The sequence below is a fragment of the Kribbella sp. NPDC050124 genome (genome assembly GCF_044460355.1).
Lineage (GTDB): Bacteria > Actinomycetota > Actinomycetes > Propionibacteriales > Kribbellaceae > Kribbella.
Window position 1 is genome coordinate 1 of sequence record NZ_JBITJU010000008.1, and the last position, 55,626, is coordinate 55,626.

The 55,626-nt window shown below is 68.8% G+C and carries 52 protein-coding genes (1 of these 52 only partly in view); 25 read left to right on the forward strand and 27 right to left on the reverse strand.

What is annotated here, in order from left to right; all coding sequences use genetic code 11:
- Positions 1 to 177 precede the first annotated feature (177 nt).
- The 4 genes from ACIBL3_RS19785 (at position 178) to ACIBL3_RS19800 (ending at position 7,985) form a co-directional block, all read left to right on the forward strand.
- Positions 178 to 1,017, forward strand: a complete 840-nt coding sequence (locus ACIBL3_RS19785) for a TIGR03560 family F420-dependent LLM class oxidoreductase (RefSeq protein WP_396354869.1) — start codon at positions 178 to 180, stop codon at positions 1,015 to 1,017.
- A 30-nt stretch (positions 1,018 to 1,047) separates the two neighbouring features.
- Positions 1,048 to 1,344 (forward strand): MGMT family protein, encoded by a 297-nt coding sequence (locus ACIBL3_RS19790; RefSeq protein ID WP_396354870.1) that lies wholly within the window; start codon positions 1,048 to 1,050, stop codon positions 1,342 to 1,344.
- 291 nt (positions 1,345 to 1,635) lie between these two features.
- Positions 1,636 to 4,761: an ATP-dependent helicase gene (locus ACIBL3_RS19795; RefSeq protein WP_396354871.1), complete on the forward strand. Its 3,126-nt coding sequence runs from the start codon at positions 1,636 to 1,638 to the stop codon at positions 4,759 to 4,761.
- On the forward strand, positions 4,761 to 7,985 hold the full coding sequence (locus ACIBL3_RS19800; RefSeq protein WP_396354872.1) for a UvrD-helicase domain-containing protein: 3,225 nt from the start codon (positions 4,761 to 4,763) through the stop codon (positions 7,983 to 7,985). Before ACIBL3_RS19795 ends, ACIBL3_RS19800 begins: the two co-directional genes overlap by 1 nt.
- A gap of 7 nt (positions 7,986 to 7,992) precedes the next feature.
- Here the strand turns inward: ACIBL3_RS19800 and ACIBL3_RS19805 are convergent, their stop codons facing one another.
- The 4 genes from ACIBL3_RS19805 to ACIBL3_RS19820 form a co-directional block, all read right to left on the reverse strand.
- Entirely contained in the window at positions 7,993 to 8,562 is a 570-nt protein-coding gene (locus ACIBL3_RS19805) for a Uma2 family endonuclease (RefSeq protein ID WP_396354873.1), read from the reverse strand.
- A gap of 89 nt (positions 8,563 to 8,651) precedes the next feature.
- Entirely contained in the window at positions 8,652 to 9,164 is a 513-nt protein-coding gene (locus ACIBL3_RS19810) for a Uma2 family endonuclease (protein WP_396354874.1), read from the reverse strand.
- A 226-nt stretch (positions 9,165 to 9,390) separates the two neighbouring features.
- Positions 9,391 to 10,224: an SAM-dependent methyltransferase gene (locus ACIBL3_RS19815; RefSeq protein ID WP_396354875.1), complete on the reverse strand. Its 834-nt coding sequence runs from the start codon at positions 10,222 to 10,224 to the stop codon at positions 9,391 to 9,393.
- A gap of 114 nt (positions 10,225 to 10,338) precedes the next feature.
- On the reverse strand, positions 10,339 to 10,971 hold the full coding sequence (locus tag ACIBL3_RS19820; protein WP_396354876.1) for a DsbA family protein: 633 nt from the start codon (positions 10,969 to 10,971) through the stop codon (positions 10,339 to 10,341).
- 60 nt (positions 10,972 to 11,031) lie between these two features.
- On the opposite strand from ACIBL3_RS19820, the gene ACIBL3_RS19825 reads away from it, so the two are divergent.
- Positions 11,032 to 11,619, forward strand: a complete 588-nt coding sequence (locus ACIBL3_RS19825; protein ID WP_396354877.1) for a TetR/AcrR family transcriptional regulator — start codon at positions 11,032 to 11,034, stop codon at positions 11,617 to 11,619.
- Here the strand turns inward: ACIBL3_RS19825 and ACIBL3_RS19830 are convergent.
- The gene (locus ACIBL3_RS19830; protein WP_396354878.1) at positions 11,600 to 13,351 is read right to left on the reverse strand and encodes an IucA/IucC family protein; all 1,752 of its coding nucleotides are present in this window, start codon (positions 13,349 to 13,351) and stop codon (positions 11,600 to 11,602) included. The two genes, ACIBL3_RS19825 and ACIBL3_RS19830, sit on opposite strands and share 20 nt — an antisense overlap.
- 2 nt (positions 13,352 to 13,353) lie before the next feature.
- Positions 13,354 to 13,941, reverse strand: coding sequence for a GNAT family N-acetyltransferase (locus ACIBL3_RS19835; protein ID WP_396354879.1), 588 nt, complete (start codon positions 13,939 to 13,941; stop codon positions 13,354 to 13,356).
- A 162-nt stretch (positions 13,942 to 14,103) separates the two neighbouring features.
- On the opposite strand from ACIBL3_RS19835, the gene ACIBL3_RS19840 reads away from it, so the two are divergent.
- Positions 14,104 to 14,781 (forward strand): GPP34 family phosphoprotein, encoded by a 678-nt coding sequence (locus ACIBL3_RS19840; RefSeq protein ID WP_396354880.1) that lies wholly within the window; start codon positions 14,104 to 14,106, stop codon positions 14,779 to 14,781.
- Here ACIBL3_RS19840 and ACIBL3_RS19845 read toward each other — a convergent pair.
- From ACIBL3_RS19845 to ACIBL3_RS19855, 3 genes are read right to left on the reverse strand one after another with little or no spacing between them, the layout of a single operon-like run.
- Positions 14,778 to 16,331 carry a long-chain fatty acid--CoA ligase gene (locus ACIBL3_RS19845; RefSeq protein ID WP_396354881.1) on the reverse strand — a complete coding sequence of 518 codons (1,554 nt, stop codon included), beginning with the start codon at positions 16,329 to 16,331 and terminating at the stop codon, positions 14,778 to 14,780. The two genes, ACIBL3_RS19840 and ACIBL3_RS19845, sit on opposite strands and share 4 nt — an antisense overlap.
- A gap of 10 nt (positions 16,332 to 16,341) precedes the next feature.
- Positions 16,342 to 17,466, reverse strand: coding sequence for a DUF5938 domain-containing protein (locus ACIBL3_RS19850; RefSeq protein WP_396354882.1), 1,125 nt, complete (start codon positions 17,464 to 17,466; stop codon positions 16,342 to 16,344).
- Between the two features lie 5 nt (positions 17,467 to 17,471).
- On the reverse strand, positions 17,472 to 18,278 hold the full coding sequence (locus tag ACIBL3_RS19855; RefSeq protein ID WP_396354883.1) for an SDR family NAD(P)-dependent oxidoreductase: 807 nt from the start codon (positions 18,276 to 18,278) through the stop codon (positions 17,472 to 17,474).
- A gap of 165 nt (positions 18,279 to 18,443) precedes the next feature.
- On the opposite strand from ACIBL3_RS19855, the gene ACIBL3_RS19860 reads away from it, so the two are divergent.
- A complete protein-coding gene (locus ACIBL3_RS19860) occupies positions 18,444 to 19,085 on the forward strand; it encodes a TetR/AcrR family transcriptional regulator (protein WP_396354884.1) in 642 nt (213 codons plus the stop codon).
- A 29-nt stretch (positions 19,086 to 19,114) separates the two neighbouring features.
- On the opposite strand, the gene ACIBL3_RS19865 is transcribed toward ACIBL3_RS19860, so the two are convergent.
- Positions 19,115 to 19,519 carry a hypothetical protein gene (locus ACIBL3_RS19865; protein ID WP_396354885.1) on the reverse strand — a complete coding sequence of 135 codons (405 nt, stop codon included), beginning with the start codon at positions 19,517 to 19,519 and terminating at the stop codon, positions 19,115 to 19,117.
- A 113-nt stretch (positions 19,520 to 19,632) separates the two neighbouring features.
- Positions 19,633 to 20,346 (reverse strand): purine-nucleoside phosphorylase, encoded by a 714-nt coding sequence (deoD, locus tag ACIBL3_RS19870; RefSeq protein WP_396354886.1) that lies wholly within the window; start codon positions 20,344 to 20,346, stop codon positions 19,633 to 19,635.
- Between the two features lie 39 nt (positions 20,347 to 20,385).
- Here deoD and nudC point away from each other — a divergent pair, with 39 nt between their 5' ends.
- Positions 20,386 to 21,309, forward strand: a complete 924-nt coding sequence (nudC, locus tag ACIBL3_RS19875; protein WP_396354887.1) for an NAD(+) diphosphatase — start codon at positions 20,386 to 20,388, stop codon at positions 21,307 to 21,309.
- Here nudC and ACIBL3_RS19880 read toward each other — a convergent pair whose 3' ends face one another.
- The gene (locus ACIBL3_RS19880) at positions 21,310 to 23,682 is read right to left on the reverse strand and encodes a DUF6923 family protein (RefSeq protein WP_396354888.1); all 2,373 of its coding nucleotides are present in this window, start codon (positions 23,680 to 23,682) and stop codon (positions 21,310 to 21,312) included.
- Between the two features lie 133 nt (positions 23,683 to 23,815).
- Positions 23,816 to 24,055: a mycoredoxin gene (locus ACIBL3_RS19885; RefSeq protein WP_396354889.1), complete on the reverse strand. Its 240-nt coding sequence runs from the start codon at positions 24,053 to 24,055 to the stop codon at positions 23,816 to 23,818.
- A 103-nt stretch (positions 24,056 to 24,158) separates the two neighbouring features.
- Here ACIBL3_RS19885 and ACIBL3_RS19890 point away from each other — a divergent pair, with 103 nt between their 5' ends.
- Positions 24,159 to 26,261, forward strand: coding sequence for an ATP-dependent DNA helicase UvrD2 (locus ACIBL3_RS19890; protein WP_396354890.1), 2,103 nt, complete (start codon positions 24,159 to 24,161; stop codon positions 26,259 to 26,261).
- Position 26,262: 1 nt separating this feature from the next.
- On the opposite strand, the gene ACIBL3_RS19895 is transcribed toward ACIBL3_RS19890, so the two are convergent.
- Positions 26,263 to 27,138: an AraC family transcriptional regulator N-terminal domain-containing protein gene (locus tag ACIBL3_RS19895; RefSeq protein ID WP_396354891.1), complete on the reverse strand. Its 876-nt coding sequence runs from the start codon at positions 27,136 to 27,138 to the stop codon at positions 26,263 to 26,265.
- Between the two features lie 140 nt (positions 27,139 to 27,278).
- Between ACIBL3_RS19895 and ACIBL3_RS19900 the strand changes: the two genes are divergently transcribed.
- The 7 genes from ACIBL3_RS19900 to ACIBL3_RS19930 all read left to right on the forward strand — a co-directional run bounded on the left by ACIBL3_RS19900 (position 27,279) and on the right by ACIBL3_RS19930 (position 31,719).
- Positions 27,279 to 27,596 (forward strand): putative quinol monooxygenase, encoded by a 318-nt coding sequence (locus ACIBL3_RS19900; protein WP_396354892.1) that lies wholly within the window; start codon positions 27,279 to 27,281, stop codon positions 27,594 to 27,596.
- A gap of 15 nt (positions 27,597 to 27,611) precedes the next feature.
- The gene (locus ACIBL3_RS19905; RefSeq protein WP_396354893.1) at positions 27,612 to 28,565 is read left to right on the forward strand and encodes an alpha/beta hydrolase; all 954 of its coding nucleotides are present in this window, start codon (positions 27,612 to 27,614) and stop codon (positions 28,563 to 28,565) included.
- Positions 28,566 to 28,934: 369 nt separating this feature from the next.
- Positions 28,935 to 29,132 (forward strand): hypothetical protein, encoded by a 198-nt coding sequence (locus ACIBL3_RS19910; RefSeq protein ID WP_396354894.1) that lies wholly within the window; start codon positions 28,935 to 28,937, stop codon positions 29,130 to 29,132.
- Between the two features lie 146 nt (positions 29,133 to 29,278).
- Complete coding sequence (locus ACIBL3_RS19915) at positions 29,279 to 29,566, forward strand: WhiB family transcriptional regulator (protein WP_132151798.1); 288 nt, start codon at positions 29,279 to 29,281, stop codon at positions 29,564 to 29,566.
- A 31-nt stretch (positions 29,567 to 29,597) separates the two neighbouring features.
- Positions 29,598 to 29,816 carry a hypothetical protein gene (locus ACIBL3_RS19920; RefSeq protein WP_396354895.1) on the forward strand — a complete coding sequence of 73 codons (219 nt, stop codon included), beginning with the start codon at positions 29,598 to 29,600 and terminating at the stop codon, positions 29,814 to 29,816.
- A gap of 185 nt (positions 29,817 to 30,001) precedes the next feature.
- A complete protein-coding gene (locus ACIBL3_RS19925; protein ID WP_396354896.1) occupies positions 30,002 to 30,169 on the forward strand; it encodes a hypothetical protein in 168 nt (55 codons plus the stop codon).
- Positions 30,170 to 30,255: 86 nt separating this feature from the next.
- Positions 30,256 to 31,719: an MFS transporter gene (locus tag ACIBL3_RS19930; protein ID WP_396354897.1), complete on the forward strand. Its 1,464-nt coding sequence runs from the start codon at positions 30,256 to 30,258 to the stop codon at positions 31,717 to 31,719.
- On the opposite strand, the gene ACIBL3_RS19935 is transcribed toward ACIBL3_RS19930, so the two are convergent.
- Entirely contained in the window at positions 31,696 to 33,009 is a 1,314-nt protein-coding gene (locus tag ACIBL3_RS19935; RefSeq protein ID WP_396354898.1) for an ABC1 kinase family protein, read from the reverse strand. The two genes, ACIBL3_RS19930 and ACIBL3_RS19935, sit on opposite strands and share 24 nt — an antisense overlap.
- Positions 33,010 to 33,138: 129 nt before the next feature.
- The gene (locus ACIBL3_RS19940) at positions 33,139 to 33,297 is read right to left on the reverse strand and encodes a DUF5679 domain-containing protein (RefSeq protein ID WP_012922897.1); all 159 of its coding nucleotides are present in this window, start codon (positions 33,295 to 33,297) and stop codon (positions 33,139 to 33,141) included.
- Between the two features lie 523 nt (positions 33,298 to 33,820).
- On the opposite strand from ACIBL3_RS19940, the gene ACIBL3_RS19945 reads away from it, so the two are divergent.
- The 3 genes from ACIBL3_RS19945 to ACIBL3_RS19955 all read left to right on the forward strand — a co-directional run bounded on the left by ACIBL3_RS19945 (position 33,821) and on the right by ACIBL3_RS19955 (position 37,550).
- The gene (locus ACIBL3_RS19945; protein ID WP_396354899.1) at positions 33,821 to 34,357 is read left to right on the forward strand and encodes a YgjP-like metallopeptidase domain-containing protein; all 537 of its coding nucleotides are present in this window, start codon (positions 33,821 to 33,823) and stop codon (positions 34,355 to 34,357) included.
- Between the two features lie 252 nt (positions 34,358 to 34,609).
- Positions 34,610 to 36,793 carry an MMPL family transporter gene (locus tag ACIBL3_RS19950; protein ID WP_396354900.1) on the forward strand — a complete coding sequence of 728 codons (2,184 nt, stop codon included), beginning with the start codon at positions 34,610 to 34,612 and terminating at the stop codon, positions 36,791 to 36,793.
- Between the two features lie 70 nt (positions 36,794 to 36,863).
- Positions 36,864 to 37,550 carry a uridine kinase gene (locus ACIBL3_RS19955; RefSeq protein WP_396354901.1) on the forward strand — a complete coding sequence of 229 codons (687 nt, stop codon included), beginning with the start codon at positions 36,864 to 36,866 and terminating at the stop codon, positions 37,548 to 37,550.
- Here ACIBL3_RS19955 and ACIBL3_RS19960 read toward each other — a convergent pair.
- A complete protein-coding gene (locus ACIBL3_RS19960; RefSeq protein ID WP_396354902.1) occupies positions 37,513 to 38,097 on the reverse strand; it encodes a CGNR zinc finger domain-containing protein in 585 nt (194 codons plus the stop codon). The genes ACIBL3_RS19955 and ACIBL3_RS19960 overlap by 38 nt on opposite strands.
- A 67-nt stretch (positions 38,098 to 38,164) precedes the next feature.
- Between ACIBL3_RS19960 and ACIBL3_RS19965 the strand changes: the two genes are divergently transcribed.
- On the forward strand, positions 38,165 to 39,328 hold the full coding sequence (locus tag ACIBL3_RS19965) for an MFS transporter (protein ID WP_396354903.1): 1,164 nt from the start codon (positions 38,165 to 38,167) through the stop codon (positions 39,326 to 39,328).
- Here ACIBL3_RS19965 and ACIBL3_RS19970 read toward each other — a convergent pair.
- Complete coding sequence (locus ACIBL3_RS19970; protein WP_396354904.1) at positions 39,303 to 41,564, reverse strand: FdhF/YdeP family oxidoreductase; 2,262 nt, start codon at positions 41,562 to 41,564, stop codon at positions 39,303 to 39,305. The genes ACIBL3_RS19965 and ACIBL3_RS19970 overlap by 26 nt on opposite strands.
- A gap of 217 nt (positions 41,565 to 41,781) precedes the next feature.
- Between ACIBL3_RS19970 and ACIBL3_RS19975 the strand changes: the two genes are divergently transcribed.
- From ACIBL3_RS19975 to ACIBL3_RS19985, 3 genes are read left to right on the forward strand one after another with little or no spacing between them, the layout of a single operon-like run.
- Positions 41,782 to 42,513: a 3-hydroxybutyrate dehydrogenase gene (locus ACIBL3_RS19975; RefSeq protein WP_396354905.1), complete on the forward strand. Its 732-nt coding sequence runs from the start codon at positions 41,782 to 41,784 to the stop codon at positions 42,511 to 42,513.
- Positions 42,514 to 42,527: 14 nt separating this feature from the next.
- Positions 42,528 to 43,829, forward strand: a complete 1,302-nt coding sequence (locus tag ACIBL3_RS19980) for an MFS transporter (protein WP_396354906.1) — start codon at positions 42,528 to 42,530, stop codon at positions 43,827 to 43,829.
- Between the two features lie 17 nt (positions 43,830 to 43,846).
- Entirely contained in the window at positions 43,847 to 45,613 is a 1,767-nt protein-coding gene (locus ACIBL3_RS19985) for a helix-turn-helix domain-containing protein (protein ID WP_396354907.1), read from the forward strand.
- Positions 45,614 to 45,616: 3 nt separating this feature from the next.
- On the opposite strand, the gene ACIBL3_RS19990 is transcribed toward ACIBL3_RS19985, so the two are convergent.
- The 9 genes from ACIBL3_RS19990 to ACIBL3_RS20030 form a co-directional block, all read right to left on the reverse strand.
- Positions 45,617 to 46,531, reverse strand: a complete 915-nt coding sequence (locus ACIBL3_RS19990) for a type II secretion system F family protein (RefSeq protein WP_396354908.1) — start codon at positions 46,529 to 46,531, stop codon at positions 45,617 to 45,619.
- A 1-nt stretch (position 46,532) separates the two neighbouring features.
- The gene (locus tag ACIBL3_RS19995; protein WP_396354909.1) at positions 46,533 to 48,473 is read right to left on the reverse strand and encodes a VWA domain-containing protein; all 1,941 of its coding nucleotides are present in this window, start codon (positions 48,471 to 48,473) and stop codon (positions 46,533 to 46,535) included.
- On the reverse strand, positions 48,470 to 49,846 hold the full coding sequence (locus ACIBL3_RS20000; RefSeq protein ID WP_396354910.1) for a CpaF family protein: 1,377 nt from the start codon (positions 49,844 to 49,846) through the stop codon (positions 48,470 to 48,472). The genes ACIBL3_RS19995 and ACIBL3_RS20000 overlap by 4 nt, the downstream gene beginning before the upstream one ends.
- Positions 49,846 to 50,988 carry a CpaE family protein gene (locus tag ACIBL3_RS20005; RefSeq protein ID WP_396354911.1) on the reverse strand — a complete coding sequence of 381 codons (1,143 nt, stop codon included), beginning with the start codon at positions 50,986 to 50,988 and terminating at the stop codon, positions 49,846 to 49,848. Before ACIBL3_RS20005 ends, ACIBL3_RS20000 begins: the two co-directional genes overlap by 1 nt.
- Positions 50,989 to 50,998: 10 nt before the next feature.
- Positions 50,999 to 51,811, reverse strand: coding sequence for a Flp pilus assembly protein CpaB (gene cpaB / locus ACIBL3_RS20010; RefSeq protein ID WP_396354912.1), 813 nt, complete (start codon positions 51,809 to 51,811; stop codon positions 50,999 to 51,001).
- A 25-nt stretch (positions 51,812 to 51,836) separates the two neighbouring features.
- Positions 51,837 to 52,949: a Tad domain-containing protein gene (locus tag ACIBL3_RS20015; RefSeq protein ID WP_396354914.1), complete on the reverse strand. Its 1,113-nt coding sequence runs from the start codon at positions 52,947 to 52,949 to the stop codon at positions 51,837 to 51,839.
- Positions 52,937 to 53,437 carry a TadE/TadG family type IV pilus assembly protein gene (locus ACIBL3_RS20020; RefSeq protein ID WP_396354915.1) on the reverse strand — a complete coding sequence of 167 codons (501 nt, stop codon included), beginning with the start codon at positions 53,435 to 53,437 and terminating at the stop codon, positions 52,937 to 52,939. Before ACIBL3_RS20020 ends, ACIBL3_RS20015 begins: the two co-directional genes overlap by 13 nt.
- Before the next feature lie 25 nt (positions 53,438 to 53,462).
- Complete coding sequence (locus ACIBL3_RS20025) at positions 53,463 to 53,633, reverse strand: Flp family type IVb pilin (protein ID WP_396354916.1); 171 nt, start codon at positions 53,631 to 53,633, stop codon at positions 53,463 to 53,465.
- An 82-nt stretch (positions 53,634 to 53,715) separates the two neighbouring features.
- The gene (locus ACIBL3_RS20030; RefSeq protein ID WP_396354917.1) at positions 53,716 to 53,901 is read right to left on the reverse strand and encodes a Flp family type IVb pilin; all 186 of its coding nucleotides are present in this window, start codon (positions 53,899 to 53,901) and stop codon (positions 53,716 to 53,718) included.
- 285 nt (positions 53,902 to 54,186) lie between these two features.
- Here ACIBL3_RS20030 and ACIBL3_RS20035 point away from each other — a divergent pair, with 285 nt between their 5' ends.
- Both ACIBL3_RS20035 and ACIBL3_RS20040 read left to right on the forward strand, forming a co-directional pair.
- The gene (locus ACIBL3_RS20035) at positions 54,187 to 54,885 is read left to right on the forward strand and encodes a prepilin peptidase (RefSeq protein ID WP_396354918.1); all 699 of its coding nucleotides are present in this window, start codon (positions 54,187 to 54,189) and stop codon (positions 54,883 to 54,885) included.
- 301 nt (positions 54,886 to 55,186) lie between these two features.
- A protein-coding gene (locus tag ACIBL3_RS20040; protein WP_396354919.1) for a response regulator crosses the window boundary here: on the forward strand, positions 55,187 to 55,626 show its 5' portion. It continues 220 nt past the right edge of the window; 440 of the gene's 660 nt are visible here — the first part of the coding sequence; its start codon is at positions 55,187 to 55,189; its stop codon lies beyond the right edge, outside the window.

The window sequence follows — 55,626 nt, forward strand, 5'->3', positions numbered from 1 at the left end:
CGGCACCCCACGGCGGGGAACCCTCTCCTAGTCCTGACCCGACATCAGGACCGATTCGCCACGCCCACTTGACAAACAGGTCCTACATATCAGCCCTGCCTTTCGGGCGGCTCGTGCGGGTTCTGCCGACGGGGTAAGGTCGGTCGGGGCGGGCAAACGGTTACCTAGGAGGCTGGGATGCGGTTCGCGATCAAGACGAGGCCGGAGCACACCACCTGGCAGCAGCTGCGGGACGTGTGGATCGCCGCGGACGACTTCGAGATCTTCGAGTCCGCGTGGCACTGGGACCACTTCTACCCGTTGAGCGGCGACATGGCCGGCCCGAACCTGGAGGCCTGGACCACGCTGGCCGCGTTGGCACAGGCGACGCAGCGGATCCGGATCGGGTGCCAGGTGAACGGCATGATCTACCGCCATCCCGCGGTCACGGCGAACATGGCCGCGACCACCGACATCATCTCCGGTGGCCGGCTCGAGCTCGGCCTCGGCGCCGGCTGGAACGAGATGGAGACCTCGGCGTACGGCATCGACCTGTACGGGCTGAAGGAGCGCTTCGACCGGTTCGACGAGGGCGTGCAGGCGATCATCGCGCTGCTCACCGAGAAGGTCGCGAACTTCGACGGCCAGTACATCAAGCTCACCGACGCGTACTGCGAGCCGAAGGGAGTGCAGACCCCGCACCCGCCGATCGCGATCGGCGGCAAGGGACCGAAGCGGACGCTGCGCGCCGTCGCCCGCTGGGCCCAGCACTGGAACGTCATCGTGCCGAACCCGGAGGAATGGAAGCCGCTCAAGGACATCCTGGTCCAGCACTGCGCGGACGTCGGCCGCGACGTCAACGAGATCACCTGCTCGGTGAACGTCCGGATCGAGCCCGACCAGCCCCTCGACACCGCGGTCGCCCAGGCGGCGGCGTACGGCGAGGCAGGTGTCGATCTGGTCGTGATGAACCTCCCACTCGACGCCCCGCCGTCCGTCGTCGAACCGCTCGCGAAGGCGCTCGCGCCGCTGGCCTGAGCTGTCGGAGGTTGCCGCTAGGTTGGGGCCGTGGACAGGGAGGAGTACGTCGAGGCGGTGCTGCGTGCCGTGGAGTCGATCCCGCCGGGCAGCGTCGCGACGTACGGCGACATCGCCGAGTACGTCGGTCAGGGCGGACCGCGCCAGGTCGGCGCGATCATGCGCGAGTACGGCGGCGGCGTGCCGTGGTGGCGCGTGATCCGGGCCAGCGGTGTACCGGCCGACGAGGTTGGTGACGAGCAACTGCACCGGCTGCGCTCGGACGGCGTACGCGTCACGAACGGACGGGTGAACCTGCGCCAGGTGCGCTGGGATCCCGAGGAATGAAACGGCACCGGCGCTGCGGCGGTCCCGCCCCGGGCCTCCGCACCGCCGATGCCAACCGGCCGTTGAGGGTGCCGGTCTTCGAACCCCTTGATGCTGCGAACTGACGAGAAGTTGTCCGCAGTTCGGCGAGGTGTGTCGTGCGCGGTGTGTGCGGCGCGGATTGTCGGTGGGCTCTGATGGGATGTGGCGGTGGTCAGCAGACAGGGGTCCCGGAATCCAACGCGGTATCGGTTGGTCCGGGCGGAGGGGCGCAGCGCGGATGCTCCTGTCCTGGACGCCGATCAGCAGGCGGTGGTGCATCATCAGGGCGGACCGTTGCTGGTGCTGGCCGGGCCGGGCACTGGGAAGACGACGACGTTGGTCGAGGCAGTCGTCGATCGGGTGCGCAATCGCGGGCTGAGCCCCGACCAGGTGCTGGTGCTGACGTTCGGGCGTAAGGCAGCGACCGAGTTGCGCGACCGCATCACCGGCCGACTAGGGCGGACGACGCGAGTGATGCCGTCGATGACGTTCCATTCCTTTTGCTACGCATTGCTTCGCCGGTTCACGCCGGCCGATGCGTTCGACGTACCACTGCGGCTTCCGTCCGGTCCCGAGCAGTCGCTGCGATTGACTGAGGCGCTGTCGGGCAGTCGCGAGGTCGGTGCGGTGCACTGGCCGAGCAGTCTGCACCCAGCGTTGAAGACGCGCGGTTTCACCGACGAGGTGCAGGCGGTGATCGGCAAGGCCCGTCAGCTCGGGCTCGACCCGGAGGACCTGTCCGCGATCGGGCGCTCGGCCGAACGCGCCGAGTGGGTCGCGGTAGGCGACTTCTTCGAGGAGTACTTGCAGATCCTCGACCACGAGCAGGTGCTCGACTACTCCGAGCTGATCCACCGCGCGGTGATCCTGGCGCAGCAGCCGCAGGTGAAGGCCAAGCTGCGCAGCGAGTTCAAGGCCGTCTTCGTCGACGAGTACCAGGACACCGATCCCGGTCAGACCCAGTTGCTGCAGGCGATTGCGGGCGACGGCGGCGATCTGGTTGTGGTCGGCGACCCGGACCAGTCCATCTACACCTTCCGCGGCGCCGACGTCCGCGGTCTGCTCCGCTTCACCGACGAGTTCCGTACGGCGGCCGGCGCGGAAGCGGCCCAGATCGCGCTCGGCACGACCAGACGGTTCGGTACGACGCTGCAGCGAGTCTCCCGCAACGTCGTCAGCCGACTGGGTGTCCCGGGCACGCTGGACCGGGATACCTTCGAGCGGTTCCGGAACCCGGATGCGAGTGGTTGTGTCTACGGCTCCGGCAAGGTCGAGGCCAACCTGTACTCGACCAGCGGGGCCGAGCTCGAGCACATCGCGGACCTGCTCCGGCGTGCGCACGTGCAGGACGGCGTCGGCTGGCATGAGATGGCGGTGCTGGTGCGGTCCGGCAGTCGCTCGATCCCGCCGTTGCGTCGTGCGCTGGCGGCCGCGGGGATCCCGGTCGATGTCGCGGGTGACGAGTTGCCGCTGTCGCGGGAGCCCGCCGTACGGCCGATGTTGCTTGCGTTGCGGGCCGTTGCGGATCCGTCGACGTTGACGGTGGACGTCGTACGGGCTTTGGCGTTGTCGCCGTTGGGGGCGATGGACGCGGGGCAGTTGCGGCGGCTGGCTCGGGTGCTGCGGCGGCAGGATCGGGAGATCGCGGCCGGGCAGCGGTTGCCACGGTCGTCGGACGAGCTGTTGCGGGACGCGCTGCTGAATCCGCTGCTGCTCGACGAGCAGGCGTCGCCGGCTGAGGCTAGGTTCGCGGCGCTCGGCGAACGGTTGCTGAAGGCAAGGAACATCGTGACCGCGGGGGCCGCACCCGACGAGGTGATGTGGTCGCTCTGGTCGGAGTCGCCGTGGTTGCGGCGGCTGCGCGGGCAGGCGCATTCAGGTGGTGAGCAGGCCCGGGCGGCGAACCGGGACCTCGACTCGTTGTGCGCGTTGTTCGACGCGGCCGGCCGGGCGGAGGAGCAGGTCGGGTTCAAGGGGGTGTCCGCGTTCCTTGCCGAGCTCGAGTCGCTGGACATCGCCGCGGACAACAGGTTCGACGGGACGTATCGCGAGGCCGGCGTCCAGCTGATGACCGCGCACCGCTCGAAGGGGCTGCAGTGGCGGCTCGTCGTGGTCGCAAGCGTGCAGGAAGGGCAGTGGCCGGATCTGCGTCGACGTGGGTCGCTGCTGGAGCCGGATCGGCTTGGGCCGGACGGTCTGGTGGATCCGCTGTCCGCGGGTGCACTGCTCGCGGAGGAGCGGCGGCTGTTCTACGTCGCGATCACGCGGGCGCGGGAGCGGTTGATCGTGACGGCGGTGCAGGCGCCGGAGGCGGACGGGGATCAACCGTCGCGGTTGCTGGCCGAGCTGGACATTCCTTTGAAGCTTGTCGCCGGGCGGCCGCGGCGACCGTTGTCGTTGCACGGTCTGGTCGCGGATCTGCGGTGTGTGCTGGCAGATCCGGCCTCGTCGCCTGCTTTGCGTCGTGTCGCTGCGGATCGGTTGGCGCAGCTGGCGGACGCGACGGACGAGCGCGAGCAGCCGCTGGTGCCGACAGCTGATCCGGCGCGCTGGTGGGGTGTGCGGGAGCGGACTCGATCCGAGCAGCCGATCGCCGACCCTGATCAGCCGGTGCCTTTGTCGGGGAGTGCGCTGACGACGATCGTGGACTGTCCGCTGCGATGGTTCCTGCAGCGGCGGGCAGGCGGAGAGACGCCCAGTACGTCGGCCATCGGCTTCGGCATGGTGTTGCACACGCTGGCGGACGCCGTCGCGACGGGGACGCTGCCCCCGGACGCGGACGAGCTGAACGGCTGGCTCGACAAGGTGTGGACGCAGCTCGAGTTCGAGTCGACGTGGATCTCGGATCGGGAGCGGGTCGAGGCCGAGGACGCGTTGCGGCGGTTCGTCGCGTGGCACAAGGGCCGACCGGATCGGCGGCTGGTGGGGACCGAGGTCGACTTCGACGTACTGCTTCCCGACACCGACAAGCCGGCCGTTCGGGTGAAGGGCCGGATGGACCGGATCGAGGAAGACTCCGAGGGCACGATTCGGGTGGTCGACCTGAAGACCGGGCGCACCATCCCGACCAAGCCGGCGCTGGAGCGGCATGTGCAGCTGGCGATCTACCAGCGCGCAATCGCGTCCCGGCAGCTGCAGAAGCTCGGTGAGGATCCGGTGGCCGGCGGGGCCGAGTTGGTGCAGTTGCGCCACGACGACAGCGGCTTCCCGAAGGTCCAGCACCAGGGTCCGCTGGAGTCGGACGAGGACGGCCGCACCTGGCTCGACGAGGCAGTCGACGACGCCGAGGCGATGGTCCGCTCCGAGGAGTTCGTCGCCAGACGCAACGACGGCTGCAACCGCTGCGAAGCCCGCCCCCTCTGCCCCATCCAACCCGAAGGCCGAGAAATCCTCTGATGCGCGCACACCTGAACTCCACGGCTGAGTTGTGCGACCTGTTGGGCATCCCGTTCAGTGATCAGCAGTTGGCGGCTGTCACGGCTCCGCTGGCGCCGGGGGTGATTGTGGCGGGGGCCGGGTCGGGGAAGACGACGGCGATGGCGGCTCGGGTGGTGTGGTTGATCTGCACCGGGCAGGTGAAGCCGGAGGAAGTGCTCGGGCTGACGTTCACGAAGAAGGCCGCCAACGAGCTGGACGTGCGCATCCGCGACGACCTGACGAAGGCCGGCGTACTCGGGTCGACCCTGCCGAAGAACCAGCATCCGATCCTCGCCGCGCACCTGCGCAGCAACGTGCCGAACTGGGAGCCGGAGGAGCCGGGTGAGCCGGTCGTGTCGACGTACCACGCGTTCGCCGGCATGCTGATCGCCGAGCACGGTCTGCGGCTCGGCCTCGAGCCGGACGCCCGCGTGCTGGCCGACGCGACCAGGTTCCAGCTCGCGGGTCGCGTCGTACGGCGATCCGCCGGGCCGATCCGGCACGCGTCACATCACGTGCCGACGCTGGTCAACAGCCTGCTCGCGCTGGACGGTGAGCTCGCGGACCACCTGCTGCGGGCAGACGACGTACGCGAGCACGACGAGGCAGTACGGCGGGAAGTCGCTTCAGCGCGGAAGCAGACGGTCGAAGTGCGGAAGCTCGCGGACACCGCGTTGAAGCGTGGCGAGATCTTGCAGTTGGTCGAGGAGTACCAGGCGTACAAGGCCGAGCGTGGGGTCGTGGACTTCGCCGACCAGATGGCGCTGGGTGCGCGGCTCGCGGAGGAGTGTCCGGAGGTCGCGGTCGCCGAGCGGTCGCGGTACAAGGTCGTGCTGCTCGACGAGTATCAGGACACCTCGGTGTCGCAGCGCCGGATGCTGACTGCATTGTTCGCCGGTCCGGACGGGCGCGGCCATCCGGTGACGGCGGTCGGCGATCCGTGTCAGGCGATCTATGGCTGGCGTGGTGCGTCGGTCGCGAACCTGGACGAGTTCCCGGAGCACTTCCCGCAGGCGGATGGCACTCCGGCGCAGCGCTACGTGCTGAGTGTCAACCGCCGCTGCGGCAGCCGGATCCTCGCGGCCGCCAACCAGCACGCGGCCGAGCTCTACGAGCAGCATCCGGGCGTGATCCCGCTCGAGGCCCCAGAGAACGCGCCAGAGGGCGCGATCACGGTCGGCCTGTTCGAGACGCGTTCGCAGGAGATCGAATGGGTCGCGGACGCGATTGTCGCCGCGCACCGGACGCCGAACCGCCGGTGGAAGGACATCGGCATCCTGATGCGGACGAACGTCGACCTCAGCGCGGTCCACGAAGCCCTGATCGCCCGCAAGGTCCCGGTCGAGGTGGTCGGTCTCGGCGGACTCCTCGCCCTGCCCGAGGTCGTCGACGTCGTCGCCACCCTGCAAGCCGTCAACGACCTGACCGCGAACGCGGCGATGCTCCGGATCCTGACCGGTCCGCGGTACCGGATCGGCCACCGCGACCTCGCCTTGCTCGCGAACCGCTCCCGCGCGCTCGCCGACTCCGGCGACCGGCCGGACGCGGACGACCTGGTCGCCGCGCTGGATGCCGCGGTCGCCGGGATGGACTCGACCGAGGTGATCTCCCTCGCCGAGGCTGTCGACGATCCGGGTCCGCTGCCGTACGCACCGGAGGCGCTGGTCCGGTTCAAGGAGCTGTCGACCGAGCTGCGCGAGTTGCGTGCGCATGCCGGGGAGCCGCTGCTCGATCTGGTCCGCCGGGTGATCAGTACGATCGGCCTGGACGTCGAGCTCACCGCGACCCCCGACCACGTCGACTCCGGCCGCCGCGACCACCTGGCCGCGTTCTTGGATGCCGTCGGCAACTTTGTGTCCACCGAGTCGGACGGGTCCCTCGACGGACTGCTGGCGTACCTGGCGGCCGAGGAGGAGTACGCCGCCGGTCTCGACCTCGCCGTACCGAGTGAGGCCGACTCGGTGAAGTTGCTGACCACGCACCGGTCGAAGGGCCTGGAGTGGCCGATCGTGTTCGTGCCGACGCTGGTGCAGAAGGTGTTCCCGTCGGATCGCGGCCGGGACAAGTGGACGACGAACGCGAAGGTGTTGCCGTGGCCGCTGCGCGGTGACGCGGACACGCTGCCCGACTTCCACGACCTGTCCAACGCCGGGCTGAAGGCGTTCGCGGACGAGTGCAAGGACGTGAACGCGCTGGAGGAGCGCCGGCTCGGGTACGTCGCTTTCACGCGTGCCAAGGAGATCCTGGTCGCGACCGGCCACTGGTGGGGGCCGACGCAGAAGCGGCCGCGCGGGCCCTCGTCGTACCTCGAGCTGCTGAAGAAGCACGCGGGCGAGCGGGTCGTTGCGTGGGCCGAGCAGCCGGAGCTGACCGAGGAGAATCCGGAGCTCGCTGAGCAGACGCAGGCGCCGTGGCCTGCGCCGTACGATTCTGAGGGTTATCAGCGGAGGCTCGACGCGGTGGCGCTGGTGCAGCTGTCGCGTGCGAAGGGGCCGTCGCAGGAGGCCGAGGAGTCGCTGCTGCTGGACGAGCAGGCGACGGTCGCGCGCTGGGACTCCGAGATCGAGCGATTGTTGTCCGAGGCAAGGGAAAGCCGAAGCCGGCGAGCGTACGACGTGGAGCTGCCGGCCGCGCTGTCCGCGACGCAGGTGATGCGGCTGGCGAAGGACCCGGACGGGCTCGCCTCCGAGCTGGCCCGGCCGATGCCGCGCAAACCCAACCGGGCGGCGCGTTTCGGCACCCGGTTCCACGCCTGGGTGGAGAGCTACTTCGGCCAGCAACTACTGCTCGATCCCGACGACCTGCCGGGCGCCGCGGACGAGGACATCGTCGACGACACCGACCTCACCGAACTGATGGACGCCTTCCGCACCGGCCCGTTCGGCGAGACCACGCCGTACGAGATCGAGGCGCCGTTCGCTCTCGCCATCGCCGGCCGCGTCGTCCGCGGCCGCATCGACGCCGTCTACCAGGTCGTCCGCCCCGACGGCTCCCGCGGCTACGAGGTCATCGACTGGAAAACCACCCGCACCGAAACCGCCGACCCCCTCCAACTAGCCATCTACCGAGTCGCCTGGTCCGAACTCCACAACATCCCCCTCACCCAGGTAACCGCCGCCTTCTACTACGTCCGAACCGGCGACATAATCCGCCCCCCCAACCTCCCCGACAAACAAGCCTTAGCCACCCTCCTCAACGGCTGACCCCCGGTCAGCGGGAACGCAACAGTTCGGCGGGAGCGATCCGCACCGGGAACGGAAGCGTCGCGTCGTACACCTTCTCGCCGCTCACCACATCGCGCTCGACGTACACCCCGTCCACCAGCTCCAGCACAGTCAGCGTTTCCTTCTCCGGATCCAGAATCCAGTACGAGCGCACGCCGGCCTGCTCGTACACACCCCGCTTCAGGAGCAGGTCGAGCATCCTGGTGCTAGGCGAAAGGATCTCGACCGCAAGCAGCAGGGGTTTTACTGCATACCTCGGATCGTGATCGTCGGGGTGGCAGATGATCACATCGGCTTGAAGCAGGTGCTCCGGTGTGGGCCGATAGTCGACTGGTGCCACGAGGACCTCGATGCCCGAGGGACAGGCTGCCTCCAGCTTCGCGATGAGGCGGACGACTGCCCGCTGGTGATTCCGCGAGGGCGCCGGTGACACGTACAGAGCACCGTCGATGATCTCGCACCGTCTCCCGCCGTACGGTCCGACGTCAGGGAAGTCCAACGCGGCCGGCTTCGGCGCATCGGGTTCAACAAACAGCTCTGCTCTTCTCTCGGTCACGCCATCAGCATGGTGGGAGTTGGTGGGTGGTTGGTGCCAAATGGGCGATCTGCCCTGGGTTGCCCGGTGTCTGCCCCGGGATGCCCCGGTCAGCGGGTGAGGTCGGCGGGGGTGAGGGTTAGGGGGAAGGGGGTTGTGGTGTTGAAGGGTTCTTCGGCGTGGAGGACGGAATGGCAGGTGTAGCCGGTGGGGGTGAGGTGGAGGACTGTCAGTTCTTGGTGGGTGGGGTCCAGGAGCCAGTAGGTGGGGACTCCGTGCTGTTCGTAGAGGGTGCGTTTGAGGACTATGTCGGTGGTTCGGGTGGAGGGGGAGAGGACTTCTACGGTCAGGAGGGGTGGGGCTGTGAGGAGTTGAGGGCCGGCGTCGGTTCGGTGGCAGACGAGGAGGTCGGGGCGGAGGGAGATGCTGCGGGTGGGGCGGAAGTCGAGGGAGCCTACGGAGACGAGTAGGTGGGGTGGGCAGGCTTGTTTGAGGCGGATCATCAGGGCGATGACGGCTGCGTGGTGGGCTGGTGGTTGGACGCCGGTCACCAGGAGGCGGCCGTCCACGATCTCGTAGCGGCTGCCGTCTCTGGGTACGTCGATCGTCTGTTCGCTGCTCACCGCACCAGCTTGACCGAGATGGCCGGATCGCCGCGGAAGTTATCCACAGCCACGCGCGACCACAGCCACGCGCGACCACAGCCACGCGCGACCACAGCCACGCGCGACCACAGCCACGCGCGACCACAGCCACGCGCGACCACAGCCGCCGGCGACCACAGTCGCGGCGCGCACAACAAAGCCGGCGACCCGCAGGGAGTCGCCGGCTCTCAGTTGAAGGGAAGCGTCAGGGCTTGCGGGCTACGCCTACCCAGAGGCTGCACATGATGTCGGTGAACTCGCCCTTGGCGACCAGTTCGTTGGTCTCGGCGTCGGGGTGCCAGCGGAACGGGGCGGAGACGCCGGGCTCGATCAGCTCGAGGCCGTCGAAGAAGCGGGCGACCTCTTCCTTGCTGCGGACCTGGGCGTCGCCGCCGTCGGCCTTGTAGACCTGGATCGCCCGCTCCCACAGCTCCGGAGCGAAGTCCGGCGTGCAGTGCGAGAAGATCAGGTACGACCCCGACGCGAGCGGCTCGAGCAACTGCTTCACCAGGTCGTACGGCTCGAGCGCGTCGGGCAGGTAGTGGAAGACCCCGACCAGGCTCAGCGCGACCGGCTTGCTCAGGTCCAGGGTGTCCTTGACCTCCTGCGAGCCGATGATCGACGCCGGGTCGGTCACGTCCGCCTCGAGGTACGCCGTCCTGCCCTCGGGGCGGCTGGCCAGCAGCGCCCGCGAGTGCGCGAGCACGATCGGGTCGTTGTCGACGTACACGACACGCGCCTCGGGCACGACCTCCTGCACCACCTCGTGCAGGTTCGGGCTGGTCGGGATGCCGGTGCCGACGTCGAGGAACTGCGTGACGCCCTGCTCGGCGACGTACCGGGCGGAGCGGTGCATCCACATCCGGTTCGACAACGCGGCGGTGCGGAACCCGGGGAACGCCTGCAGCAGGTGCTCAGCCGCCTGGCGGTCGATCTCGAAGTTGTCCTTGCCGCCGAGGAAGTAGTCATAGACCCGCGCGCCGTGCGGCCGGTCCAGCTTGAGTCGCTCGTACGCGGCAGGTCCTTCGTTGTCGGCCATCGATGGCTGCTCCCTACTCCGGTGCTGTCGGACGAGGCAGGGAGATGGTAACTGATTTGCGACAGTACGTGATCAGCCCGGGGACAACCTTTGCCTGAATCGAAAGTAGGCCGATTACTGAGCGAAGCTAGGCATCGGCAGACCGGCAGTGGAGAAGCCCACGAACGACGGTTCCGAGGTCAGAATCTCCAACGCGTCCCAGACCACCAACCCGTCCGCCGGCGTCACCGGAGCGGACAGTACGGCGCCACCGAACAGCACCTGTCGACCGTCGACCAGCGTCGGCACCACCGGCGTCCCGAAAGTCAACGCAGCCAGCGCAGCGTTGGAGCTCTCGAGAGCGGCATCCCATCGTGGATCGTCGGCAGCCTCCGCCCAGAACGCATCCAGTCCGGCGGCGGCAAGAGCCTCGAGAAGTACGGCGGGCGCCGGCGCCTGAGGTGGACCGGGGACGAACACCCGCGAGCCCCACTCCAGATAAAGCCGCTCGATCGCATCCGCACGCCCGGCGTCACGCAAGGCTTCGAAGACGCGCAGCACCCGGACCGATTCCTTGCTCGCGGCAACGGCCGCCGCTCGGACGAACTCGGGCACGCCAGGAGCCTGGTCCGAGCCATCGCGCATCCAGAGACTGAACGAGCGGAACGTCAGTCGCAGGCCCCGCTGCGGCGCCACCGCCGTGAGCCAGCGGACGGCGAGCCAGCTCCACGGGCAGGCCGGGTCGGCGTAAAGCTCCAGTGTCTTCATCAGATCCCCCATCTGTTCATCAGAGTAAGACTATGATGAACAGAGTGATAGATTGACGACGTGGCTGTCAAGGAGGAATCGCACCGCGCGCGGCAGGCGCAGGCGACCAAGGAGCAGGTTGCCCGGGCGGCCCGCGAGCTGTTCGCGGAGCAGGGGTACGTCGCCACGACGATCGCTGCGATTTCCGAAGCGGCCCGGATCCCGGCGCAGACGATCTACTCCGCGTTCGGCAACAAGGCCGCGATCCTCAAGGAGATCTCCCGGATCTGGATCGTCGAGGCGGAGACCCGGCGACTGGCGCAGGAGTCACTCGCCATCAAGGACCCCGCAGAGCGACTCAGGTCCGCGGCACACTGGCAGACCCGGCAGTTCGAGACCGGCATCGACGTGATCCGGATCTACCAGGAGGCGGCCCGCGTCGACCAGCAGATCGCCGGTCAGCTGGCCCGCATGCTGAAGGCCCGCGAGCAGGAGCTAGAGATCTTCCTGAACTCCTTCAAAGGCCAGCTCAAGCCCAAGGCGCTGGACCTCTTCATCGCCTGCACGGCAGCGGAGATCTATCGCACACTCGTCCTCGACCGGCACTGGCCGATCGAGGACTACGAGCGCTGGCTGGCCGACACGCTGGTCACTCAGCTGATTCGGTGACCAACGGATTGTCGAGCGACCCCGCGAACTGCAGTGACCCGGCGATGTCCGTCAGGTCCACCATCTGCTGGTTGTTCTTCAGCTGCAGCCGGTTCAGGCACGACAACGCGAACGACGGCGCGAAGACGTCGTACTTCGCGAAGGACTCGGCCAGCTCCGGCGTCGCTGCCTGGTAGTCCCGCACCGCGGCCGCGACGACCGACCAGAACTCCGCCGGCGTCAGCAGCCCCTCCCGGTCCAGCATCGGCGACAGGAACCGGAAGATGCAGTCGAAGATGTCGGTGAAGACGCACAGCAGCTTCTCGTCCTCCGGTACGTCGGCCCGCACCCGCTCGGCGTCCGCCGGCAGCGGCGTGTCCGGGCTCATCACCGCGATCTCCTCGGCGATGTCCTTCATGATCACGCGGATCGGTACGGCGTCCCGCAGTACCAGGATCAGGTTCTCGCCGTGCGGCATGTACACCAGCTCGTACGCGTAGAAGCAGTGCAGCAAAGGGATCAGGTAGGCGTCGATGTACGACCGCAGCCAGTCCGCCGGCGCCAGCCCGGACGCGCGGATCAGCTCCGCGGCCAGTGACGTCCCGTCCCGGTCGACGTGCAGCAGGCTCGCCATCGTCGCGAGCCGCTCGCCCGGCTCGAGCGTCGGCACCGGGCTCTCCCGCCACAACGCCGACAGCATCTTCCGGTACGGCGACGTCTTCTCCGTAGCCGCCTCGTAGTACCGGTTGTGGTACCCGGCGGCCGCGATCTCGCGGAGGACCGAGAAGCCGTACCGCTTCAGCACCAGGTCGTTCGAGACCAGGCCGAACACCCAGTCGTTGATCGCCGGCGTCGCGGCCATGTACGTCGGCGACAGTCCGCGCATGAACCCCATGTTCAGCACCGACAGCGCCGTCTTCACGTAGTGCCGCGACGGCTCCGACCGGTTGAAGAACGTCCGGATCGACTGCTGTGGCTGGTAGTCGTCGTCGCTGGACCCGACGTGGATGATGTGCCGCTGCGCGATGTCGGCCGCGAACGTGATCGACGTCTTGTTCTCCCACTGCCACGGGTGCACCGGCAGGTACACGTAGTCCGCCGGATCGGCGCCCACGGCAACGATCTCCGAGGCGAAGCGCCGCAGTACGTCGGGTCCGAGCTCCGCCTGCAGCAGTTCGTCGTACGTGATCGTCGTACTGTGCGAGATCGTCGCCCGGTCCTTGCGGGCGGCGATCCAGGTCAGCCGGACCGGCTGTCCGGTCTCCGGTGCGAACGCGCGGTAGTCGGTGACGCCGAACCCGAGCCGCCCGTTGTTCGCGACGAAGCACGGGTGCCCCTCGGTCATCGCGGACTCGATCGCCTGGAAGTCCGCGCCGACCAGGTCGCCGGCGGTCAGCGCGGGCTTCGACAACTTGTACGCCGTACTCGCGAGCGTGCTGCTGATCTCCTCGAGGTACACCGGCAGCATGGCGGCGCCGATGCCGAGCTGCTCGTGGAACTCGGTGATGAAGTCGAGCGCGTCGACCGGCCGGCCGCCGTCCCGCTGGATGGACTCGGCGTCCACCTCCCAGTGGTTCAACGGGTACCTTCCAGCCGCGAACGTGTACCGGCTACTCGCGCTCGCCACCTCGTACAGGTTGCCGACGGCAACCGGCTCGAGGATCCGCTCGTGGCTGAACTCGGCCAGCGCCTTGCGGACCAGCGCGCGGTTCGCGACGGCCCAGGCCTCGGGGGTCAGATGTTCGGTGCTCATGGTCAGCCGGCCTCGTTCATCCTGGTCGCCTCGGCGTACTGGTCGCGGGTGCAGAAGCTCAGCCAGGCCTGCTTGTCCGGCAGGTCCACGATGCTGTGCTTGCGGAATCCCATCCGCTCGTTCAGCGCCTGGATCTTGGTGTTGCGGACGTCCGGCTCGACCACGACCCGGTCGACCAGTGGGTCGCTGAACAGGCTGTCCAGGATGGTCTCGAAGATCGCGCCGGTGAAGCCCGGGATCCGGACCTGTGGCGGGGCGACCAGGACGTGCATCCCGATGTCGTCGGGCGCGACGTCGTACACCTTGCCGACGGCGTCGTACGACGGTTCGTAGCGCTCCATCAGGAACGCCGGGCGGCCGTCGTGCTCACCGAGGAAGGCGCGGTGGTGTCCGGTGCTCTCGATCCGGCGGTACTCCGCGCGCACGTCGTCGACGGACGCGTGCAGCAGGCCCCAGTACTGCGCGTAGGGCTGCGTGACCCAGCCGTGCAGGGTAGGCACATCCGCGGTCAGGTCGAACGGCCGGAGGCTGAGAGCGCCGATGCCGGCGAAGAAACGCCGGTACATCGGCTCGGGCAGTGCTCTGGTCATGGCGGTCTGCTTTCGAGGTGGGCGAACCTGCTTAGCTAAGGCTTACCTTACTAGATAGCCATCGCGGCACCTTTTGAGGTCCGGATCACGACCGAAGTCGGAGATCGCAGGTAGTCCGCGCGGATGATGTGCGCCCAACGCCCGTTTGCCTACGTTGGACCCATGTTGATTGCCGAAGATCTCTTGCTGCTGCTGTACGACGACGAGAGCGGTAAGCCGATCACGGGGTCACCAGGGCTGGACTACGCGCTGGCCGGGGCCGTGCTGATCGAGCTGACCATGCTCGGAAAGCTGGACGTCGCTGGTGAGGGGGAGGAGGTCAAGCGCGGCCGCCTGAAGGTGCTGGACGCCACCCCGACGGGTGACGCCATCCTGGACGAGCGGCTGGCGTACGTGGCCGACAAGCCCGGCAAGCGACCCAAGGATCAAATCGGCCGGCTGTCGAAGAAGCTGCGTGACCAGGTGCTCGCCAGGCTCGCGGAGCGCGGCGTGCTGGAGGCTGACCAGGACAAGGTGCTCGGTCTGTTCCCGGTGACCCGCTGGCCGGCCAAGGACGCGCGGCACGAGGCCGAGGTGCGTACGGCGCTCGAGAACGTGCTGAAGGTGGGTACGACGCCCGACGAGCGCACCGGCGCACTCGTCGCCATGTTGAGCGCACTGAACGTGGTGCCGAAGATCGTCACCGATGCGATCGACAAGCGGGCGCTCAAGCAGCGCGCGAAGGAGATCGCCGAGTCCGACTGGGCTGCCGACGCGGTGAAGAAGGCCGTTGCGGAGATGCAGGCCGCGGTGACCACTGCGGTGGTCGTGAGTGCTGGGGCGGTAGCGGCCGGCAGCTAAGCCAGGCGCTCCTTGATCTCGGACTTCAGCACCTTGCCGACCTTGGACCGGGGGAGGTCCGGCCAGACCAGGACCTCCTTGGGCGCCTTCACGCTGCCGATGCGAGCCTTGACGAACGCGATCAGCTCGCCGGGATCGACATCGCCGCCGGCCTGCGGCTGGACGACCGCGACCACCCGCTCGCCCCACTTGTCGTCCGGGCGGCCGATCACCGCGCAGTCCTGGACGGCGGCGTGTGCCAGCACTGCCTGCTCGACCTCGGTGGAGTACACGTTGAAACCGCCGGTGATGATCATGTCCTTGGCGCGGTCGACGATGTAGAGGTAGTTGTCCGCGTCCAGGTAGCCGATGTCGCCGGTGTGGTGCCAGCCGTGCCGCGACGCCTCCGCGGTCGCCTCGGGGTTGCGGTAGTAGCCGTCCATCACCAGGGAGCCGCGGACGACGATCTCGCCGCGCTCGCCGGGCGGCAGGAGGGAACCGTCCGGCGCCATGATCGCGGTCGTGACGAGTGGTGACGGGCGGCCGGCCGACGACAGCCGCGACCGGGCGACGTTGCCGTCGGCATCGAAGTGGTCGGCCGGCGCCATCGTCGAGATCATCATCGGGGCCTCGGTCTGGCCGAACAGCTGGGCCATCACCGGGCCGATCCGGTGCAGCGCCTCCTCGAGTCGGGCGACCGACATGGGCGCGGCGCCGTACCAGAAGCACCGCAGGGACGAGAGGTCGGTGTCGTCGAGCTCCGCGGCGGCGAGCACCATGTAGATCAGCGTCGGCGGCAGGAACGTGTGCGTCACGCGGTGCCGCGGGATCAGCTCCAGGAACGCGTGCACGTCCGGGGTCCGCATGATGACGATCTCGCCGCCACAGGACAGCACGGGGAAGCACAGTACGCCGGCCGCGTGCGTCAGCGGCGCGAGCGCGAGGTAGACGGGCCGGTCGCCGATCGGGTAGCCGATCAGCGTCAGCGCGGTCATCGTCTCCAGATTGCGGTTGCTCAGCATCACGCCTTTCGGGCGCCCCGTGGTCCCACCGGTACCGACGATCAACGCCAGATCGTCGGGCCCGGTGAGATCGACAGCCGGCTGGGACACGCCCCCGCAGAACGCGTCCCAGCCGACCCTCCGGCCACGGAAGTGGGGCTTTCGGCCGGAGTCGGGATCGGCATCCAGGCAGACGAAGGTGTGCACCTTCGGCAAGGCCTCCTGGATCCGATCCACCAGCGGCGCGAAGGCCGCCTGGTAGATGAGTACTTCACAGTCGAACTGGTCGAGCAGCTCGCGGTTCTCGGCCGCCTCGTTGCGCGGGTTGATCGGGCACCAGACCGCACCGGCGCGGCTGATGCCGAACACGCAGCTGAACGCGATCGGGTCGTTCGCCGACAGGATGGCCACCTTGCCACCCGGTCGTACGCCGGCCGCCGCGAGACCGGCCGCGATCCGGTACGACAGCTGCTGCACCTCGGCGTACGTGAGCGTCTCACCGTCGGTGGTCAGGCACGGTGCGTCCGGACCGAGCGAGGCGCCCTTGTCGAGGTAGTCGACCAGTCTCACTGCAATCCTTTCAGTGCAGCACCGTCAGCTGCGGCTCGGACACCAGCCCGAAGCTGCGCAGTACGCCGAGCAACTCGCGATGACCGAACGCCTGGCAGCCACTGGCGAACCCGACCCGCTTCGGCGCGGTCTGGAGCAGCGAGTACGCCGCATAGGCCTGCAGCAGACCGGTCTGCTGGTAGTTGCTGTTGCCGTGGATGACACAGTGCGCCCGGCCGAGTGGACCGGAGGCGTGCACGGAGTCCAGCGTCTTGTTCACGCGCGGGTTCTCGCGGGGCGGCATCTGGTTCATTACCTGACGAGCAGTCTCCGTGAGCGCCGCGTTGCGCTCGTCGGGGGCCATGTCCTTGGTGGCTTCCAGTGCGGCGGCGACGATCTGCGGTACGCCGTTCATCAGCGCAGCGTTGAAGACACCACCCTGTGCCTTGCAGTTGGCCACGCGTGGGTCGCGCTTGAACCAGACCGGGTGCGACATGCCGCCCCAGGGCAGGGACAGTGCCAATTCATGGTGACCGGGAACCACCAGTGGCACCAATCCCTGCTCCGGGAACTCGGTGTACTCGTTGTGCTCGAGGTAGTGGGCCTTGGACGTAGCTGCGTTGATCAGGATGGTGCGGGTCGACGCGATGGTCGGGCTGCCGCCCCAGAAGACCGCGATGTCGAGTGTGTCCAGACCGGGCTGCTCCAGACAGAGTTGCGCGGCGATCTCGCTGGTCGTGTACATCTGCGCGATGCCGGGTGCGAGCAACAGGCCGGCTTCGGCGAAGTCTGCGCCGTACTTCTCGTCGCAGGTCATCAGCCAGTCCTGCTCACCGGTCGTGTCGGTGTAGTGCGCACCTGCGGCGAGCGCTGCCTCCACAGCCGCCGGACCGAGCTCACTGAACGGACCGACGGTGTTCAGTACGACGGACGCGCCCTTGAACAGGTCCGTCAGTGCGGCGACGTCGTGCTCGACCTCGGCGACCTCGTAGACCGCGGTCTCGATGCCCGCCACGTGGGAGCCCATCGACTCCTTGAGCCTCTCCTCGCTGCGCCCGGCAGCCACGAACGGGACGTGGTACTGGCGCAGGTACTCACAGACCAGGCGCCCGGTGTAGCCGGAGGCGCCGTACACGACGACAGGCTTGTTGGACATGGCGATCACATCCCCATGCCGCCGTCGACCGGCAGGCCGACGCCGGTGATGAAGCGCGCCTCGTCGGAGGCGAGGAAGACAACCGCGTCGGCCATGTCGGTGACCTCACCGAGCCGGCCGGCAGGCGTCAGACCGATCACTGCGGCGACCGCTGCCTCCGGGGACTCGAACAGCCCGAGCCGGGCGACGTCGTTGGCCAGTCCGGCGCCCATCGCGGTCGGCACCAGGCCGGGGTAGATGCAGTTGACGCGGACGCCGTACCCGAGTTTGCCGGACTCCATCGCGGCGACCCGGGTCAGCCGGTCGACCGCGGACTTGGTCGCGGAGTAGACCGCGATGCCGGGGAACGCGATGGTCGCGGCGACCGAGGCGACGTTGATGATCGCGCCGCCCTGGCCGGCCAGTCCGTCCGGTCGCATCGTGCGCAGGCCCCACTTGACGCCGAGCGTGGTGCCGAGGATGTTGACCTCGAGCATGCGGCGGATCTCGTCGGCGGTGACCTCGGTGAGCAGGCTGGTGATCTCGATCCCGGCGTTGTTCACCAGGATGTCCAGGCCGCCGAGGATGTCGTTGGCCGCGACCACCGCGTTCTCCCAGCTGCCTTCGTCGGTGATGTCGTGGGCGACGAAGCCGTTGCCGGCGCCGTACTCGCTGTCCAGCGCGTCGGCGACCGCCTCGCCGGTGTCCTTCTGGATGTCGCTGATCACCACCTTGGCGCCGGCCGCCGCGAGTGCCTTCGCCATCCCTTCGCCGAGCCCCTGGGCTCCGCCGGTGACGAGGGCCTTGCGGCCGGAGAGGTCGAGTCCGCCCATCTGAAGCTCCTTTGCTCGAAGGGTCCGCTGCGACTCACTCTGGAGATTTCTTTGACAGTCGTCAAGACTTTGTTTGACACTTGTCAAGAAATCTCCGACCGCGGATCGCGCCTGGGTCCGCGGCGGTAGATTGACGCCCACGAACCCGAGACAAGGGAGGTGCGCATGGCCTCGGCCTCGGCAGACCCCGTAGAGCCGGTCCGGCCCGCCCGGGTGACCGGGATCGACAAGATCGAGCGCCGCCGGGTCGCGCTGGCCGAGTCGGCGCTGAAGACGCTCGGCGAGCTTGGGTACGCGCGGACCAGCCTGCGGGAGATCGCGAACAACTCCGAGTTCACCCACGGCGTCGTGCACTACTACTTCCGCGACAAGATCGACCTGATCAGCTACTGCGTGCGGTACTACAAGACCAAGTGCGCGCAGCGGTACGACGAGGTCGTCGAGACCGCTGCCTCGGCCGACGAGCTCGCGGTCGGCTTCCTGGCCAAGCTGACGCAGACGCTGGTCGAGGAGACGCCGATGCACCGGCTCTGGTACGACCTGCGCGCGCAGAGCATGTTCGAGGAGCAACTGCGCGACGATGTCACCGCGATCGACCAACTGCTGGAGCAGATGATCTGGCGCATCCTGACCCGGTACGCCGACCTCGTCGACGGCACGCCGACGGTCGACGCTCCGACGGCGTACGCCCTGATCGACGGCCTCTTCGAGCAGGCTGTCGTCGGCTACGCCGCCGCTCCCGACCAGGTCCCGACCCAACTCACCGACCGCGTCAGCCAGATCCTCCCCAAACTCATCACGACCTGATCAGGCCCGCTGCTGGGGGAGCGGTTGGGTTACTCGGCCTGACAGTTGGTCTTGCAGAGCTTGTCGGTCAGGGTGAGGTGTACGCCCGGTTCCTCGGTGTCGACCTCGGCCGAGACGTCGGCCAGCCAGTCGCCGAAGGACTGCTGGGCGACCGGCTTGCCCTTCTGCTGGCCGAACCAGGTGGCGATCTCCGGTTGGTTGATGTGTGCGAGCTCCAGGACCCGCGGCAGCGAGTTGGAGATCTCGGCCCACGCGACGTCGACCGGACCGATTGCTTGCACCGACACCACCGGCGGCCGCGGGTGGTCCCCGGTGAGAACCCCGACCGAGGTCGCGCCCATCCTGCAGATGGCGTACGCGACGTCCGTGGAGCACTGGAAGCCGTCCGTGGTCAGCGCGCTGACCACCTGCGTGGCGGTGAGGTCGGGTAACACGGTCGGTGCCGGCGTAGAGCTCGTCGACTCGGCTGCGGCCGGCTTGTCGTTGCCGGAGCAGGCGGTCAGGAGGGCTACCAGGGCCAGGGCGGTGACTGTGCCCGGCCGCCGCTTCAGACCGGCACCTCGATCGCCGCGTCCAGAGCGATGGTGATCATCTCGGAGAATGTCGTCTGCCGCTCCTCGGCGGTCGTCTCCTCCTTGGTGATCAGGTGGTCCGACACTGTCATGATGCCGAGCGCCCGGCGGCCGAACTTCGCCGCCAGCGTGTACAGCGCGGCAGCCTCCATCTCGATCCCCAGCACGCCGTACTCCGCCGTCCGCGACACCAGGTCCGGGCGGTCGTTGTAGAACAGGTCGCCGGAGAACACCTGGCCGACGTGCACGTTCAGCCCTGCCGCCTCGGCGGCGTCCACCGCAGCGCGCAGCAACTGGTAGTCGGCGGTCGGCGCGTAGTCGATGCCGTGGAAGCGCAGCCGGTTCATCTGCGAGTCGGTGCTCGCGGACATCGCGACGATCACGTCGCGGACCCGGACCGCCTCGGTCAGCGCGCCGCAGGTGCCGACCCGGATCAGGGTCTGTACGTCGTACTCCGTGAACAGCTCGTGCGCGTAGATCGACGCGGACGCCTGGCCCATACCGGAGCCCTGGACGGACAGCCGCTCACCCTTGTAGGTGCCGGTGAACCCGAACATGTTCCGGATCTCCGTGTAGCAGGTCACGTCCGACAGGTAGGTCTCCGCGATCCACTTGGCTCGCAGTGGGTCCCCGGGGAACAGCACCCGCGGTGCGATCTGCCCCTTCTGGGCGGCGATGTGAATACTCATGCGGGGATGCTCTCACGGTGCCGGGATATGTTGAGGTATGTGGCCTACTCCATCGCACGTGGTTCGCTAGCCCTGTCCCGGTCCGTGCTGGACCGCGCCGCCGATCGCAGGCGCGACCTCGACTGGCTGGAGAAGGCCTGGGCTGCTCCTGACACCCAGGTGGCGCTCGTCGCCGGTGACAAGCTCCAGGTGACCGCCGACCGCTCCGCACTCAACCTGGTGCACCCGTCCGAAGCGCCGGAGGGTGTGCGGGTCTTCCTGGGCATCGACCGGGAGTCCGGTGCCGGACAGACCGCAGAGGGTCGCGCTGTGTTCGCCGTACTGGTCGATGGCGAGGCCGACGAGTCGTACGGCGGGCTGCGTGAGATCGGCGCCGTACTGAACGATCGCGAAGCCGGTATGGCGGTACACGTGGTCGGGCTGTCCAACTGGCATGGGGTGCACACGCACTGTGCTAACTGCGGCGAGCACACCGAGGTGGTCGAGGCAGGGCATGTGCGGCAGTGTCCGGCGTGCGGTCTGTCGCACTTCCCGCGCAGCGACCCGGCGATCATCGTGCTGGTCACCGACGACCAGGACCGTGCGCTGCTCGGCCGCAACGAGGCCTGGCCGGAGGGCCGCTACTCGACCCTGGCCGGCTTCGTCGAACCTGGTGAGTCGCTCGAGGCCGCCGTACGGCGGGAGGTCCTGGAGGAGACCGGTGTGCTCGTGGGGGAGGAGGTCGAGTACGCCGGCAGTCAGCCGTGGCCGCTGCCGTCCAGCCTGATGCTCGGCTTCTACGCCAAGGCGGCGACCACCGACATCGAGGTGGACGCGGACGAGATCGCCGAGGCCCGCTGGTTCACCAGGGAGGACCTTCGTGCGCTGGTCGAAGCCGGCACGATGGCCCTCCCCGGCAACATCTCCATCTCCCGCCGCCTGATCGAAGGCTGGTACGGCGAGGAGCTCACCGGTAGCTGGTGATCAGCGGCCCACGTCGGAGCGGGCGGCGGCGATCCGGATCAGCAGTCCCTCCCAACGCTCGATGGTGCCTGCCCTCTCCAGCTCCGTGGCCTTCTGGTCGACCGCACGGACATACGCGGAGTGGCTGGGCCAGTCGGCCTTCGCGTCCGGCAGTACGTCGGTCAGCGTGCAGCCGTACTGCACGTGCCGGTTCGTCACGTGGCTGTCGATGTTTCCGGTCCACACGGTCGCCCGGAGGTCCGACTGCGGACACGGATCGGCCGGTGGCGTGTAGGAGGCCAGGTTGGTCGGGTTGGTCCAGCCGTCCGGTCGCAGCAGCGTGTAGTACGTGCCGTCCGGGGTCTGGGTGAGCCGGTTGAGGCCGTGGTCGCGCAGCATGGTCGCCACACCGCCGAGGCTGTCCACGACGAACAGTCGCCCGGCGGTGACGCCGTACAGGTAGCCGTCACGCCACTGCAGGGCTCCGTCGTTCGCTCCGGCGCGACCGCTGAAGACCGGGATCTGGCGTAGTGCGGCGCCGGTCGTCGGGTCGGCGACGAACACGATGCCGTCCGCCAGACCCCACAGGTTGCCGTCCGGTCCGATGGTCAGCTCGTTGATGCTGGCCGCACCGGGCACGGGTACGACGTCTGTGAGTACGGCGCCGGTGGACGGGTCGACCTTGACGAGGTGGGCCTCGGATGCGATGGGCTCAGTTCCCTGGCCGCCCTCGATGCCGGATCCGGCCCACACTGCGGTGCCGACTGGCAGCAGTGACGAGATGGTCTGGTCGGCCACCAGGTTGCGGTAGACGGTGAACGCTCCGGTCGGGACGTCGTACACCGTGAGGGCTCCGCCGTACTCGCCGTACGCCGGAGTGGTGCCGACATACACCTTGTTGCCTGCAGGGACGACCGCGACCGGCCGGTTCTGGTGGTGGCTGTCGACGAGGCTGAAGAGTTCCTTCGGGTTCGTCGGCGTGGCCGGGGCGTTCGGGTCCCACAGCGACAACCTGCCGTAGGGGTAGATGCCGACGTACATCTTGCCGTTGCCGTCCCACGCCCAGTCCTCGACCTGGCCCTGTCGCGTCGTGACCGTGGACTTGCCGGTTGCTGGGTCGTAGACCGATGTAGACCCGTTGAGGTACGCGTTGACGAAGACCTTCCCGCTAGCGGGGTCAGCGAGCGCGTGCATGAGGGCCACCGGGACGTACTGGAACGGTGAGCTCCACTGCGCGAGCGTGCCGTCCTGTGGGTTGTACCGGAACGTTCCGCCGGAGTAGTTGCCCGCCAGGCCGTACAGCACCTGGCTGCCGTTCTCGGTGACCCAGCCGTAGCCGATCGAGGCGCCTCGGGTCACCATGCGGGGCGGTGACACCGGACCGACGGTGTTCGTGTCCAGGTCGTAGTGGGTGAGGGCGAGCGTGTTGTTGGTGAAGTACACGCCGCCTGGGCCGGCTGCGGACACACCGCGCGCGGCGATCGGGTAGTCCATGACCAGACTGCCCGTGGCAGCGTCGGTGAACTTGACCTGCTCACCAGTGACTGCGTCGACCACGACCAGTCGGCTGCTGGCGTTGGCGAAGACCCGTCCGTTCGCGTAGTCGAGGTCGATGAAGTCCTTGGCCGTCGTACCGGGCGGAGTGATGTCCTCGACCTGCCGGGTCTCCACGTCGATCCGGAGCAGTCGCGCGTTCGGGGTCGAGATGCCGACGAACAGCTTGTTGTGGTCCGGGTCGTAGACGGTCGACCGCGCGTACTGCTGCACCGGGTCGAGCGAGCCGTAGTCGGTCACCTGTCCGGTGGCGCCGTCGTACTTGAAGGCGTGCGCTGTCGGGTAGGTGCCGGCGTAGACGTTGCCGTTCTGGTCCGCGGTGAGGCCGTAGATGACCGACTCACCTGGGATCGGCTGACCCAGGTCGGTCACCGTGCCAGTGCCCGGGTCATAGCGATACAGGTGTGCGTTGGGGTAGGTGCCGACGTACAGGCGGCCGTCTGGCGCGACCACGATCGCCCAGGCGCCCGCGGCTCCGGCGAGTGGCAGGGCATGGATCAGCTGGCGGCTGTGCAGGTCGACGACGTTGAGCTGGGCGTTCTCACCGGCGGGTACGGCGTACAGGACGTCGCGGCCGTCCGGAGTCCGGCCGACGGCGCCCTCCATCACGGTGAGAGAGCTGATCGGGGCGCCGAGATCGCGGACCGGGTCCTCGGCGGCGATGCCGATCCGGCTGTCGTCCTTGCGGATCGGGCCGGTCTCGGACGGGAACGGGTCAGGCCGCTTCGGGTCCGGGTCCGCGGCGGCGGTCGGGCCGCCGGCGGCGAGCAGGCCCAGCGTCAGGGCGAAGACCAGGGCGGCGCGGATGAACACATGGCGGAAATGACGGCGCGGAATCATGGGCGGGCTCCCTGCGGCGTTGTTCCGAGGAAGGTATAACGGTCATGACCGTAATGTCCATAACTCGCGCCCTATGAGTGTGCGGGCAGCACGAAACAGCGCCGCCCCTGGGGACGGCGCTGCGACCGGGGGACTAGGCGGCCAGCTTCTCGGCGACCTGGGCGAGCGACGGGTTCGTCATCGCGGTGCCGTCGGCGAAGACCACGGTCGGCACGGTCTGGTTGCCGTTGTTGATCTTCTCGACGATCTTCGCGGCCTCCGGGACCTGCTCGATGTCGACCTCGGCGAACTCGATCCCGGCGCGCTTGAGCTGGCCCTTCAGGCGGTGGCAGTAGCCACACCACGGGGTCGAGTACATCGTGAAAGCCGCCATCGGCTGACTCCTTCTTGCAGTGGGAGGGGTATTTCTGTCCGGCCGCCCGTCTAGGGTTGCTCTCGACGTATCCGAACCCAGGTGTTGGTGGTGCTGTTCCCGAATGTCCCCGTCCGTGAGCGATCTCACACGTTCCGCGTCCGCGGATGACCTCCTGGAGGCGCTCGACCCTGAGCAGCGGGCGGTCGCGACCGCGTTGAACGGGCCGGTCGTGGTGATGGCGGGCGCGGGCACCGGCAAGACGCGGGCGATCACCCACCGGATCGCGTACGGCGTGCGCACCGGGACGTTCGACCCGCTCCGGGTGCTCGCGGTGACGTTCACCCAGCGGGCGGCGGGGGAGATGCGCGGCCGGCTCGCGCAGCTCGGCGTCGAGGGCGTGCAGGCGCGCACGTTCCACTCCGCCGCGCTGCGGCAGGCGAAGTGGTTCTGGCCCAAGGTGTACGGCGGGGAGCTGCCACCGATAGCTGACCGCAAGTTCCCGCTGCTGACCGAGGCTGCCTCGCGCTGCCGGGTCCGGGTGGACACACCGGCCCTGCGCGACCTGGCCGGTGAGGTCGAGTGGGCCAAGGTGAGCAACGTCCGGCCGGACGACTACGCGAAGCTGGCGCCGCGCTCGGGCCGGACGCTGGCCGCGTTCGACCCGGCCACGATCGCCCGGGTGTTCGCGGCGTACGAGGACGTGAAGCTGGAGCGCGGCCGGATCGACCTGGAGGACGTGCTGCTCTGCGCGGTCGCGCTGCTCGCCGAGGACGAGCGGGTGGCGGCGGAGATCCGGCGGCAGTACCGGACGTTCGTCGTCGACGAGTACCAGGACGTCAGCCCGCTGCAGCAGAGCCTGCTCGACCTGTGGCTCGGCGGGCGGGAGGACGTCTGCGTGGTCGGCGACCCGGCGCAGACCATCTACTCCTGGGCCGGCGCCGAGCCGGAGAACCTGGTCCGCTTCGCTGCGCGGCACCCGTCCGCGACGGTGATCAAGCTGGTCCGTGACTACCGGTCCACGCCGCAGATCGTCGACGTGGCGAACAAGATCCTGGACGCGACCGGTCCGGCTGGGTTGCCGGGGCGGGTCACGCTCCGATCGCAGCGCGAGGCGGGACCGGTGCCGGTGTACCGCGAGTACTCCGACGAGGTCGCCGAGGCTGACGCGGTGGCGCGGGCGGTGACGCGGCTACAGGACGAGGGCGTGGCGCTGCGGGACATCGCCGTACTGTTCCGGACGAACGCGCAGTCGGAGAACTTCGAGCAGGCGCTGGCCGAGCGGAAGATCCCGACCGTGCTGAAGGGGGCCGAGCGGTTCTTCGAGCGGGCCGAGATCCGGCAGGCCGCCGTGCTGCTACGGGGTCAGGCGAAGGCCGGGGATGTCTCCGACGATCTGGTCGAGGTGGTGACCGGTGTGCTGGGCGGAGCCGGCTGGACTCCGGAGCCGCCGACGGGCACCGGCGCGGTGCGGGATCGGTGGGAGTCGCTGAGCGCGCTGGTGACGATGACGTCGGACTTCGCCCGCGAGAACCCGTCGGCCCGGCTGCCGGAGCTGATGGCGGAGCTGGACCGGCGGGCGTCGATCCAGCACGCGCCGTTGGCCGAGGGCGTCACGCTGGCGACGCTGCACGCGGCCAAGGGGCTGGAGTGGGACTGCGTCTTCATCGTGGGCGCGCATGAGGGGACGCTGCCGATCAGCTACGCCCAGACGCCGGCGCAGGTCGAGGAGGAGCGGCGGCTGTTCTATGTCGGTGTGACCCGCGCGAAGCAGCAGCTGTTCATCAGCTGGTCCACGTCACGCTCCCCGGGTGGCCGCGGTCAGCGCGGTCCGACGCGCTTCCTCGACCCCATCGGCGTCCGTGCGCCGTCCCGTCCGACCACCTGGGAGCCGTCGGGCGAGCGGTCGTCCCGGGCCGGCAAGCCGATCCCGAAGTGCCGGGTCTGCGGACGCGGCCTGCTCGACCCGGGCGCGCGGAAGCTCGGCCGCTGCGAGGACTGTCCGTCGTCGATCGACCAGACGCTGTACGACGCCTTGGTCGCCTGGCGGACCGAGCAGGCGGCGACTGAGCGCATGCCCGCCTTCGTCATCCTCACCGACGCCACGCTGACCGCGATCGCCGAGACCCGGCCCACCGACGAGCAGGCGCTGCGCCGGATCCCGGGCATCGGCCACACGAAGCTCACCAAGTACGGCGAGCGGATCCTGCTGCTCTGCACCCGCTGACTCAGGCGAGCAGGCGGACGGCGTCCTCGCTGGGCGGGACGCCGTACTGGCGGCGGTACTCGCGGCTGAACTGGGACGGACTCTCGTAGCCGACCTCGTGGGCGACCGTCGTGATGTCCCGAGGGCGGGTCGCGAGCAGGAGCCGCGCCTGCTGCAGCCGGATCTGCTTCTGGAACTGGATGGGGCTCAGCGCGGTGACGGTCTGGAAGTGCCGGTAGAACCCGGACGGACTCATGCCGGTGAGCCGGGCCAAGTCCTCGACCCGGAACGGCTCGGCGTAGTGGTCCCGGATCCAGCGGGCGGCGCGGGTGATGTGACTGAGGTTGCTGTCAGCCAGACCGAGCTGCCGGACGGCGACCCCCTGCTCACCGGTGACCAGCCGCCACAGAATCTCCCGCTTCACCATCGGCGCCAGCACCGCCTGGTCCCGCGGGTGATCGAGCAGGCGAACCAGCCGGACCAAGCCGTCGACGAGGTCCTGGGTCAGGGTCCCGACCGCGATGGCGGGTACGGCGCTCGAGCGGGGACGCGGAAGGTCACCAGGAGCGGCGTGCAGCAGGAGGTCGGCGATCACCGTCGGCTCGAGGACGATCGCCATCCCCAGCGCCGGGTCCTGCGGGGTGGCGTCGACGAAGTACCCGGTGACGGGTAGGTCGACGGAGGCGATCAGGTAGTCGCCGGGGCGGTACAGATGCACCTGGTCGCCGACCGCGAGGTGCTTCGCTCCCTGGACGAGAACAGCCAGCACCACGCCGGACATCGACGGCTCCGGCGGGCCGGACCGATCGACCCTCGCGATGTACAGGCCGTCGATCGCGGTGCTCTCGTCCGCCCGCACCTGCCGCTCCAGCAGCCCGCGCAACTCGTCGAGTTCCATTCCCCGATTCCACCAGCCGACACCCCTCGATTCCACCGCCCTGGAGGATCGTGCAAGAACTCGCGGAGCATTCGGCTTTCGCTGGGCGGCTGTCGGCGATGGGATTGAGGAGCATCCTGCAGAACACACAAGGAGGAATCATGGTCGTGGGCTACGGCTTCAACGCCACCGTCACCGCCAAGCCCGGTCTGGGTGAGCGGCTGACCAACGTCCTGCTGACTGCTCTCGACGAGGGCAACCCGGCTGCGAGCGACAGCTGCGTCGTGTACCTCGTCTGCCGCTCGGCATCCGACCCGGACGTCGTCCACGTGACCGAAGGCTGGACGACCGAGGAGGACCACCACCGCGTTTTCGCCGGCCCGGCCGCGCAGGCGATCGTCGCCCGGGTCCAGGAGCTGGCCGCCGACGGGTCGCCGTACACGGATTTCGTCCCCGTCGGCGGCAAAGCCGCGTTCTGATCGAAAGGACCATCGATGCCATCCGCTGCCCGTCCCGCCCTGGATCCCGAGCTCGCCGAGCTCATCGCCGACCTGCCGCTCGTCGAGCGGATCACCCCCGAGATCCTCACCCAGCTCCGCCAACTGCCGTCGCCGCCGGTCGAGGAGGTGCTGTCCGGTCGCTCGGTACGACGGCGCGAGGTCACCGTCGCCGCGGCCGACGGCACCCCGGTCCCGCTGTCGGTCTTCATCCCGGCCGCCGCCGGCCCGGGGGCCGCCTGCATCTATTGGATGCACGGTGGCGGCATGATCCTCGGTGACCGGTTCGCGCAGCTCGACATACCGCTGGAGTGGATGGACCGGCTCGACGCGGTCGTGGTCACCGTCGACTACCGCCTCGCGCCCGAGGCCGGCGGCTGCACCCCGGTCGAGGATTGTTACCAGGGACTGCTGTGGATCGCCGGTCACGCCGGCGAGCTCGGCGTGGACCCCGACCGCATCGTCGTCGCGGGCACCAGCGCCGGCGGTGGGCTCGCTGCCGGGGTCACGCTGATGGCGCGTGACCGCGGTGGACCGTCGATCGCCGCCCAGGTGCTCATCTGCCCGATGCTCGATCACCGCAACCACTCCGTCTCCAGCCACCAGTACGGCGGCGAGCCGGGGATCTGGACGCGGGAGAGCAACGAGTTCGCCTGGGACGCGGTCCTGGGCGGGCTCACCGGCGACGAGGTTCCGTCGTACGTCTCGCCGGCTCGGGCCGCGGACCTGTCCGAACTACCCACCACTTACATCGACGCCGGCTCCGCCGAGGTGTTTCGGGACGAGGACGTCGAATACGCCTCCCGGATCTGGGCCGCTGGCGGCCAGGCCGAGCTGCACCTGTGGGCCGGCGGCTTCCACGGCTTCGACGCGCTCTTCCCGGCCGCGGCGCTGGCCGGCGCGGCCCGCCGTACCCGGACCCGGTGGCTGGTCCGGACGCTCGGGGGCTGACTGCCCGAACGGGCAGTGTGGCCCGCCGGCGGGAGAAATCTGTTGCCAGACTCGGGTGCGCGGGCGCATGGTGGAGGACGTGCCGGGTTCTGCTCACGGCAGACGTGGCATTTAGGTGACACAGGCAACGATCCCGGAGCGTGCGGATGACGTCCCGGAGCGTGCTGAAAGTCTGTCGTGGCAGCCAGTTCCGGCCACCTCGGCGGCAACTTCCGGCCAACTTCGCGAACTGGCGTTAAATAGTTTGCGGGCTCCGCTGGGGACGGCGTACTGTTCTTTCTGCGGTCGAAGCCTGGCCGAAAACTTCAAACCACCATAGCGATCGAGCTAACCGCCCGCTTCGCCACAACGAGAGGAGGTGCCCTGGAAATGATCACCAACACGGTCAAGAAGCCGTTCAGCGACGCTGCCGCGCTGCCGTGCGCCCACATCCCGGGTGCCTCCGCGCGCCTGCACGTCGCGACCGTTGTGCTCATGGCTTCCGGCGCTGCCCAGTTCAAGGGCGGAGCTGTCGGCGATGTGAAGTACGGCGGTTCGGGTTCTCGAGCATGGAGTCCACCGGTCTGACAGACGTCAGAGCCGGCACCTCCAAGGCCGCGGAACCCGAAAAGGGTCCCGCGGCCCTTTTGTTTGTCCCTGAATTTGGCGGCCGTCAACCGGCGGCTGTCACCGACGACAAGAGATCAGCACCAAGTCACTGGGAGGTGACCGGAATGAGCGTGAGCTTCCTCGATGTCTTCACCGAGGTGGCCTCGTCGCAGGACCTGCCCTGTCGGTCCTACGCGCCAGAACTCTTCTTCGCCGAATCGCCGGCGGACGTCGAGTACGCAAAGTCTCTTTGCACCACCTGCCCGCTGAAGGCCGAGTGCCTGGCCGGAGCGCTCGAGCGTTCCGAGCCGTGGGGAGTGTGGGGCGGCGAGCTGTTCGTCCAGGGAGTGGTGGTTCCGCGCAAGCGGCCCCGTGGGCGTCCCCGCAAGAGTGACACCGTAACCGCTGCCTGACGATCCCAGATCCGAATCGAGACTCCAGACCATGACGAACCAGACTTCACGCAGGAGAACTGAAATGCATTTGCTCAATGAAGATCTAGCCCGTGCTCATTGTCGTTCCAAATTGAACGACGCAGAGCAGAACCGGCGCTTCTACCTCGCTCTCTCGATGGAGCGCGCGCAGAAGCGGGCCGAGCGGGCCAGCCGGCGAGCGGAGAGGGCCAGCGCACGCGCGCGCCTCGCGCTTGCCCGCCTGGTCTGATCCACCAGCACAACTGAAAGCCCAGCGGGCGGTCCGAAAGGGAGGACCGCCCGCCAGGCACCCACAGCCTGACCAGCTGAACCACCGAGGGGCGGCATCCACCGGATGCCGTCCCTCGGCCAGTTCATACTGAAGGGGTAGGGCCGGAGGGGGTACCGGTTTGGGGGAGGTGCAGACTGATGCGCGTGAGTAGAGCTACTTGTTCGATGTGTGGGCAGCAGGCGGAGACCGAAGAGGTGCCGCTGACGTGGGGGACCTCGGTGGAGAACGGCCGCAAGCTGGTGTACTGCGACCGTTGCACCAGGGAGAACGTCCGGAACATCGAGGGGAAGCTGGACTCGGTTTACTGGTAGCACGAAATCCGGGCCGGATGTCGATCCGGCGGTGATCCGTCCGACGCAGGAGTGAGGGCAAGAACTCCTGCGAAAGGACCGGATCAATGACAGTCACCGAGAACGCGACCGGGACGGCGACCCGGCGGCAGTGGATCGGGCTGGCCGTGTTGTCGCTCGCCACGCTGCTGGTGTCACTGGATCTGTTCGTGATGCTACTGGCTGTGCCGGCGGTGACTGCTGCACTCGGCGCGACCGGAAGCGAGCAGCTGTGGATCCTGGACGTCTACGGGTTCATGGTGGCCGGGCTGATGATCACGATGGGCAACCTGGGTGACCGGATCGGTCGGCGCCGCCTGCTGCTGGCCGCGGCTGTGGTGTTCGGTGCTGCTTCGGTGGTGGCGGCGTACTCGACGAGTCCGGAGATGCTGATCGGCGCCCGCGCCGTACTCGGGATCGCAGGTGCGGCGATCGCGCCGTGCACGCTGTCCCTGATCTCCACGCTGTTCCCGGACGCGCGGCAGCGGGCGTCCGCGCTGGGTGTGTGGGCGGGCTGCTTCACCGTGGGCGCCGTTGTGGGGCCGGTGGTGGGTGGCGTGCTGCTGGACCACTTCTGGTGGGGCTCGGCGTTCCTGATCGGCGTCCCGGCGATGGCGGTGCTGCTGGCTGTCGGCCCGTTCCTGCTGCCGGAGTACCGCGACGAGAAGGCAGGCCGCCTGGATGTGGTGAGCGTCGTGCTATCGCTGGCCGCGATCCTGCCGGCGGTGCACGGGCTGAAGCAGTTGGCCTCGCATGGCGCGAGTACGACGGCCGTCGGCGGTCTGGTCGTGGGTGGAGTGTTCGGGTGGGCGTTCGTACGGCGGCAGCGGCGCCTGACGGACCCGCTGGTCGACGTACGGCTCTTCACGCGGCGCACGTTCACGGTGACGTTGGCCAGCATGATGACCTACTCGATGCTGTCGGGCGGGGTGATGGTGTTCGTCGCGCAGTACTTCCAGCTCGTGCAGGGGATGACGCCGCTGACGGCGGGGATCGCGCTGGTTCCCGGCATGGTGACGTCGACGGTCGCGTTCCAGTTGGCGCCGCGGTTGGCCCGCCGGATCCGTCCGGGGGTGCTGATTCCCGGTGGCATCGCGTTCACGATTGCCGGGATGGCCGTCATGAGTCAGGCGGAGTCGACCGCCGTACTGGTCGTCGCGTTCGCTGTGGAGTGCATCGGTGCTGCGCCGCTGGTGACGCTGGGCACGAACCTGGTGATCGGGTCGGTGCCGCCGGAGAAGGCTGGTGCGGCGGGTGCGCTGACCCAGACCTCCAACGAGTTCGGCTACTCGCTCGGCATCGCCGTACTGGGCAGTGTGGTGGCGGCGACGTACCGGAGCCAGATGGACGGCCAGGGCGGCAGCTCACTCGCCGAAGCCCCGACCGACGTACTCGACGCCGCGCGCGACGCCTTCACCGACGGTCTCCACGCGGCCGCTGCGATCACCGCGGTTGCCCTGACCGTCATCAGCATCCTGCTAGCCCGCACCCTCCGCTCAGTGCCGGCGCTAGTCGCGGGTGAAACCCGGTAGGAACTCGTCCAGGACCGCGCGGAACGGCGCTTCAGCCTCGAGTTGGGAGAGTACGGCGACGCCGCCGATCCACACGCGGTGGATCAGCAGGTACGACGGCGGCAGGTTGAGCCTGAGTGCCAGCGACGCGTTCGGGCCGCGGAAGTCGCTGGTCCGGTTCGCCTGCTCGCGCATCCAGGCGCGGCTGAACTGGAACGTCTCCGTCCGCGCCGGCTCGGCGAAGGGCCGCAGGTAGTCCATCAGCTGGTCCGGGTCGATCTCCATCCGCGGCTTGATGAACCCCTCGGCCCGGAGCCCGTCGCGGACCGCGGTCCCGTCACCGGCCAGCGAGATGCTCAGCAGCCGTCCGATCGCCGGCGGCAGCCCGTCCGGCAGCCGGGCGCACAGCCCGAAGTCGACCACGCCGAGCCGTCCGTCCGGCATCACGCGGAAGTTCCCGGGGTGCGGGTCGGAGTGCAGCAGACCGGCCAGCTTCGGGCCGCTGAACATGAACCGGACGTACTTCAGCCCGATCTCGTCCCGCTCCTGCTTGGTGCCGTCGGTGATGTACGACGACAGCGGCCGGCCCTCGATCCACTCCGACACGATGACGCTCGGGGAGTGCTTGATGACCCGGGGAACGACGAACTCCGGGTGGTCCTTGAAGGCGTCGGCGTACTGCTGCTGGGCCTGCGCCTCGCGGTCGTAGTCGAGCTCCTCGCCGATCCGCTCCTGGAGCTCGGCGACCAGCGGCTTCATGTCCAGCCCGGGGACCAGCGTGCCGAAGGTCCGGGCGAACCGGCCGAGCTGGCGCAGGTCCGCACGCAGCGCCTCGGCGGCGCCGGGGTACTGCAGCTTGACCGCGACCTCGCGGCCGTCCTTCAGCGTGCCGCGGTGCACCTGGCCGATCGACGCCGCCGCCGCGGGCAGGTCGTCGAACTCCTCGAACCGGTCCCGCCAGCGCCGGCCCAGCTCCCGCGACAGGATCGTGTGCACGGTCGAGGCCGGCATCGGCGGGGCGGAGTCCTGCAGCTTGGTCAGGGTCGCCCGGTACGGCGCCGCGAGCTCCTCCGGCATCGCCGACTCCATCAGGCTGAGCATCTGCCCGAACTTCATCGCGCCGCCCTTGAGCTCGCCCAGTACGGCGAACAGCCGGTCGGCGGTCTGGCGCTGGAACTCGGCGATCACGGTCTCGGCGGGGGCACCGCCGATCCGCTTGCCGAGCCCGACCGTGGCTCGCCCGGCGGCACCGAGCGGCAGGCTGGCAAGTTTCGCGGTCCGGCTCAGCGCCTTGCGAGGGAGGTCCGACACCCTCCCATTCTGTCGGGTCGCCCAAGTCCGGCCCCGCCGGGGGCCCGTCGCCGGGGTTCGACTCGCCGGGTACGACGAGGGGCGGCGTCCGGCACGTGTGTGCCGGGCACCGCCCCACGACTTGGTGCGTCAGGCCTTGCCGAGGATCCGGTTCAGGTTCGTACCGCACTCGGGGCACTTGGCCTTGGCCATGCGCGTGCCCTTGTCGTTGACCTTGACCTCGCCGTCGGCGGTGCGCTTGGCCTTGCACTTGACGCAGTAGAACTCGCCGCTCCAGGTCTCTGCCATGAGGGCCCTCTCCTTGCTCTGAATTCCAGCCCGGGGTTCTCACCCCAGGCAGTCGTGGATGCTAACGGCAGACCGTCCTGCCGTAGGCCGTTCGGCCCAGTCGGGATTCACCCTACGGCAGCCAGGCGCACGCTCAAGCGCACCTCCCGGTCCGCGCGCCGCTGGGAGCCCCCGAGGAAAGCCCTTTCCAAACTGTCCGGCGGCACAGAGCAGGCTCCCGGGGTTCCGCCTTCGGAACCGCTCGGCTTCCCCTCCGAACGGCCCCGGAGGCGGTCCGGGAGCCTGCTGACCCTGACGCTAGGAGGCGCCGGCGGCGCAGGCAAGGGCCGGTTGTCCACCCCTGTGGATAACCCTGTGCGCAACCTGTGGGACGCGCCGCTGGACACTGTGGACGGGCGGGGGAACAGGATGTGAACAACCGGGGTCGGAGGACCCAAGATCTGGCGTCTGACCTGCGGAAATGACGATGCACAGGATGTGGACGCAAGAAAGTTGTCGGATTCGGGGGGTACATTTCTGAGCCATGGCCGACTCTCCACCGCGCCCGATCCCGCCGTACGTGGACATCCGCCGCAGCAAGCGGCGCAAGCGGACCGTCAGCGCCTACCGGGACGGGGAGCGCGTGGTCGTGCTGATGCCGGACCGGCTGTCCGCCACCGAGGAGGCGCGCTGGGTCGAGACCATGCTGGCGCGGCTGGACAAGCAGCGCAGCCGATCCCGCGTGTCGGACGAAAAATTGTTGGCCAGAGCACACGAACTCGCGTGTCGTCATCTGCCCGAAGTGCCCGAACCTGCGTCTGTGAGGTGGGTTTCGAACCAAAACAGACGATGGGGCAGCTGCACTCCGGCGGACCGGTCGATCCGGCTGTCGACCCGGCTGCAGGCGATGCCGGGGTGGGTGGTCGACTACGTCCTGATCCACGAGCTCGCCCATCTGGTCGAGCCGGCCCACAACGCCGCCTTCTGGGCCCTGGTGCACCGCTACCCCAAGGCGGAACGCGCGGAGGGCTACCTGGAAGGCATCTCCGCCGCCTCCTCGCTGAATCTCGAGGACTTCTGACTCGCTGAAGCTCGGTGTCTTCCGACGCCACCCCGCACCCGCCCGATCACGCTGCGGCAGCGTGCCCTGAGGCCTCCCTCAGGGAGGTGGGGCTGTCCGCAGGGGAGGGGTGGGGTTTTCCTCAGGGTGAACTCGGTGGCTTCCTGCATGGTGGCGACCACCCTCCAGCGACCAGGCTTTTGACCTGTAGCCAGCGCCACGCCAGGTGCGCTGGGTGGGGCGCCGGAGGGGGCGCAGAGGGGCAGGGAACGTATGGCCAGGGGACAGATCACGGTCCGGGTGGCACGCTGGAGCGCCACCCATCCGTGGCGGGCGATCGCGATGTGGGTGGTCGTGGTGATCGCCTGTTTCGCACTCGGCTCGGTGACCGGCACCAAGGAGTCCGACGGTGACGGCGACATCGGCGAGGTGACCCGCGCGGACAACATCGTGAAGTCCGGCAACTTCGCCGACCCGGACGTGGAGAGCGTGCTGATCACCTCGCCGTCCGGGACGCTCGACCAGGCCGAAGCGGCCAAGGCGGCAGGTGTGGTGATCCAGCGGATGCGCGCCCTCGGTGGGGTCGCGGAGGTCGCTCAGCCGATGCCGTCGCCGAACAAGGACGCCCTGATCGTCAGGGTCACCCTGAAGGACGGAAGCGATGACAACCGCGTACAGCCGTTGCTCGACACCACGGCCCAGGTCCAGCAGCAGTACCCGAACCTCCGGATCGAGGAGGTCGGTGGCCTGTCCATCGGCAAGGCTCTGGACGAGACACTCGGCAAGGACTTCAAGCGTGCGGAGATGTTCAGCCTGCCGGTGACGCTGGCGATTCTCTTGGTGGCGTTCGGCGCGCTGATCGCGGCGAGTGTGCCGCTGGTGCTCGCGCTGTCCGCCGTCGCCGCCGCGATCGGCCTCTCCGCCGCCGCGTCTCAACTCGTTCCCGCGGTCGACGCGGTGAACAGCGTCATCCTGCTGATTGGTATGGCGGTCGGCGTCGACTACTCGCTCTTCTACCTTCGCCGCGAACGTGAGGAACGCGCCAAGGGTCGCGGTCACGTCGACGCGGTCGAGATCGCCGCGGCCACCTCGGGTCACGCTGTCGTCGTCTCCGGTATGGCCGTCATCATCTCGATGGCCGGGCTGTTCCTGGCCCGGGACACGGTGTTCTCGTCCTTCGCGGTCGGCTCGATCCTGGTCGTCGCGGTGGCCGTCGTCGGCTCGCTCACCGTGCTCCCCGCCGTGCTGGCGAAGCTGGGTCGCTGGGTGGATCGGCCGCGGATCCCGTTCGTGTGGCGGCTGACTGCGAGCAAGGGGAAGCCGCGGTTCTGGCCGGCGGTGCTGAAGCCGGCGCTGAAGCACCCGGTGGCCACGCTGCTGGTGTCGGTCACCGCGCTGCTCGCGGTTGCGTCGCCGGCGTTGGGGATGACGCTGAAGTTCCCGGGCACCGAGGACCTGCCGCGCGACACCGCGGTGATGAAGGCGTACGACCGGCTGACCGCGGCCTTCCCGAGCACGGGGACCAGCCACGAGGTCGCCGTACGTGCTCCGGCCGACCAGCAGCCGGCGGTCGCGGCTGCGCTGACCGAGCTGAACAAGCGCACGCAGAACGACAAGCTCTACGCGCAGGACGGGCTCGAGGAGCCGCGGGTCTCCAAGGACCGCACGGTCACCGTGATGGAGGTGGCGACGCCGTACGAGGGTGGTAGCCAGGAGGCGCGCGACTCGCTGACCAAGCTGCGCAACGAGCTGATGCCGGAGACGGTCGGCAAGGTGCCGGGCGCCGAGTACGCCGTCGGTGGCTTCGTGGCCGCGGACGTCGACTACGCGGCCCACACCAAGTCGAAGCTGCCGCTGGTGATCGGGTTCGTGCTGCTGCTGACGATGATCGTGATGATGGTGACGTTCCGGTCGGTGGTGGTCGCGCTGACCGCGATCTTCCTGAACGTGCTGAGTGCGGGCGCGGCCTACGGGGTCGTGACCGCGGTGTTCCAGAACACCTGGGCCGAGGGGATCCTCGACTTCCGCTCGAACGGCGCGGTGGTCTCCTGGTTGCCGCTGTTCCTCTTCGTGGTGCTGTTCGGTCTGTCGATGGACTACCACGTGTTCGTCGTCAGCCGGATCCGCGAGGCGGTGCTTCGCGGAGTGCCGACCAGGCAGGCAGTTGCCGAAGGCATCACCGGCTCCGCGGGTGTGGTCACCAGCGCGGCGGCGGTCATGATCGGTGTCTTCGCGGTGTTCGCCACGCTGAGCACGCTGGACATGAAGCAGCTGGGCGTCGGTCTGGCGGTCGCGATCCTGATCGACGCGACGATCATCCGCGCGGTCGTGCTGCCGAGCATGATGACCCTGCTGGGCAACGCCAACTGGTGGGCCCCGAAGTGGCTCCGCCCCCGCGCAAAGCACGCGGCTGCCGCCCCGGCCGAGGATGAGCGCGAGCTCACCCCAGTCGGCTGACAATTCCACTACGACGCGAGCGCCTCACCGCACTATGGTGGGGCGCTCGCCCGGTGGATGAGGAGGCGGCGTGGCGCAGCGGGCTGAGACGTTGGGGAAGCTGGCGGAGCTGGTGCTCGCGGTGGAACGGCCGCATCCGGTCCGGGTCGCGATCGACGGCTGTTCGGCGGCGGGCAAGACGACGCTGGCGGACGAGTTGGCCGAGGTACTGCGGGATCGCACCGAACGCGAGGTGATCCGGGTGGGGATCGACTACTTCAAGCGTGCGGTCGCGCTCCGGACGACGTACCCGGTGGACTCGCCGGACGGGTACTACCTGGAGACCTGGGATCACGAGGCGATCCGCAACCGGCTGCTGATTCCGCTCGGTCCGGGTGGCGATCGTCGTTACACCACCGGCCTGATGGATCCGTCTGCTCAGACCGAGCTCGAGCGGCCGGTCGCAGTCGCGGCCGAGGACGCCGTACTGCTGGTCGATGGAGCGTTTCTGCAGCGGCCGGAGCTCAACGCTTACTGGGATCTGCGCGTCTACGTGGACATCACGTTCGATGAAGTACTTCGTCGGGGGACTGCCCGCGACCAGGCCTGGATGCCGTCGGCAGAGGCGGCTGAGCACCGGTATCGCACCAAGTACATTCCCGGCGAGAAGCTCTACGTTGCCCAGGTCCAACCTCAGGCCCGGGCCCAGATCCTGCTCGACAACCAGGATCCGGCCGCCCTCAGCTTTGTTGGCGGGCTCGGTGGGTCGCGGCTTTGACGCGGCTCTGGCATTGAGGTGAGCAGAAGCGACGTTGCGCGTTGCGGGAGACGTCGACGAAGACGCGGTCGCACTGTGGGGCGGCGCAGACGCCCAGTCGACCGGCGAGGTCGCTGCCGATAGCGATCGCGAGACCGGCGGCGCAGCCGGCCGCCCAGCCGTTGGCGAGTTCGTCGTTCGGTCCGTGGAAGTGCAGGCTCCACGGCCGATCCCGGCCGCGGTCCAGCTGGGGGCGCGCGTTGGTGTCGAGCAGCAGCGCGTTGACCCCCGTCGCCGCCTGGTCGAGGTCATCCGCCTGCGCCGCCTCGAAGATGGTCCGCATCCGGCCGGCCAACTCGACGAGTCGTTCCGCGTCGGGCCGAGGTACGTCGGGCCGCGGATACCCGATCGCGGCCAGTGCATCCCCGACCGCCGTCGCCGCGTCAGCGGGCGCGGCGACGGGGGAGCCGCCGGAGTAGCCGGGCGTCAGCCGGTTCACGTACTCCACCGCCGCAGCCAGCACGCTGCGCGTGTGACTATCAAAAGACAGTTGACCGGTCACGGCCATCCTCCGTACAGTCGATCTCGCGTGACCAACCATATCGCTTTAGATAGTCACGCAGGAGGAGGTCGCGATGGGCGTCGCAGCTCAAGCGGTCCGGCCACGGCTGCCGGGAGCGGTCTGGGTGCTGGTGGTCGCCCGGGCCGTCAACCGGATCGGGGCGTTCACCCTGCCGTTCCTCGGGGTCGTGCTGACGGTCGAGTTCGGTGCGTCGCTCAGCCAGACCGGACTGATCCTGGCCCTGTTCGGCCTGGTGACGATCCCGTCCCGGCTGCTCGGCGGTCAGTTGGCCGACCGACTGGGCCGTCGCCGGACGATCGTCCTCGGCTTGACCGGCTGCGCCGTCGCGCAGACCTGGATCGCTGTCTCCACTGAGCTCTGGTCCGCGATCCTCGCCGCCCTGCTGCTCGGCCTGGTCTTCGAGATCTACGAACCGCCAAGCCAGGCAACGATCGCCGACGTCACCGAGCCTGCTGACCGACCAGCGGCGTACGGCTTGCTCAGCGCCGCGATGGCAGCCGCCGGCGTCCTCGCCGGTCTCCTCGCCGCGGCCCTGAGTCACTGGGACCTCCGGTGGCTCTTCGCCGCCGACGCCGCCACCTGCGCAGCCTGTGCGATCCTCGTCGCCCGCGCGCTGCCGGCCGACGTACGACGGGACCGCGAGCGAGCAACCGTGACAGCGGTATGGCGAGACCGCCGACTGCTGATGCTGCTCGCCGGTGGCACGGTCTTCGCCACCATCTACATGCAGTTGGTGATCGGAATACCGCTCACGCTGCTCGAGCAGGGTCTGCCGAAGTCCGGCACCGGCTTCATCCTCGCAGTCTCGGCAGTCACCCTGATCCTTGCCCAACGCCTGCTCCGTGTGCAGCAGCTGGACGACTACCGTGCGCTGACGATCGGCTACACCTTGGTCGCCGTCGGCCTCGTGGTGAGCGCATTCGCCCAGAGCCTGACCGTCTTCCTCGTCGCCGCAGTTCTGTGGAGCCTCGGCGAGCTGTTTCTACTCACCCGTTACCTGACGCTGGCCTCGGGGCTCGCGCCCGACCACGCCCGCGGCCGCTACCTCGCCGTCTTCGGACTCAGCTGGGGAATCGCCACCGCGATCGCGCCGCTCACCGTGACGCGCCTGCTCGAGTCCTTCGGACCTGAAGGACTCTGGCTCGCCAGTGCGGCGACAGCCGTCGTACTGGCCGCGCTGCAGCCGTGGTTCAGGACGAGACTGGCTCCAGCCTGACCGTCAGGCCCTTGGCGACCGGGGTGTTGCTGCCCTTCGCCAGGTCGTCGGCGGACATCAGGACGTTGGTCTCCGGGTAGTACGCCGCCACGCAGCCACGGGCGGTCGGGTACGAGACCAGCCGGAACCCGGCGGCCCGTCGCTCGACACCCTCGAACTCGCTCACGATGTCGACGTACGCGCCGTCCTTCAAGCCCAGCTCGGCCAGGTCGTCCGGGTTCACGAAGACCACCTCGCGGGTCCCGTGCACGCCGCGGTAGCGATCCTCCAGCCCGTAGATCGTGGTGTTGAACTGGTCGTGGCTGCGCATCGTCTGCAGCAACAGCCGGCCCGGCTCGGTCGGCAGCCAGCTCAGGTCGTTCGCGGTGAACTGCGCCTTCGCGTCGGAGGTCCGGAACTCGCGCCGGTCCCGGGCCGCGTGCGCCAGCAGGAAGCCGCCCTCGTTCGCCCGCAGCCGTTCCTCGAAGTCCTCGTACCCGTCGGCCACCCGCCCGATCCGCTGCCGGATCAGGCTGTAGTCGTCGGCGAAATCCGCCCACGGGATCTCGCCGACCGACGGGACGACGGCCTGCGCGAGCCCGCAGATGATCCCGATCTCGGACTTCATCTCCGGCGCCGGCGGGATCAGGTTGCCGGTGGACAGGTGGACCGCGCCCTGGGAGTCCTCGACCGTCACCGACTGCGGACCCGCGGGCGTGTGGTCGTGGTCGGTCCGCCCGAGCGTCGGCAGGATCAGCGCCTCGCGTCCGGTGACGGTGTGCGACCTGTTCAGCTTGGTCGCGACGTGCACGGTCAGGTCGCACTCCCGCAGACCGCGGTGCACGACCTCGGTGTCCGGTGTCGCCGAGGCGAAGTTCCCGCCCATCGCGACGAACACCCGGACCGTGCCGTCCCGCAGTCGCGTGACGGTCGCAGCCGCGTCCACGCCGTGTTCCCGCGGTGAGGCGAACGCGAACTCCCGGTCGAGCCGGTCCAGGAACGCGTCCGGCATCTTTTCCCAGATCCCCATGCTGCGGTCGCCCTGCACGTTCGAGTGCCCGCGCACCGGGCACGGGCCGGCGCCCGGCTTGCCGATGTTCCCCTGCAGAAGCAGTACGTTGACGATCTCGCTGATCGTCGCGACCGCCTCCCGGTGCTGGGTCAGGCCCATCGCCCAGCAGATCACTGTCGCCTTGGAGGCGATGAACCGCTGGACGAACTCCTCGATCTCGGTACGGCGAAGCCCGGTGGCCAGCTCGACCGCGGGCCAGTCGAGCTCGGTGTTGTGCTTGGCGTAGAGCTCGAAACCGCTGGTGTGCGAGTCGATGAACGACTTGTCCAGCACGGTGCCCGGGTCAGCCGCCTCGGCCTCGAGCAGAAGGTGGCCGACGGCAAGGAACAGCGCCTGGTCGCCGCCGATCCGGATCTGCAGGTGCTGGTCGGCCAGCTGCGTCCCCTTCCCGACCCAGCCGCTCGGGCGCTGCGGGTTCTTGAAGTTCATCAGGCCCGGTTCGGGCAGCGGGTTCACCGAGACGATGCCGGCGCCGTTGCGCTTGGCGATCTCCAGGTGGCTGAGCATCCGGGGCGCGTTCGTGCCCGGGTTCTGGCCGACGATCACGATCAGCTCGGCCTGCTCGAGCATCTCCAGCGTGACCGCGCCCTTGCCGCTGCCGATCACCCGGGACAGCGCCGTACCGGAGGACTCGTGGCACATGTTCGAGCAGTCCGGCAGGTTGTTCGTGCCGTAGGCGCGGACGAAGAGCTGGTAGAGGAACGCGGCCTCGTTGCTGGTCCGGCCCGAGGTGTAGAAGACGGCGTCGTTCCGGTCGTCGAGGCCCTTCAGGTGCCGCGCGACCACCTGGAACGCCTCGTCCCAGCCGACCGGTTCGTAGTGGGCGGCGCCCGCCCGGAGCAGCAGCGGCTCGGTGATCCGGCCGAGCTTGCCGAGCTCGAACTCGGAGATCTGGTTCAGCTGGTCGACCGAGTGGCTCGCGAAGAAGTCCCGCGGCACCCGTTTGCGGGTGGCCTCCCAGGCGACCGCCTTCGCGCCGTTCTCGCAGAACTCGGCGGCGTGCTTGCGCTTGTGGTCCGGGTCCGGCCAGGCGCAGGACGGGCAGTCGAAGCCGCCGTCCTGGTTCATCTTCAAGAAGACCTTGCCGGTCCGGACCGGGCCCATCTCGCGGAAGCCGAACTTGAACGACGAAAGCACCGCGGGGACGCCGGCGGCCTTCTTCTTCGGCTGTTCGATATCGACCATGTTTCAACCATAAGGTCCAGCTATCAGCCGCGCCGGTTTCGATAGCTGTCGTCAGTGAGTCCCGTCGCGCCGTCGTACCCGGGCTTCTACCTGGCCTCGGACACCGACTGGTCGGAGGTCCCGCTGCCCAGGTAGTCCGTCGGCACATATCTTACCGGTCACTTGTGTGCGGTGGTCCCATGGCTGGGGGTAGCACCGGATTCCTAAAGTCTCCGGCATGGCTACCCCACGTCGTGCTCTTGTCACCGGTGCTGCGTCCGGCATCGGGGCCGCGTGTGCCCGGCGCCTGGCGGCAGACGGCGTACAGGTCATCGCGGTGGACTACGACGCTGCCGGACTCGAGGCGCTCGAGGGCGTGCAGACGGTCGTAGCCGACCTGGCCGATCTGGAGCGGCTGCCGGAGCTGCCGGCCGACGTGGACATCCTGGTGAACAACGTGGGCGTCCAGCAGGTCGCACCGATCGAGCAGTTCCCACCGGAGCGGTTCAGCTACATCGTGCGACTCATGCTCGAGTCGCCGTTCCGCCTCATCCGTCAGTCGCTGCCGCACATGTACGGCGCCGGCTGGGGCCGGGTGGTCAACATCAGCTCGGTGCACGGGCTGAGAGCGAGTCCGTTCAAGGCGGCGTACGTCGCGGCCAAGCACGGACTGGAAGGGCTCAGCAAGGTGGTCGCCCTGGAGGGCGCCGCCCATGGAGTGACCAGCAACTGCGTGAACCCGGCCTACGTCCGTACGCCGCTGGTCACCGCGCAGATCGCGGACCAGGCCGCCACGCACGGCTTGACCGAGTCAGAGGTGCTGGAGAAGGTCATGCTCGAGCCGGTCGCGGTGAAGCGGCTGATCGAGCCGGACGAAGTGGCGGAGCTGGTCGCGATGCTCTGCGGCCCGGCGTCCGCCTCAATGACGGGGAGCTCGTTCGTACTCGACGGCGGCTGGACCGCCCACTAGCTCAGGAGACCGCAATGACAGCAACACAACCGGTCCAGACCCGGACGCCGATCGTGCGGGTGGTCGGCGCGAGTCTCGTCGGCACGACCGTCGAGTGGTACGACTTCTTCCTGTACGGCGTGGCCGCGTCGGTCGTGTTCGGCGACCTGTTCTTCCCGAAGGGCGAGGAGCTCACCGGGACGCTGCTGAGCTTCGCCACCTTCGCCGTCGGCTTCTTCGCCCGTCCGATCGGTGGCGTGGTGTTCGGCCACTTCGGTGACCGTTTGGGCCGCAAGAACCTGCTGGTGCTGTCCCTGCTGATGATGGGCGTCGCCACGTTCGCCATCGGCCTGCTGCCGACGTACGCGCAGGTCGGTGCGCTCGCTCCGATCCTGCTGACCGTGCTGCGGCTCATCCAGGGCTTCGCACTCGGTGGTGAGTGGGGTGGCGCCGTACTGATCGTGTCGGAGCATGGTGATCCGGCACGGCGAGGCTTCTGGGCGTCCTGGCCGCAGGCCGGTGCTCCGGCGGGCCAGCTGATCGCCAACGGTGTGCTGGCCGGGCTGGCCGCGTTCCAGTCGGATGCGGCGTTCGACTCGTGGGGCTGGCGGATCCCGTTCCTGCTGTCCGCTGTGCTGGTGCTGGTCGGGCTGTGGGTGCGGCTGCGGATCGAGGAGTCGCCGGTGTTCAAGGAGGCGCGGGCCAAGCAGCAGCCGAGTGACAAGCTGCCGCTGCTCGAGGTGATCACCCGCTACCCGCGGGAGATCCTGACCGCGATGGGCGCACGGATGGCGGAGAACGTCAGCTACTACATCTTCACCATCGTGATCGCGACGTACGCGAAGGAACACCTGGGCATGGGCAAATCGTTCGCGCTGAACGCCGTACTGATCGGTGCGGCCGTGCACTTCTGCGCCATCCCGATGTGGGGCGCGTTGTCCGACCGGATCGGACGGAAGCCGGTGTACCTGATCGGTGCGGTCGGTGTGGGCGTCTGGGCCTTCGTCTTCGTCGCACTGGTCGACACGAAGAGCTTTGTGCTCGCCACCCTGGCGGTGACGGTCGGACTGGTGCTGCATGGCGCCATGTACGGGCCGCAGGCGTCGTTCTTCACCGAGCTGTTCGGCACCCGGGTCCGGTACTCCGGTGTCTCGGTCGGCTACCAACTCGCGTCGATCATCGCCGGCGGTCTGGCGCCGTTCATCGCGGTCGCGCTGCTCAAGGCGTACGACTCCGGCTACGCGATCGCCGTGTACGTCGCCGCCTGCGCAGCCATCTCCGTCATCGCGGTGACGTCGTACTCCGAAACCCGCAAGCGGGACCTGACCACGGTCTAGGTGGCATCATCGCCACCGTGGAGGAGCTTCTGCGGCTACTGGCCGAGGATGCGCCAGGAAGCGAGCTTGCCCGGGCGGCGGGGGACGACCCCGTCGCCCGGGACCTCGCGCTGCGGATCCGGGCCGGCATCGACGCCAGCAAGAAGCGCGAAGCCGAGCTGTCCGCCCTGGTCGACGTCGCCCGCGAACTGGCCTCGGCCCGCGACCCTGGCGGCGTACTCGACACGATCGTGCACCGGGCTCGCACGCTGATTGGCACCGACGTCTCCTACCTGACCCTGTACGACCCGGCTCGCGGCGACACCTACATGCGGGCGACCGACGGCTCGGTGTCGGCCGCGTTCCAGCAGCTGCGGCTGCCGCTCGGCGCCGGACTCGGCGGCTTGGTGGCGGAGACGTACAAGCCGTACTGGACGGCCGACTACCCTTCCGACCGGCGCTTCCGGCACACCTCGCCGATCGACGATGCGGTTGGCGAGGAGGGCCTGGTCGCGATCCTCGGTACGCCGCTCATCGTCGACGGCGCGTTCGTCGGCGTGCTGTTCGCGTCCAACCGGACCCGTCGGCCGTTCAGCCGCGAGGAGGTGTCACTGCTCGGGTCGCTGGCGGCACTCGCCGCCGTGACGATCGTCCAGGTCCGTGCGGCGGCCGAGACCGCGGCTGCACTCGACCAGCTCTCCGAGGCGCACGCCGGGACCGAGCATGCGGCCGCTGCGCATGACCGTTTCGCCGACATCGTGCTGTCCGGCGGTGACGTCGACGCGATCGCCGCTGCGCTGGCCGAGCTCCTCGACGTGTGGGTTGTCGTGGTCGATGCGGTCGGCAACGAACTGGCGGTCGCCGGTTCGCCGGACCGGTCCGCCGTACCGTGGCAGGAGTCCGAGTCCGGCCGGTTGACTCGCGTCGGCGACTGCTGGGTCGTGGCGGCGACCGCCAAACGCGAGCGGCTCGGTGCACTTGTGATCGGCGGTGTCGACGACCTGTCGGGAGCGGATCGGCGGATCGTGGAGCGGGCGGCTGTGGTCACTGCCCTGGTGCTGCTGTTCCGTCGCCAGGCCGCCGAGCAGTCTCAACGCGCGCAGGCTGACCTGTTGGCCGACGTACTGAGTGGCAGTGCCGACCCCAGGACGCTGACCGACCGCCTCCGTCTGTTGGCACCGAACCGTCGCCACGACCGCCTTGTTGTAGCTGTCTGCCGTGGTGACCACTCCGCCGTACGGGCTCGGTTGTCGGCGCCACTCGAGGACAAGCTGGTCCTATCTGGTCCGTACGGCGGTGACCTGGTGCTCCTGGTCGCTCGGACCGACGCTCCGACCGCCGCACGCGAGCTGGCCGAGGTCGCGAAGCGCACTGGCGTCACGATCGGCGTCACCGGCCCGGCGGCGTGGGGCGATCCGGTCGTCGAGGCACACCGGCAGGCAGTCCACCTCGTCACCACCATGCAGCGACTCGGCCGCACTGGCGAATCCGCGACCCCGGACGACCTCGGTGTCGCCGGCCTGATCGGTGCCGCCGAGGTCGACGTACGGGCTCACGTGCATCACGTGCTGGGCGCAGTGATCGAGTACGACGACCAGCGCGGGACCGACCTGGTCGGGACCCTCCGTGCGTACTTCGCCGCCGGCCAAAGCCCCACCAGAGCCGCCACCGCACTCCACATCCACCCCAACACCGTCCAGCAGCGCCTCGACCGGATCACCGCCCTGCTGGGCGACGGCTGGCAACAACCGGACCGCGCCTTGGATCTCCAAGTAGCCCTCCGCCTGCGCACAGCCCTCGGCTGAGACCTACTTGCCGAACAGCACCTCGGCAATGGTGATGACGCCCGGGCCGATGATGACGATGAACATCGACGGGAACAGGCAAAACACGAGCGGGAAGAGGATCTTCACGGGCACCTTCTGCGCCTTCTCCTCCGCGCGCGCCTTGCGCCGCAACCGCATCTCCTTGGCCTGTTCGCGCAGTACGTCCGCGATCGTGATGCCCAGCTCGCCGGCCTGGATCAGCGCCGACACGAAGGCTCGCAACTCGGGCACAGTCGTGCGGTTGGTCATCGCGCGCAGAGCCTGCGGGCGCGTTGTGCCGATCTGGGTCTCCTGCAGGACTCTGGAGAACTCGGCCGCCAACGGGCCGCGCGTGTTGCGAGCGACCTGCGACATCGCGGCGTCGAATCCGAGACCTGCTTCGACGCAGACCGTGAGCAGGTCCAGACCATCCGGCAAAGCCTTCTGGATCTTCTGCTGACGCTTCTCGCCGGCGTTGTAGAGCAGGATGTCGGGCAGGAAGAACCCCGCGGTCGCGCCCACGGCGGTGGCGACGATGAGCATGCCCACGCTGCGCAGCCCGTAGACGGCGCCGAGGCCGCCGAGGATGAACAAACCAAGGCCTTTCGCGGCCAGGATCCGGTCGGGCGTCCACCCTGACGGGTTGCCCGCGAGGTCGAGCCGGCGCTGCAGCTTGGCGGCGACGCCCGACGGCGACAGGCGGACCGCCAAACCGCGCAGCCATCCCGGCAGCGCCGCGAACGGATCGCGCTCCGGCCCACTCTGCTCCGTCGCATGCCGCGTGTAGTGGCTGTCGATCGTGGCGAGTGCTGTGGCGACGCCGCCCTGCGCGGGCCGAGCGGTGATGCTGATCACGGCCAGCACGATGGCGATGCCGAGGGCGGCGAGCCCGCCGATCAAGAACACGGTTGTGGTCATCTCACGCCTCCACCTTGACCAGTGCGCGGATCCAGAAGGCGCCGACGACGATCAGCGCGGCACCGCCGGCCACCATCATCAGACCGACCGGTGTGTTGAACAGCGGACTCATGTACTCCGGTTTCGTCGTCGTCATCCAGATCCCGAGCAGGATCGGCAGGCAGACGATGATGTAGCCGGACAACCGGCCCTCGGCGCTGAGTGCGCGGACGTGGCGGCGGGTCTGGGCGCGCTCGCGCATGGTGTCGACCGTGTTCTTCAGGACCTCGGCCAGGTTGCCTCCGACCTCCCGCTGGATCCGGGTGGCCATCACCACCCAGCGCAGGTCCTCGCACTGCATCCGGCCGGCGACGCGGTTGAGCCCGTCCTCGAGCTCGACCCCGATCCTGGTCTCCGCCAGCGCCCGGGAGAACTCGGCCGCGGCGGGTTGCGTGCCGTCGCGAACGACAGCGTCGACGGCTTGCGCCAGCGAGAATCCGGAGCGGAGGGATCCGACGATCAGTTGCAGTACGTCGGGGAGCTGCTCGCTGAACGCGGCCCGGCGGCGTGAGATGCGGATGCTGAGGAACACGTGCTGAGCGAGCCAGCCCGCGACGAGTCCGATCGGCAGACTCAGCAGTGGGTGCAGCCCGACCAGCGTTACGGCGACCGCCAGCGCAGCACTGGCGCAGAGGGTCAGCACCGTCCACTCGGCCGGCGTACGTTTCACGTCGGCGAGGTCGAGCCGGTTGGCGAGTCCTTGCTCTGCTCCGCTGGACCGCAGGACCTGGCCGACGACTCCGATCGCCGTCTGGGCGGCAGCGCCCGCGGAAGGGTCCTGCTGACGAGCATCCTGGCGCGGCCCGTAGTGACTCACCTGCTGGACCAGGCGGCGACCGGTTTCGTCGCGTGCCCCCTGCCAGCGCAGGAGGATCACAGCGAGCAGCACCACCAGGAAGACGCCGCCGAGGAGGCCCAGGCGCTGCCAGGACCAGACAGGTCGGTGAGCTGGCTGGGTAGCGTTGGACGGCGCCGGTGTGGCCTTAGCGGGCGGCGGGGTGACGGCGGCAAAGGTCACCGAGCTCTTCGCGCTGACCGAGCCGATGGTGACCCGCAGCATCACCTGACGACCGGCGAGCTCCGGCGGTACGTCGAAGTCGACCTTCGCGCGGGCCGTGAAGTTGCGCGCCACGGCAGCGAACGCCGCCGTCAGTTCACCGGCGTTCTGGGCAGCGAAGGTCCGCCCACCCGCGGCCGACGCGATCTGCTGGGCAGCCGACGCATCACCGCTGCCGTACCGGAAGGCGACCACGTCAGCCGGGATGCGATCGGCTCTTAGCTGACCGGTGACTGATGCCAGCGCGGCCTTGCTGGACGTGTCCACGCCATCGGACAGCACGACCAGCCTGCGCTGGGCCGTCGGGCCGAGCCGGGCGGCGTCGAGTGCGGCGACGGCTGCGCGGACCGCGTCGTACAGGGCGGTGTCCCCGACGGCTTGGACTCGCGCCAGCGCGTTGCGAACCGTGTTGCGGCTCGTCGTGGGCGCGACGACCAGCCGCGGTTGGTCGGAGAACGTCAGCAAACCGGCCTGTACGTCGGTCGGCAGGCTGGCGAGGTAGCTCAGTGCGGCCTGACGCGCGGCGGCGATTCCGGTCCCGGCCATCGAGCCGCTGGTGTCCAGCACGATCATCACCGCCCGCGGCGGAGCTGCGGCGGCCTTTGTGCTGCTGAGCGGAGTCACGCGGACCGGCAGGGCGGTGCGGTCGGCGTGGACGCGGACGGTGCCCGAGTCCAGCCGTCCAGAGACGTTGGCGGTGGTGAGGACGAAGCCTGCCTTCCCAGGGCTGACCTGGACGGAGTCGATGCGAGCTGACGGGTCGCCGTCCGCGTGTGCGCTGGCTGGGAGGACGGCCGCCAGGCCGACGACCACGACCGCAAGCAATGAACGCAGGGTCTTTCTCATCGCGCGACCTCTTCCATGCCGAACATCCGCGGTGGCAGGTAGATGCCCTGGTCGGCCAGCCGGTCGAGGAAGCCCGGGCGCAAGCCGGTGCCGCGGAGCGAGCCCCGGAACCGGCCGTGCTCGTCGACGCCGGCGTGGAAGTCGAACACGAACAGGTCCTGCAGCGTGATGACGTCGCCCTCCATGCCGTTCACCTCGGTGATGTGGGTGATCCGGCGGGATCCGTCCTTCAGACGGGTCTGGTGCACGATGAGGTCGATCGCCGAGGCCATCTGCTCACGGATCGCCCGTTGCGGCAGGTCGACGCCGGCCATCAGCACCATCGTCTCCAGCCGGGACAGCGAGTCCCGGGGTGCGTTGGAGTGCACCGTCGTGATCGAGCCGTCGTGGCCGGTGTTCATGGCCTGCAACATGTCCAGAGCGGCGCCGTCACGGACCTCGCCGATGATGATGCGGTCGGGACGCATCCGCAGCGAGTTGCGCACCAGGTCGCGGATCGCGATCTCGCCCCGGGCCTCCACGTTGGACGGCCGGGACTCCAGCCGCAGGACGTGGTCCTGCCGCAGCTGCAGCTCGGCTGCGTCCTCGATCGTGACGATCCGCTCGTCGTCGGGCAGGAACGAGGACAGCACGTTCAGCGTCGTCGTCTTCCCGGAGCCGGTGCCGCCGCCGATCAGGATGTTCAGCCGGCCCCGCACACAGGCCTGGAGCAGGTCGGCGACCGGACCGGTCAGCGTGCCGAACGAGATCAGGTCGTTGACGGTGAACGGGTCGTTCGAGAACTTCCGGATCGTGAGCAGCGAACCGTCCAGCGCGATCGGCGGTACGACGGCGTTCACCCGGCTGCCGTCGGGCAGCCGAGCGTCCACCATCGGGCTGGCCTCGTCGACGCGGCGCCCGATCCGGGCCACGATCTTGTCGATGGTGCGGCGCAGGTGGCTCTCGTCGGTGAACGCGGCGTCGACCGGAACCAGTCGCCCGTCGCGCTCGACGTAGATCTGGTCGTGGCCGTTGACCATGATCTCGGAGACACCTGCGTCGCGCAGGTAGGGCTCGAGCGGGCCGTGGCCGAGGATCTCGTCGGCGACCTCCTGCGCCACCCGGGTGCGGTCGGCAGCGGTCATCGGGGTGTCGTCGCGCTGCAGCACTGCCTGCAGGGTCTGGGTGACCTTCTGCTCGAGCTCGTGCTGGTCGAGGTGGGCGTCGTACAGCTTGGGGCCCAATGCGTCCAGCAGGCCTTGATGCACACTGCGCTTCACGCCGGCGAACGGGTCTGCGTTCCGCGCGGCGCGGCGCGGGACTTCAGGAGCCGGAGCGGGGACCGGCCGGACTGCAGGGCCTTGCCGCTGAGCCAGCCGTTCGGACAGGTTCATCATCGCCTCCCCGCGCCCCGCCGTACGGCGAAGGCCTTGTGCCGGGCCGGTGCGGTCAGGCTCAGGAGACGCTCGCGGGCGAACCGGGTGATCGCCTGGCTGACCGGGTGAGCCGGCGTCGCGATCACGATCGGCGTGCCCTTGTTGATCGAGATCGGCACGTTGCGGCTGGACGGCACCTGCGCGCTGATCGTGCTGCGCACCACGCGCTCGACGTCGCTCGAGGAGAGCCCGACCTTCGCGTCGGAGCGGTTGAACACGATCGAGCGGATGTCGCGTGAGTAGGACAGCAGGTCGAGCATGTCCAGCGTGATCCGCATGTTCTTCAGCGCCGGGGTGTCCGGCGTCGTGAGCAGCACGTGGTGGTCGGAGGCGTCCATCGCGGTCAGCACGTGCTCGCTGAACTGGGCCGGGGTGTCGACCACGACGAAGTCGAACATGCCACGCAGTACGGCGAGCAGCTCGCCGACCAACGCCGCCGGGATCTTCTCCGCATCGCCCGGCGTCACCGGTGCCAGCAGCATGTCCAGACCGGGCCGGTACTGCGTCAGCAGCGAGGCGGCACCGGTTGTGTCGAGGTGACCGGCCATCGGCAGCGCGTCGCTGATCGTGCGGACCGGCTCGAGCTGGACGTTGATCGCCACATCGCCGAAGGCCAGGTCGAGGTCGAGAACACACACCCGCTGGTCGCCGGCGGCCAACGCCGCGGCGAGGTTGATCGCAAAGGTGGTCTTGCCGCAACCGCCCTTGGCCGCGAACACGGTGACGACCTTGCCCTGCGGTGTGTTCGCCGGCTCGTCGATCGCACGCACGTGTCCCGACAGCGCCCGCGATCGGTCGCAGGCGGCGAGCAGCGCCGCGTCATCTCCGGCGGTGACAACTTCACGGACGCCGGCTCGCAGCGCCTCCGTGAGCAGGTCGACGTCGACGTGCCGCCGTACCAGGATCACGCCTACTGCCGGCCGGTCGATCCGCAGGTGCGCGGTGAACCTGAGCGCGTCGTCCTTCTCGGTGTCCGGGCCCACGACGACCAGGTCCTCGAAGGGGGCGTCGGTCAGGGCGCGCTGTGCAGCGTCGAGGTCGTCGACGGTGCTTGCTGTCGTCTCGCCGGGCCAGGCGGCCAGTCGGCAAAGGATGGTCATCGCGATCGCCTCACTTCTTCTTCGCCGCGGGCGGGAACATCGGTACGACGTGGTCGTCGGGTGTGACCTTGGCCGACGGACCGAGCAGTGCCAGGTACGGCAGTGCTGTCTGGGTCAGCAGGATCAGGCGCTCGGCGTCGTCCTGGTTGACCGCGAAGGTCACCAGTGTCTGCTCGTTCTGGGCGGCGGCGGATCGCTGCGACACGGTGCTGTTCTTGGATTCGTCGTCCGGCAGCGTCGACGTCGCCGGACCCATCGCGATCACTCGCACCTTGGGCACCACGACGCGGGTGTTGCCGACGCCCTTGCCGGTCTGCTGCTTGTGTGGACCGGTGCAGTTCGGCTGCGCACTGACTTCGGCGGTGGAACCGGTGACCACGGTGCCGAAGACCGCGACGTCGGATCCGACGCGGACGTTGCCGGCGACGAGCTCCGGCGCACAAAGGGTGATCGTGACCGCCACCTTGCCCTCCGGAATCACCAGCCCACCCGGAGCCTGTGCGGTGGACACCAGCATCGACTTCAGGATCACCTCGCCGGGGTTGAGGTCGGTCGAGGTGACCAGCTCCTCCTGGGCGGTGGTGATCTCGGAGACGGCCTCGGTCGACACCGAGGAGGCCGGCAGCGTCTCCGTGCGCAATGACGCCTTCGCGTCAGCCACCTTGGTTCCGGACGGAATCGCCTTGTCCGCAACGAGAACGGTGACCGCCTGCTGCCCCGCCACCGCGCGGGCGTCCGCGTTGTTGACGTAGACGAGGACGGCAAGCGTTCCGAGCACGGCCAGCGCCACCGCCATCACGATGGTCAAAACCCTACGTTTCATGACTTTCTCTCTTCTGCTGGCGGTACTAGCCGGCGAGCTTGATGGCGGTGGCGCCGAAGTACGTGCCGCCGCCGACGGTCGTGGACATCGGCACGAGTGCCTGGGTGAAGTGCCCGAAGATGCAGGACGGTGTGGTCTTGCCGTTTGGGCAGTCGGCCTTGCTGAACCCGGACGGGATCTCGTCCTTGAGCGGGTTCATGTTCGCGTAGCCGGTCAGCACGAAGGCGGCCAGACCGACCAGGTGGTACGTCGCCCCGCTGCCGGTCCCCGTCGTCGTGTCGAAGATCGGGATGAAGATCGGCGCCCCGCTCGCGATGTACGACGTCAAGATGTCCTGGCACGCCTTGGAGATGTTCTTGCCCGGGTCGCTTCCGGTGACGTAACCGGACTGCGTGAGGTCGACGTCCGCCGTACAGTCGCCGCTGTCGCTGAGCCAGCCGAACTCACCGGGACGGCTCAGACCGTCGCACGTCGGCGCGTTGGGTGCGTCGCGGACGAAGATCCTGACGTCGGTGCCGAAGGTCGGCGGGGTGCCGCCGGTGGCCTGGGTCCAGGCACACAGCGACAGCGTCATCGCCAGCGACTTCGAGGCCGCCATCGCGGGTCCCCAGCTCGCGCGGGCACAGGCCAGAACCGTGTCGCCCTGGTAGCCGGCGTTGCCGGTGAGAGCTCTCGCGAAGACCGGCGGCAGCAGTGAGGAGCCCCCGGCGGTTCTGGTGGCGGTGTGGACGTCGACGTAGTTGGTGTCCGCACCCGGCGCGGCCGGGCAGTCGACGATCGTGCCTGAGGACGCCGGGCAGCCGGGCAGTCCACCCTTGACGACGTCGCGGCCGCAGACCAGGGTCACGGCCGACGCACCGTCCTTGGCGTTCAGGTTCGCGTAGGTGCTCGCGGTGCCGGGCGCGCACGCGGGTCCGACGACGCAGCTCTTCGCGACGGCGAGCGAGCCGGCGTCGGCGCCGTTCTGCAGTCCGGCGCGCTCGTGGTAGATCATGCCGACGTCGATGACCAGCGCGGCCATGCCGAGCAGTACGCCGCCCCCGAGCAGCACGCTGACCAGGATGCCGACGGCCCCTCGGTCGTCGGCCCCGAGCAGCCGCTTCATCGGCCGGACGAGCCGGTCCACTAGGTCTCGCATGGCATGACTCCGTTCGCGGACAACGTGACCTGACCGCTCAAGCCGCTGCCGCCGACAAGACTGACGATGTTCCCGAAACCGGGTGTGAACGAGAAGCTGTAGGTGGTCTGCACACTGCCGTTGCTTGCCGGACCGGCACCGACCGGACAGGACGACTGGATCGCCACGCCGACAGGGCTCAGCCCGGTTGCGGCGGCCTGCGTGCGACTCGCCACGTCGGGTTGCCCGAGTGCCACCAGCCGAGCGCCTTCGCGTGCGGCCTGGGTGAGCGTGATCTGCGCGTTGAGCAGCCGGCCGAAGTCGACGATGCCCAGCACCAGCAGCAACAGCAGGGGAAGCAGAAGCGCGAACTCGACGGCGGTGGCGCCGCGGTCCGCGCTGCTGCCCCCATGCACCGACGAGGGCAGCATGCGGCGTACCCGTGCCGCGGTGCGAGATGTCCGGCCGTGGTGAGTCTCCCCGCCGCGGTCCCCTCGTCTCGGATACATGAGATCTCCTGGTTGGTGAAAGTCTTCAGAAGCTGCCGACGACGTCGGTGTACAACTGGGCGATGGCCGGGCCGAACAGGATCAGCGCCGGCACGACCACGATGGCGATCAGCATCAGCAGCAGGCCGTACTCGACCATGGCCGCGCCGCGGTCGCCGTGGGCAGCCTGGCTGCCGAAGCGCAAGAGCTGGCGCATCGGAACTCCTCGCTGGGCGGGGTGGTTGCGGCCCGATGGAATCTGACCGGGCCGCACCACCCAGGTGGACGGCAGACCGCTCTCAGAGGCTGGCGGTGACCGTGGCGAACAGGGCGGCGATGGCCGTGCCCAGCGGGCCCGCCGCGGCGGCCACGATGACGGCGATCAGGGCGACCAGCAGGCCGTACTCGACCATGGACGCACCGCGGTCGCTGCGACGGAGCTGCTTGGTGTAGGTCTGCACGAAGGTGACCAGGTTCTTACGCATGTGGAACTCCTCCTTCAATGGCGGGCGTTGAGTCCCACCGTTCTGGTCGAGCGGCTCGGTGCCGCCCGGTACCGGAACTGTGGTGGATGGTTGCCTCGTCGCGGCATCGGGCGATCGGCCAGAACGCGATGGACGATGGGACCACAGCAGGCGACGCGCCTGTCGGCCGATCGGCCGACACCGTCAGCCAGTTGGTCGGACGGACGGCCGGGCTTCGGCACCGGGCGGCCAGTTCTGCCGGCAGGTGGTTCTGCGGTTGGCGCGCGCGAAGTTAGCTTCGCCGGTATGAACCTCACCTGGACAGTCGCCGGCGGTGTGCTCGGCTTCGCCGCAGGCATGGGGCTGCGCGCCACGGTGTACCGGCTGTCCGTGGCAGTCGGCGAACGCACTGCCTGCCCGCACTGCGGCGTACCCATCACCGGACGTGCTCGCTGCGCAGGCTGTCGCAGCTGGTACGGCGCACCGCTCGTGCTCGAGCTGGTCACTGCCGTCGTGCTCGCCTTGCTGTTCTCGCGGTTCGCCGGTCTGCCCGATGCGGCCGCATTCGCCTTCATCGGGGCAGTCGGCGTGGCGCTGGCGGCTGTCGACCTCGCCGTACAACGGCTGCCCGACCGACTGACGCTGCCGCTGTATCCAGGCCTGATCGCGCTCCTCGGACTGGCGGCGCTGATCGACGGACACCCGGCTCAACTGTTCCGTGCACTGCTCGGCGGAGTGGTGCTCGGAGGCGGCTACCTGGTGCTTGGGCTGTTGGGCCGCGGTCAGCTCGGCGGCGGCGACATCAAGCTCGCCGGCGGACTCGGCATCGCGCTCGGCTGGCTGGGATGGTCGACCCTGTTCGCCGGAGCGGTCCTGGGATTCGTGCTGATGGGCGTGGTCAGTTTGGTGCTGCTGATCGCCCGCCGGGTCACTCTGCGGCACGCGGTCAGCTTCGGCCCGTTCATGCTCGGCGGCGCGTTGGTCGCCGTACTGACGAGTGCTTGAGAGTCCTCGACACCGCGCTGCCGGACGGCAAGTGGCACCCGTCAGGACTTCGCTCAGTCCCCGGGAGGCCGAGGTGCTGGCGTTGCTCGGCCAAGGCCTGTCCATGGCCGCCCATCGGCGCGACGACCTGCCTGAACCTCCGTCGGGAACTTGATTACCAAACGTTCAACCAACTCGGGTGGAAAGCACCTCGGAAGATTCCGTAACGGGCTGTAGGACTCTCGCGATCTCAGTTACAGCAGGTGACACTACGGAGCTTCTCCAGCTGGGGGATCGAGGAGAGATTCATGGGGGACCGACTATGCAGAGCTCGATCAGAGTTGTCGTTGTCGACGGCCACACGCTGACGAGGTACGGGCTGATCCGGCTCGTCGGCGCCGACGACGACATCACGATCGTCGGCGAGTGCGCGCTCGCCGCCGAGGCGCCGGCTCTGGTCGGGTCCACTCGCCCGGACGTCGTCGTACTCGACGTCGCGCTCCCGGACGCCGACGGGCTCCAGCTCGCTCGTGAGCTCCGCGACCGGCATGCCGACCTCGGCATCGTCGTACTCACGGCCCAGGCCGAGGACGACGTGCTGTTCCGGGCCCTGGAGACCGGCGTCTCCGCCTTCGTCGGCAAGACCGCCCCGAACACCGAGGTTCTCGGGGCGATCCGGCACGCCGCCGTGGCCGCCGCCTCCTTCACCGCAACCGGCCTGGCCCTGGCCCTCGCCCGCCGCGGCAGCTTCGCCGGTACTCC

Coding starts and splice junctions, on each gene's coding strand:
- ACIBL3_RS19785 (WP_396354869.1), top strand. CDS start 178: ATGCGGTTCGCGATCAAGACGAGGCCGGAGCACACCACCTGGCAGCAG.
- ACIBL3_RS19800 (WP_396354872.1), top strand. CDS start 4,761: ATGCGCGCACACCTGAACTCCACGGCTGAGTTGTGCGACCTGTTGGGC.
- ACIBL3_RS19815 (WP_396354875.1), bottom strand. CDS start 10,224: ATGGCCGACAACGAAGGACCTGCCGCGTACGAGCGACTCAAGCTGGAC.
- ACIBL3_RS19820 (WP_396354876.1), bottom strand. CDS start 10,971: ATGAAGACACTGGAGCTTTACGCCGACCCGGCCTGCCCGTGGAGCTGG.
- ACIBL3_RS19830 (WP_396354878.1), bottom strand. CDS start 13,351: ATGAGCACCGAACATCTGACCCCCGAGGCCTGGGCCGTCGCGAACCGC.
- ACIBL3_RS19835 (WP_396354879.1), bottom strand. CDS start 13,941: ATGACCAGAGCACTGCCCGAGCCGATGTACCGGCGTTTCTTCGCCGGC.
- ACIBL3_RS19840 (WP_396354880.1), top strand. CDS start 14,104: ATGTTGATTGCCGAAGATCTCTTGCTGCTGCTGTACGACGACGAGAGC.
- ACIBL3_RS19850 (WP_396354882.1), bottom strand. CDS start 17,466: ATGTCCAACAAGCCTGTCGTCGTGTACGGCGCCTCCGGCTACACCGGG.
- ACIBL3_RS19855 (WP_396354883.1), bottom strand. CDS start 18,278: ATGGGCGGACTCGACCTCTCCGGCCGCAAGGCCCTCGTCACCGGCGGA.
- ACIBL3_RS19860 (WP_396354884.1), top strand. CDS start 18,444: ATGGCCTCGGCCTCGGCAGACCCCGTAGAGCCGGTCCGGCCCGCCCGG.
- deoD (WP_396354886.1), bottom strand. CDS start 20,346: ATGAGTATTCACATCGCCGCCCAGAAGGGGCAGATCGCACCGCGGGTG.
- ACIBL3_RS19880 (WP_396354888.1), bottom strand. CDS start 23,682: ATGATTCCGCGCCGTCATTTCCGCCATGTGTTCATCCGCGCCGCCCTG.
- ACIBL3_RS19885 (WP_396354889.1), bottom strand. CDS start 24,055: ATGGCGGCTTTCACGATGTACTCGACCCCGTGGTGTGGCTACTGCCAC.
- ACIBL3_RS19890 (WP_396354890.1), top strand. CDS start 24,159: ATGTCCCCGTCCGTGAGCGATCTCACACGTTCCGCGTCCGCGGATGAC.
- ACIBL3_RS19895 (WP_396354891.1), bottom strand. CDS start 27,138: ATGGAACTCGACGAGTTGCGCGGGCTGCTGGAGCGGCAGGTGCGGGCG.
- ACIBL3_RS19900 (WP_396354892.1), top strand. CDS start 27,279: ATGGTCGTGGGCTACGGCTTCAACGCCACCGTCACCGCCAAGCCCGGT.
- ACIBL3_RS19905 (WP_396354893.1), top strand. CDS start 27,612: ATGCCATCCGCTGCCCGTCCCGCCCTGGATCCCGAGCTCGCCGAGCTC.
- ACIBL3_RS19910 (WP_396354894.1), top strand. CDS start 28,935: ATGATCACCAACACGGTCAAGAAGCCGTTCAGCGACGCTGCCGCGCTG.
- ACIBL3_RS19915 (WP_132151798.1), top strand. CDS start 29,279: ATGAGCGTGAGCTTCCTCGATGTCTTCACCGAGGTGGCCTCGTCGCAG.
- ACIBL3_RS19920 (WP_396354895.1), top strand. CDS start 29,598: ATGACGAACCAGACTTCACGCAGGAGAACTGAAATGCATTTGCTCAAT.
- ACIBL3_RS19930 (WP_396354897.1), top strand. CDS start 30,256: ATGACAGTCACCGAGAACGCGACCGGGACGGCGACCCGGCGGCAGTGG.
- ACIBL3_RS19940 (WP_012922897.1), bottom strand. CDS start 33,297: ATGGCAGAGACCTGGAGCGGCGAGTTCTACTGCGTCAAGTGCAAGGCC.
- ACIBL3_RS19945 (WP_396354899.1), top strand. CDS start 33,821: ATGGCCGACTCTCCACCGCGCCCGATCCCGCCGTACGTGGACATCCGC.
- ACIBL3_RS19950 (WP_396354900.1), top strand. CDS start 34,610: ATGGCCAGGGGACAGATCACGGTCCGGGTGGCACGCTGGAGCGCCACC.
- ACIBL3_RS19960 (WP_396354902.1), bottom strand. CDS start 38,097: ATGGCCGTGACCGGTCAACTGTCTTTTGATAGTCACACGCGCAGCGTG.
- ACIBL3_RS19965 (WP_396354903.1), top strand. CDS start 38,165: ATGGGCGTCGCAGCTCAAGCGGTCCGGCCACGGCTGCCGGGAGCGGTC.
- ACIBL3_RS19970 (WP_396354904.1), bottom strand. CDS start 41,564: ATGGTCGATATCGAACAGCCGAAGAAGAAGGCCGCCGGCGTCCCCGCG.
- ACIBL3_RS19975 (WP_396354905.1), top strand. CDS start 41,782: ATGGCTACCCCACGTCGTGCTCTTGTCACCGGTGCTGCGTCCGGCATC.
- ACIBL3_RS19980 (WP_396354906.1), top strand. CDS start 42,528: ATGACAGCAACACAACCGGTCCAGACCCGGACGCCGATCGTGCGGGTG.
- ACIBL3_RS19990 (WP_396354908.1), bottom strand. CDS start 46,531: ATGACCACAACCGTGTTCTTGATCGGCGGGCTCGCCGCCCTCGGCATC.
- ACIBL3_RS19995 (WP_396354909.1), bottom strand. CDS start 48,473: ATGAGAAAGACCCTGCGTTCATTGCTTGCGGTCGTGGTCGTCGGCCTG.
- ACIBL3_RS20000 (WP_396354910.1), bottom strand. CDS start 49,846: ATGAACCTGTCCGAACGGCTGGCTCAGCGGCAAGGCCCTGCAGTCCGG.
- ACIBL3_RS20005 (WP_396354911.1), bottom strand. CDS start 50,988: ATGACCATCCTTTGCCGACTGGCCGCCTGGCCCGGCGAGACGACAGCA.
- cpaB (WP_396354912.1), bottom strand. CDS start 51,811: ATGAAACGTAGGGTTTTGACCATCGTGATGGCGGTGGCGCTGGCCGTG.
- ACIBL3_RS20015 (WP_396354914.1), bottom strand. CDS start 52,949: ATGCGAGACCTAGTGGACCGGCTCGTCCGGCCGATGAAGCGGCTGCTC.
- ACIBL3_RS20020 (WP_396354915.1), bottom strand. CDS start 53,437: ATGTATCCGAGACGAGGGGACCGCGGCGGGGAGACTCACCACGGCCGG.
- ACIBL3_RS20025 (WP_396354916.1), bottom strand. CDS start 53,633: ATGCGCCAGCTCTTGCGCTTCGGCAGCCAGGCTGCCCACGGCGACCGC.
- ACIBL3_RS20030 (WP_396354917.1), bottom strand. CDS start 53,901: ATGCGTAAGAACCTGGTCACCTTCGTGCAGACCTACACCAAGCAGCTC.
- ACIBL3_RS20035 (WP_396354918.1), top strand. CDS start 54,187: ATGAACCTCACCTGGACAGTCGCCGGCGGTGTGCTCGGCTTCGCCGCA.